Here is a 57671-nt window from a genome sequence, read left to right on the forward strand (position 1 = left end):
GGATGGCGCAATATCAGGTTTACTGGATGGCGCAATATCAGGTTTGCTGGATGGCGCAATATCAGGTTTGCTGGATGGCGCAGAGAGTTTTTGTTCTGTCACATCACTGTTAAGCAACTTATCCTCGTTCATAATTTCTTGTTCTTTCTCTTCACTCAGCACGAGGATACTGATGCGACGGTTGACGGGATCGTCTTTCGCTGTACCGGTCTGATTCATACTGTCAGCATCACCGATAACCTGTAAGAATTTGCCAACTTCCAGACCATGATTAATAAGTATTCTTCTCGCCGCGTTAGCACGATCAACGGAAAGTTCCCAGTTGCTATAGCCTGCGTCGCCGCCGGCATAAGGCAACGAATCAGTATGTCCGGTTACCATTATGTGATTCGGTAATTGGTTCAAAACAGGCACTAATGCCTCCAGAATTCCGACCATATAGGTTTCCGGTGTCCAGCTACCAACTTTAAACATCGGGCGTTCCTGGCTGTCCGTTATCTGTATCAACAGTCCATTCGGGGTCAACGATAAACGTAAATTTGAACGGAATTTGTTCAGACGGGCATCCGTCTTCATGATGTCGTGCAGCTTTGACTCTGCATGCTTCAGCGTTTTATTTCCCGAATAGAAATGATCTTCCTGCTTTTGCAAAACAGTTTTCTGAACTTCCCCATTCTGATGAACAACATCCTCGCCACCGCCGGGAATAATACTTTGGCTCTGAGTATCTTTGTCGCCATGTTCGGCCATAGGTACGCCGATGGGGATTTTGAAATACTCTGCAAGCTGATGACGCTGCTCTGGCGTGGAGGAAGAAACCAGCCACATAACCAAAAAAAAGGACATCATGGCAGTCATAAAATCGGCATAAGCGATTTTCCACGAACCACCATGTAAACCTTCTTTTTTATTACCTGAGCGTCTTACAACAACAATGTTGCCGGTCCCGTTGTTCTTCATGGGGCCTCACCTGTGGAAGAATTATTGGCCGAATATTTCGCCTGGCGAACATGTTCCTCAAGCTCGGCAAAGCCCGGACGTTCGCTGGTAAAGAGGGTTTTTCGACCGAACTCAACCGCAATTTGCGGCGCAGAACCATGAATACATGACAGCAACGTAGTTTTAATACACTGAAGCATTTTTATTTGCTCGGCACTTTTCTGCCGTAACAGAGACGCCAGCGGAAGCACCAAACCATAGGCCAGTAGGATCCCTAAAAAGGTTCCCACCATCGCATGGGCTATCAAAGCACCAAGTTCAGCGGCGGGTTTATCTACTGCGCTAAGGGCGTTTACGACCCCCATAACGGCCGCCACAATACCGAATGCCGGTAAAGCATCACCTGCAGTCTGCAAACTGTGAACCGTTGTTTCATATTCCATTTCGCAGGTTTCAATTTCCTCATCCATTAAAGATTCCATTTCAAAGGCGTTCATACTGCCACTGATCATCAGTCGCAGGTAATCAACCATAAAATTCATCACGCTTTTATCTTTCAATAAGCGGGGATAAGAAGAAAAAATATCACTGCTTTCAGGATCTTCAATATCATTTTCCAGTGACATTAGCCCTTTTTGACGTCCTTTACTTAGCAGTAAAAACATCATGGCCAGTAAATCCATGTACATTTCTTTTGAGTAAAGTGCCTTAGCCCGGAATAAGACAGGAAATGTTTTTATAGTTGAACGAATAGCCTTGCCATTATTACCAACGATAAATGCACCCAGACCTGCGCCAGCGATAATCAAAAATTCGGTTGGCTGATATAATGACATCAGATATCCTCCGGCGAGGACATAACCACCAAACACAGTCACAAAAACTACAAAATATCCTAATAAAACAAGCATGTTCGCTCCTTACCATCGGTCATGCCTGGTATAAAAAAGGCTGACAGAGATGTTCACTACGATGAAAAACTACCGAACATCCCGACGGCAGCGTAAACAACGACAAAGAGAAATCTCTATCGTGATAATAAAATCACGAAGGCGAATGCTCATGGTTGCATATCTGTACAGGAGGTACGACAATCACATATTAGATAATAATATCTGTAACTGAATGACCAACCTCAGGACATCAAGTTATTGCAGATTAATATCTGCATGCATTTCAAGCCTTGCTCTTAATCTTTTGATTGTCTGACTGTGTAATTGGCTGATGCGTGTTTCTGTCACAGATAACAAGAGGCCAATCTCTTTCATATTAAGATCCTGCTGATAATACAGATTTAATAGAAACTGCTCTCGCTCGGGTAACTGCTGAATTTCTTCACTAATTTTCTGCATAAGATCTTTACGCAGAATATCGTTTAAAGGATTTTCCTCATCAGTTTGAAATTCAGAAAGTTCGAACCCTTCAACCCCATCTTCCATCAGCTCATCAAGCGAACATATCAGGCTTGAGTTTGTTTCCTGTAAAACAGTCTGGTAATCCTGCAGCGACATTTCCAGTTCCGCTGCGACTTCTTGTTCTGTCGCTGCATTGCCGGTTCGCTGTTCCACGCGAGCTATCGCTGCGCTAACTTCACGCGATTTTCGCCTTATGCGGCGCGGCGCCCAGTCATTTTCACGCAGTTCATCAATGAATGCCCAGCGAACACGCTGCGCCAGAAAAACTTTCAGTTTCACCCCCATACTGGGATCAAACTGATCGACTGCGTTCATCACTGCTATTGCACCAGCCTGCATCAGGTCATCCAGTTCAACCCCGGCAGGGAGTCGAGCTTGCAATTTAAGGGCTTCGTGGCGGACCAATCCGCCAAATTGCGCCCATAAATCACTCTTATTATATGTTACAGCCAGATTATATAACCCCTTCACTTTACCATATTCCGTATTATTACAATGAAGGCTTATTATTCGGCATTCCCGGGTAATCACATAGCCTGATAAAAGCGATTAAAGTGAAACATATCAGGACTTCAATAATCAAAGGTAAATTCATCTTTTATATACCTAATAATTATCCTGATATGTATCTTACTATTATTTTAATTTAGAATGATTCCCACTCATCATCTGACTGAATTGGTGTTTTTTTCGATACATCAGGTAATACATGTTTTCTGGTTTGTTTTTTAACATTCCAGGAACGTTTATCTTTTTCTTCTTCGACAACAAAAGAAGAAACCATATTATCCAATTCCCCGGCATTCGTTTCGACATCACTGGTGGTTTTAGCGGCCTGCTCTACCATCGCAGCATTTTGTTGCGTAACCAGATCCATTTCATTGATTGCCTGCGCAATCTGGCTTATGCCGATACTTTGCTCATCAGAAGCTGAGGTAATTTCTGCCATGATATCAGTAACCTGAATGACAGATTTGACGATCTCCTTCATCGATTCCCCGGCGACAACCATCTCCTGAGAACCGGTATTCATGTTGGCGACACAAGTATTAATCAGCAAACGAATCTCTTTTGCTGCATCTGCGCTACGTTTAGCCAGGTTGCGAACTTCACCGGCAACAACGGCAAACCCGCGCCCCTGTTCACCTGCACGCGCCGCTTCTACTGCCGCGTTCAACGCCAGAATATTGGTCTGATTAGCAATGCTGTCGATAACGCCGTTGATATCTGCAATCTGGCGGGAACTGTCTGATATTTCACGCATAATTCCGTCAAGATTACTCATCACATCACCGCCGTTGCGTGCGCTAATGCTGGCGCTTTCTGCAAGTTGTCTGGCGCTGTGGGCGTTATCGGCGTTCTGACGAACGGTGATTTTTAGCTCTTCCATACTGGCAGCAGTTTGCTGCAGTGCAGAAGCCTGTTCTTCCGTGCGTGATGACAAGTCATTGTTGCTACTAGCAATTTCATGAACATTATGGTAAATCTGCTTCACGCCGCCACGGATGCCATTAACCGTTTCCGTCAGCGACAAACGCATTTTTTCAACTTCAGCCAGCATTAAGCCGATTTCATTCAGATTACCAATTTTTGTCTGATGGCTCAGGTCGCCGCTGGCTATTGCCCTGAACGCCTCTTTTGCCATCTCAAGTCGTTGAAAAAGATTGCGTTTCAACCAGATCCGCGAAACTAAAAATATTACAAAGCCCAGCAATAGCGTAATCACCGAGATGGTGGTTATTCTTTGCGTTTCTATGTCTGACTCGACATTAAATTTGTTGGTAACACGAGCGGCTTCGTCCAGATAAGCGTCAATACTAGTGCGTAATGCATGTTGCACGTCCATATCGTCAGCAACGATATTGCCTGGATAATCTTCCGGATGCGTGATGAATCCCATTTTATTGGTTTCTCTGTCCAGAGCATCCTCAAAGCTTTTTTTGACAACCAGCGCCCGGTTATGTTCTTCCTGGGTGGTGAACGGCTTATCCATAAACTGGCTGATTAGCTTACGTGATTTATTTAACACATCACGATAAGTATCTATTTCATCCTGAGTAATTTCTTGTTTGGTAATATTGTGCATCATCAGCGAATTAATTCCGCTGAAACTGTCAAGCGTATAGATAGCCGCCATCATCAGAGATTCATTCTTATCCAGAGATAAGATGGCTCTGTCAAAATTCCTTGATGCGTTATTTGAGTTCACATAACTCAAACCGGATACCAACACGAGAAATAAGATGAACATACCCAGCAGGATATTCATCCAGGTCGAAATATTAAAGTGTTTTAACATGATTTCTTAACCAAAGTAAAAAATACCCTACTGGTAAGTGATTACCCTAATAATAGATATATTTCCCCTTCCCTGAATCAGGTCAGGGTTCAATATTTACCCAAGCGTTTTGAATATAGAAAGCTGCTGCATTGCCTGAAAAACGCTCATGGATGAATTTAAAGCAAATTCAGACATTTTCGATTCAGATAATACGCTGATCATGGTGTCCCAGTCAGAACCGGTTGATTCCTGCAGTCGACTCTGTACGGTAATCGCCTGAGTATCAGCACTGCTTCCCAGCGTTTCCAGCTGTTGCAGGCTTGAGCCTACACGCGCCTGGATTTTTCCCAGGTTATCAATGGCTTTATGTACATCAGTATTGGTTTGCCCAATGGTTGCTTCAAACGTTTTACGGTCAGCGTTGGTCGGGTTTTCCGGCAGATTATTTAACGCGTCAATGGTCTTCTGTAAGGATTGCAGGATATTATCGCCCGTTACCGCATCAGTCGGGAAAAGCGCATCACCTGTCGTACCGGTCTGCATTTCCGTACTGTCTGACACATTCTGTGTCATTGGCGTCGTACCGCCAACGTAGGTGCCATCGGCCTGAAACGGTGCAGCACCTGTTTTATAGCCCGCAAAAATGTACTGTCCATCGCTGTTTTTGCTGTTCGCCAGGTCGAGCAAACGGCTGCGGATCCCGGATAATTCTGTCGCCAGCGCTTCGCGGTCCGCTTTGCTGTACGTTTCAGATCCCGCCTGAACAATTTTGCCAGCAAGGTCTTCGGTCAGTAAGCCGGATATAGACGTCAGCGTGTTATCTTCCTGCCCGAGGGCATCCTGAGCATATTTTCTTGCAGTATCAAACTCGCCCAGACGTGAAAGCGCATTTTGATACATCACCGCCTGTGATGCCTGACCTGGATCGTCAGACGGTTTCAACAGAGTCTGACCGGCAGAAAGGCGCACGGAGAGATCGTTATAATTGGTCATGGCTTTAGACATACTGTCTAACTGACGCTGATACATAAAACTGGTGCTAAGGCGCATAGCGATTATCTCAAAATAGAATATGTCAGTGACGTATTATTTAAGGCTTAACAGTGTGTCAAAAAGACTGTTAGCTGTTTTAAGCACTTCGGCATTGGCCTGATAATATTGAGAAAACATCTGTAAGTTGACGTATTCCTCATTCATATCTACCCCTGAAACCGCCTGCTGTTGCATTGCCCACTGGTCGCAGGCTTTTCCGGCGGTATCCTGTTCTGCCTGAAGGGTGCTGACCGTCGATCCCACAGAACTTACCAGGTTGGCATAAGCACCGGTCAGGGTCATATCTCCGACAATCTTTTCATCCTTAAGACCGAGCAGTATCGCAATATTTTTGTTGTTGCTTTGGTCTGTCACATCTTGCGAGTCGGAGGCAGCAATTCCATCGCCATCGGTAATCGCCACTTTAATGCTATCTGCCGCGCCGGAAGCAGGATTCAGCGTAAAGCTGTCACCATCATTGGGTGTACCTGTCGGTGTCACGGTGATGCCGTCAAATGAGAGTGAACCACCAGGATTAACGGTTGGCGTAACGGCTTTACCCTCGCTGTTTTTCACTTCCCAGGCATTAGATGTGCCATTCCAGGTGATAGTATAATCTTCGGCATTAACCGCTGAGGCGTTATCTATGGTCACTCCCAGGGAAGCACTGCCGCTATTAGAGTTATAGCCTGTTGCCTGCGGAGCATCGAGACTGAAAATATCGCCACCGTGATTACCGTTATGATCATAGCCACCTTTATTGACCTCATTAAATCTCGACGCCATTTTCAGCGCTAACTGATTAAGCTGATTACGGGCATCGACCAGATCGGTATTACGGAATTTAAACAAACCGCCGAGATTACCTGTCGTGGCATTTTCATCCAGCAACTGGGGATTACCGGTGGCATCGATGTAAGCAACCTGCATCTGAGACGGATTTTTATCTGACGGAGTCGCTTTTAAATTGTAAGACTTACTGCCATTGACCAGTGACATGCCGTTTTGCATTGAGACATTCACACTGCCCGTGTCTTTATTTTCCGTGACATTAATGCCGATCTGCGTACTCAGTTTATTTAACAGTTGATCGCGTTTATCGAGTAAATCGGAAGGCATTCCGCCCGTCTGGCCATGAATCTTGTCGATCTCCGCATTCAGATTTGCTAACTGAGTGGTACAGGAGTTGATATCTTCAACGCTTTGACTGATTTGCGTGTTGGTATTTTTATCAAGGCCATTCAGAGTCTTGCTGTTAGAACGATACTGATTCGCCAGCGCTTCAAATTGCGACAATACACCCTGACGCGCAGCAGGATCGAGCGGGTTATCACTGACCGCTTCCATTGCCGTAAACATATTGCCAAGCGTCGTGGAGATGTTATTGGTATCATCCCCTAACATGTCATCAATCTGGCTGACCTGCTGGTAACGGCCCTGCATGGTGGTAAATTCTGTTGTTGCACCACGTACCTGATTATTCAGGAATCCGTCATACATGCGCTGAACGTCATCCACGGCGACACCATAACCAAAAAAACCATAATTAGTAGACTGGCCGCCCGCTTCTCCAAGCATAATGTTTTGACGGCTATACCCTGCCGTTACGGCATTCGTCAGGTTGTTTCCGACGACGTTAAGGGCACACTGCGCCGCGCTTAATCCATTCTGAGCCAGATATAATAAATTCATAAAGTACCCGCCATGTCGACGCTGATTGAAATCTTTAGGTTATAAAAACGCTGCTTTACTAATAAATCGGCCTGAGTGAAATTCCCTAAAGACTGTATTTAAAATATTGATGAAAGGTCCGTGTTATAGGCATTCACAGCATGCTCAGCCCGACCTTTAACTTGTTGAATAATGTTAATTAATTTATGTGCGTATGCAGGATCGGTAGCATAACCGGCTGACTGAAGCGCTTTTGCCGCCGCCTCTGGTTTTACGGCATTGCAGACATGTCGGTAACGCGGGTTATTAACCAGTAATGACGCGTAATCCTCCAGCGCCGCTGTATAAGACGGATAAACCTTAAATCGCGCTTTAGTCTTATTCGCCACCCCATGTTTATATTCGGTGGTGGTTATTTCCGTCGTTTCACCGTGCCAGTCAGATGCGGCTTTTATGCCAAACAGGTTATGGCTTGGTTTGCCGCTTTGTGTTGGGATTTCACGATTTCCCCAGCCTGATTCAAGCGCGGCCTGCGCAATAATAAGCTGATGCGGGATCCCACTTTTGCGGGCAACGGCCAGAGCAGGTTGCAGCAGGCGTGAAATAAAACCGCCCCCTTCCCGTAGTGCCGTTTCGGGTAGCTCCCGAACAGAACGAGGCACTAATTGCGATAGCGAGAAAGAATGCGCCGGTAAATGAGGCAGCGCCGCATTAAAATGCGACGTGGACGGGACATACGGCTGAGAAGTGGCGGTATGCGGATGAACACCACCGCCCATCTGGGCGACCATCTGATCCGCAAAGCCAAGTTTCCCCGTTTGCGCGATGTTCTGCGAAATTTGCTGATCGAACATCGAAGTAAACATCGAGGACTGTTGTGAATCCATCGCCCCGCTTCCCAACGAGGCATCGCGCATACTCTTCAGCATCATCTGTACAAACAACCCTTCGAGTTGTTGTGCCGCGGCTCTCAGACCGTTTGCCGAATTACTTTTTACGTCCCGCTTAAGCCCGTCAAGGCTATGTTCATCAAATGCGGCACCATTAGATATCATTGACAGGCTGTTCATTAATTGATCTCCAGGCGTGCGTGCAGGCAACCGGCGTCATTCATCGCTTGCAGGATCGCCATCAAATCATTCGGCGTCGCACCGAGACTGTTCAGCGCCCGTACTACATGGCTTAAATCGGCACTGGTGCTGACACGTTGCAAAGAACCGCCCTGCTCACGAACAGAGACTTGAGTTTGCGGCACAACTACCGTCTGTCCGCCAGCCAATGGCGTGTCCGGTTGACTCACCTGACTGGAATGGGCGATATCCACGCTCAGATCTCCCTGGGCAACAGCACAGGTATCAAGTGTGACATGGCGGTTTATGACCACCGACCCGGTACGCGAGTTAATAATGACGCGAGCATCTCCGGAACCAACATTCAGTGACAAATCCATCACCGCAGCCAGAAAACGGACTCTGGCAGCCTCGCCATTTGGCGCATACAGTTTTACTGTCCGCGCATCTTCAGCCACAGCTGCGGAATAGAAACGGCGATTAATGGTGTCGCTAATCTTCTGGGCAACAGAGAAATCACTCGCGTTAAGCAACAGTTTTAACGGGCGCTGGTTGGCGTAATCCATCGGTACTTCACGTTCAACGGTTGCGCCGTCGGTAATACGTGCGCCGTTGAGCTGATTCACCTGTACGCTGCTTCCGCGGCTCTGAGCTCCGGCGCCGGAAACCAGCAAATTGCCCTGCGCCAGCGCATAGATCTGATTATCCGCGCCTTTCAGCGGCGTCATCAGCAATGTGCCGCCACGCAAACTTTTGGCGTTACCCATAGACGAGACGACCACATCGAATTTTTCACCCGCACGGGCAAAAGGCGGCAGTTCTGCCGTTACCATTACTGCAGCAACGTTTTTCAACTGCATACTCGACCCAGGCGGGACGGTGATCCCCAGCTGCGAAAGCATGTTGTTTAGCGTCTGCGTCGTAAACGGTGTTTGCATGGTCTGGTCGCCTGTACCATCCAGACCAACGACCAGACCGTACCCCATCAGAGAGTTACCACGCACACCTGACAACGAAGCCAAATCGCGGATACGCTCTGCCCTGACCGACAGGGAGAGCATAATTAACAATAACAGGCCGGTCAGACGGGTAAATTTATGCCAAAAATAACGATTCATCACCGACACCTTTAGAACGGAGAAAGATTCAGGAACAGACGCTGTAACCAGCCCATTTGTTCGGCTTCGTTGATATAACCGTTACCAACATATTCGATACGCGCATCGGCAACCTGCGTGGAAACCACTGTATTGCTACCACTGATTGTCCGTGGGTTAACCACACCGGTGAAACGGATAAACTCAGTCCCCTGGTTTATCGCTATTTGCTTTTCCCCGACCACGCGCAGGTTGCCGTTAGCGAGGACATCGCTGACCGTGACGGTGAGCGTACCGCTGAAAGTATTTCGAGCAGCCGCACCGCCTTTACCCGAGAATTCATTTTTACCGCTGATCTCCGTATTAGCCCGATCGCCACCAAACAATCCTTCGATAAAGTGCGGGATTGTCTTGAATGAAAGCCCTGTCGAACCGCCATGAGAAGCATTGGCAGACGAACTTTTGCTGGCGCTGACATTTTCCTGCAACACGATGGTCAATGTATCACCCACATTTCTTGGGCGACGATCTTCAAACATCGGCTGAAAGCCATAGTTCATCGTGCCGCCAGGCTGAAAAATCGCGCCATTATTAGCAGGCTGATACGGGATCTGCGGCGTCACAGATGTTGCACCTTCGACCAACGGTTTATGAGGGATATACGCGCATCCTGAAAGAAGCGCGACCAGGGCAACATGCGTTAACAGACGCCGCAGTAAGCGGCCAGAATCTATCGGATAGGTCATAACGATCACATAATAAAAAAAAGCCGCGAAACCACCTGCGGCTCAAAGGCACAAATCAAAGCTGCGTTAAACGCTGCAGCATCTGGTCCGAAGTAGAGACAGCTTTGCTGTTAATCTCATAGGCACGCTGAGTCTGAATCATGTTGACCAGTTCCTCGGCCACGTTGACGTTCGACGTTTCCACGTAGCCCTGTCGCAGCGTACCTGCGCCATTCTGACCAGGTGTTGTTTCATTCGGTGCACCGGAAGATTGCGTCTCCCGGTACAGGTTTTCACCAATGCTTTCCAGACCGGTATCATTGATAAAAGTACTCAGGGTAAGCTGCCCAACCTGTTGTGGCTGCGCCTGCCCGGCAATGGTGACGCTGACAATACCGTCGTTGCCGATGGTGATAGATTTTGCATCCTGCGGTACGTTTATCGCCGGCTGAACCGGATAACCGCTGGAAGTCACCAGTTGACCGTTCTGATCAAGCTGGAACGAACCATCACGGGTATACGCTGTGGTGCCATCCGGCATCATAACTTGCAGGAATCCATCCCCTTCAATAGCCACATCTTTCGAGTTGTTGGTCTGGGCCAGGCTGCCCTGGCTATGAATTCGCTCAGTGGCCACCGGTCTTACCCCTGTTCCTAACTGTAAACCGGAAGGAATAGTGGTTTGTTCAGATGACTGAGCGCCCGGCTGGCGTAGCGTCTGGTACAACAGATCTTCAAATACAGCTCGCTGACGTTTAAAACCATTGGTACTTACGTTAGCCAGGTTGTTGGATATAACATCCATATTGGTCTGTTGTGCTTCCAGGCCCGTTTTTGCAATCCACAGGGAACGGATCATGCGTTATTACTCCTTACCAGTGATTAGCTGGCGCTCAATAACTGATTAGCGTTACGTTCATTGTCATCAACGGTTGTGATGACCTTCATATTCATTTCAAAGCTGCGCGCGGTGGTGATCATGTTCACCATTGAATTGACGGGGCTGACATTGCTGCCTTCCAGCATCCCCGGCATAAGCTGCAGACTCGTATCCGCCGCCAGCGAACTGGCATCACGGGTATGGAATACACCGTCATCGCCGTGCTGTAGTTCGCCTGGTAGCGCATTGACAATCTTGATGCGCCCGGTTTGCGCTACGGCTGACGGTTCTTCACCGGCACCCAACGCAGAAATGGTGCCGTCTGGCGCGATAGTTAACTTTGCCTGAGTAGGTACGGTCAGCGGACCACCATCGCCCATCAGTGGCAGACCACGGACTTGCAGTTGCCCGTCCGCCGTCATCTGGATATTGCCGTTTTTGGTGTAACCTTCGGTACCATCCGGCAGTTGTACTGCCAGCCACCCTTCTTTTGGCAGCGCGACATCCAGCGTGCGGTCGGTTTTTTCGACTGTTCCCGAGGAGTAGTCACTACCAGGAGTCGATTCGGTCACCAGCGTGCGGGTCGCCATTGACGGGCCGTCTACCGGAACGGCACGATAAGCGGCAATCTGTGCGCGAAACCCCGGCGTCGAGGCATTAGCCAGGTTATCAGACACCACGGCCTGGCGATCGAGGGCCGCCGTTGCGGCCCCCATAGCGGTATATATCGCGTGATCCATGTTTTGCTATTAACCCAGGTTAACCAGCGTTTGCAGGACTTCAGACTGTGTTTTGATGGTCTGAGAGTTGGACTGATAGTTGCGTTGGTAGACGATCATGTTGACCATCTCTTTACTCAGATCCACGTTTGAGGCTTCCAGTGCGTTACCGCGCAGCGTACCGAGGTTCCCGGTATCAGAAATCCCAACGACCGGCTGGCCGGATTCCGGGCTCGCAGACCAACAGTTGTTCCCTGCTGGCTGCAGCCCGCCTGGGTTATTGAAGTTAGCCAGAACAACCTGGCCCAGTAACTGCTGCTGCCCGTTGCTGTAAGAAGCAACAATCTGGCCGTTATCGCCAACGACATAACCCGTCATCGTACCCGGCGCATAACCCGTAGTTTCCGGGCTATCCATCGAGTTATCGGAAGCCTGCTGCGACAGTTTGGATAAATCGAGATCGAAGTTAAGTGCTGCGGCACCGTTGTACGAAGCGCCATCGACTTTCAGATTTGCGGGGGTCGTAACGAGCTTTCCGCTGGAATCAAATGTTATGTCAAGTTTTTGCGGTGTAGCGCCCGGAGCGGTAGAGTCATTAGAGTAGACGGACCATGTGTTATCTGCCGTTTTGACAAAATAAACATTAATGGCATGCTCATTACCCTGGCTGTCATACGCATTCACTTGGGTAGAATAGTTATAGGAATCGCCATCAGTCGTTTTAAACGGATGCGTTACTGTATCAATTTTTGTATTTCCGGAATCCAGGTTACCGCTCAGGCTACCTGCATTAGAGGCTTTTGCCGGCATCGCGCCCGTTGGGATCTGCAAAGGCCCGACCGGTGAACCAGCCTGGACAGTTGGCGGTGTACCAATGGCCATATAACCGCTCAGGCGCATCCCCTGACTGTTCACGATATAGCCATTGGCATCGGTCTTAAACTGACCGTTACGGCTATAGAATATTTTCCCCGCTTCGGTTTCCATACGGAAGAAGCCATTGCCCTGAATACCCATATCCAGCGGGCTGGCGCCAGCGCCAAGAACACCATCGCTGAAATTCTGATCAACGCCAGCGACCTGAACGCCCATACCGATTTGCGAACCTGCAAACACGTCGGCAAATGAAATAGAACCGGACTTAAACCCGACAGTTTGCGAGTTGGCAATATTGTTGCCGACGACGTCCAGCGCCTGTGATGCGGCGTTTAACCCGCTAAGACCTTGTGAAAAACTCATTTTATTTCCCGAAAAACAACATAATGAAATTGATTATTCAATGAGATAGACATTGGCCAGCGTGGCCGTCTCATCATTACCTAACTGCAGAACAGCCCCTGTCTGGGTGAAAGAAACACTGTCTACTTTTGATTTTTTCAGCGACACGATGTCAGGAGTGCTGCCGTCCGGGTTGGTAGCGGAATACGAAACGGTAAAATTCGTATCGCTTACTGTGCGTGGATCGGAAGGCTCGAAATCACTGAGATCGTCCAGGGTATATTCATGCACGCCGGCTTTAACATCTTTCAATTTTCCGGTGTAAGCATTTCCTGCATCATCAGTCAGCGTGACAGTGACGTCGCTCGCATCCTGATTGACAGAGAGCGCAAACTGATTATTGCCACCCTGTGCGGTAGAAACAGTGGTATCACCTTCTACCAATACCTGGCGCCCTACCCATTCGGCAGCATTCATCTGCTGCATACTGGTGACCAGCATCCCGACGCTATTCACTGTGCCGTTCAACTGCTGCACACCCGCCGCCGTATTAAACTGCGCCAGCTGAGTCGTAAGCTGGTTGTTATCCATCGGATTGGTGGGGTCCTGATTCTGCATTTGCGCAACCAGCAACTGCATAAAGTTATTCATAATATCTTCGGCGCTGCTGCCATTGGTGGCGGAGGCCGCGCTATTACTGGTTGCTGCTTGACTGGCTTTATTAACTGCGGCAGAACTGCGTTGTGTCATGACGGGTAAAACCGACATTACTATTTCCTTACTGACCCAAAGTCAGTGTTTTGAGCATCATGGTTTTCGCGGTATTCATTACGTCGACATTGGCCTGATAACTGCGGGAAGCTGAGATGGTATTAACCATTTCGCCCACCACATCGACATTCGGCATATGGAGATAGCCTTTGTTATCTGACTGAGGGTTGTCAGGGTCATAGACCAGACGATCCGGCGCATCGCTTTCCACCACATCACTGACTTTCACTCCGCCGATCTCCTGATCCGCAGCATGATCAACGCTAAAAATGACCTGTTTGGCTTTATATGGTTTACCGTCCGGCCCGGCGATACTGTCGGCATTAGCCATATTACTGGCGCTGACGTTCAGACGCTGAGACTGGGCGGCCATCGCTGAACCGGAAATATCAAAAATACTTAGAAGTGACATAATTTTATTTATCCCTGACTAACAACCGTCATCATGTTTTTAATCTGTGATGTCAGAAACGTTAAACTGGACTGATATTTCACTGAGTTATCTGCAAAATTAACACGCTCGCGATCCATATCTACGGTATTACCATCAGCGCTGGGTTGATCGGGTATACGATAAAGAGGTCGTGGATCAGTCATTAAATGCGTACTGTCAGCAATATGTCTTTCAGAGGTGACCGTCAGACTCATATTATTGTCAGTCGCCTGACTGCGGTTAACGGCTTCCTTTAACTGTTGCGAAAAATCGATATCCCGTGCGAGATATCCTGGTGTATCAGCATTCGCGATATTAGAAGCAAGGATGCCCTGGCGTTGCGTCAGCAGACTCAACGCATGCTGCTGAAACCGGAATTCACTGTCGAGTTTATCCAGCATGAGATAAAACCTTTCTTGTTTATTAACAATATTGCGGTGCATTTTATGGTGAGAAGTCGAAAAAACCATAACGCAAATATGCGACAGCAATGACGTCAATTAACCAGATTGTTCCCCAAAATGGCATACAAAAAACACTTTGATATATTTTGAAATGTCTATCCTGCAAACAAACGCTTTTACGGCATCACATTAGCGAGTAAAAAAATTGCTTCTCAGGATATATTATTGTGCATGTCTTAAGTCGAAAGCTTTTCTGACGAAAGGTCGATAACAAATGTTATTTAAACGTTTACCCCTCGTTTTATTACTTTTCCTGATCGTTTATCTTAATCTGACAATCTTGGCTCATGCCTCACAGTCAACCGGTCAGTCGCTGTCGTCGCGTATCGCATTGCTGCTGGCCCCTTATAGTCAGGGAATGCCACAATTACAGGTTACGATCCTGACCCCTACCACTCAACTGGCAACACTTTGTGGAAACCCGGCATTACGTTTACCTGGCCATACAAAAAAACTAAGCGGCAATCACAGCATTATTGCCTCTTGCGGAACACATCAGAAATTCATCCAGGTTTCTGTAAGTGCCACGGCGACATACTGGCTGGCAGCACATGAACTTACACCTGGGCAAACGGTAAGTCAGAATGATATCCAGTCACAACGAGGGAATATTGACCATCTTCCAGCCGATCTCATCCTCGACCCACAGAAGATTATTGGTGCAACGCCAACCCGATGGATACAACCAAATCATCCTCTGACTTTCAGCGAACTACGCCAGCAATGGGTGATCCACACAGGTGAAAAAGTTGATGTGATGACCAAAGGCGATGATTATGAGATTCATACCACCGGAAAAGCATTAGACAATGCAACCCTCAGAGAGTCATTTCGCGTACAAATGCACTCCGGGCAAACCCTGCTGGCGACAGCCGTAGGTAACGGTAAGGCATTTATCAGCCAGAACGACTGACTTCAGTTATTTCCCTGTACGCCGATATACATAGTACCCATTCATTATTATTTCGAATCAGGATAACTATGAGTATCGAGCGTATTTGCCAGACCTCTCCTGTACAGGGAGCTGACATCCGACAATCAACGGATTCACGTCAGCCTCAACCGCAGGGTGGATCACTGCGATCCGACGATCAAGATGCCAGTGTGCATGTTGAATTAAGTCATCTGTCTGACAGATTTACCTCAGATGATTCCAACGATGTAGACCACGCCCGCCTCGCCAAAATCTCTGCGCAAATAGCCGCCGGTGAATTAACCCTGGACAGTGATCATATCGCCGCCCGGTTGGTTGATGAGATTATTCGATTTTCATAAACCAGGAGTAACAAAGTGAAAGTTCAGTTAGAAAAAAATCTTATTAAATTGCAAACACTTCTTGATGAACTGGAAGGTACCTTGCTGGAAGAAGTTTCCCAGCTCAGCCGCGCGAGAATAAATCCAGTCTCGCTTCAGGTTATCTCTGATAATAAAAGTCGTTTGTTGGCTGCAATTAATTTTTATGATGAAGAACGTAAGCATGCAGAAAAAAATGCACAGCTTTATATTCCTTATAAAAATAATGCCAGACTTGCCACTCGTTGGGAAGGGATTACTTTGGTGCTACGTCGTGCAAGTGATTTGAATCAAAGGAGTAATCAATTACTCGAAATCCATATGGAAAGAGTAACCACTCTGCGAAAATTAATAGTTCAGACTGGAAATATGCCATCACTTTATGGAGAAGACGGCGATCATTCTCATCATCACGTTGGAAATAGTTACCGGATTTCTGTATGAGTCTGGTGAAGATAGCAGCCAGAAAACCTCTGTCACTCCACGTCTTTATAATCGCCCCCATCCCTGCCATTCTGTGCATTTGAAATCCACAGATGGCAGGAAGATATGCGTATTAGTTTTCATTAAATCTCATGGCTTACATGTTCAATTGATTGTTCTTTCATTTTTTTGCTTGCGCGAGAAGGTGGAAAACACAGGCTACAGGTAAAGGTGTGCAAACTGTATCCTGGTGTTGTGACAAAACTGCCACCGCAACCGCAACAACGCGTCAATTCTACCATTCCGCAGTCAATGAAGCGTAACAGCGTCCAGGCTCTGGTTAAGCTCAGGATAGACTTCTCACCGGATTCCTTCTGAATCTGGTCCAGATACAGTCGGTAAGCTTTAAGCATGACTTCGACTGGACGGCCAAAGTTTTTCTTTTGCAAAAAGCGATAGATGTTATAGAAAATCGAAGAATGAATGTTCTGTTCCCATGACATATACCAGTCAGCAGAAAATGGCAGCATACCTTTTGCAGGCGAACACCCTTTAATTTCTTTATAAAGTCTTAATAACCACCGACGACTCAGATTCGTTTCACTTTCAAGAACCTGCATTCTTGCGCCAAGATTAATCAGTTCCATTGCAATTTGAGCATCCTTAACTTCATTAATAATGCTTTTATCACTCATAATCGTACCCTCAGATGGCAATGTTTTTCTGTTCGGACAATGAATCCAGTAATTCTGTGGAAAGAATAATTCCAGTGTGAATACGTTGCAGAGCATCAATCCTTGAATCTCTGGTTAAACAATTAAGTATCATTTCACTGTCTATACGTAAACGACAAATTAATTGTCCGGTAGACGATAATTTAATCAACTGAGGAAGAGATAAACCCACCAGAGATTCCATTGTCGCTTCATTTAGTCCCAGTCTGAAGCCGGCAGATATTTTATCCTCCAAAATTAATCGTTGTGCCAATAAAAGGTAAGTCAGATTCAAATCATGGATTGCTTGTGATTGTTCAGAAAGTTCAATCGCATTCATTATGTTATTTCTCCAGACAGACTCTTATTGAGCCCAGCTATTAATATTTAGACACAAAATAAAACATTATATTATCGCCTGATTCTACTGAACACATCAGGTTGGCTTACTGATAAATATTTAAAGATGACTGCTTCAAAATAATATCCTGGTGTTGGGAAACCTATGGTTTTCTGCTATTAAGTGCAAAAAATCATCTAACATATTATTTTAAAAGAAAAAAATCATAGTATATACGCAGACATGCCACTCTTATGATAGGTCGAGATGGCATCACAGCACTGTGAGGATGATTTCAATTTTACATAAAAGGTCATAACTCTTATGAATGGTGATAACTATGGGTTATTTCCAGAAAAGCAAAATGCCGTTGAGTTATTTCATGAGTTAGATTTTAAACAAATGATCTCGCTATCAAAAGACCTTAGGAATCATTTCATGATAAAATATTATTCTAATATAAACAAGATGTTACGTGTGTACTATAAAAACATTCCTAATGATATTTAAGTTGTAATTAAGTATCTTGTACTAACAAATGATACTTTACAGTAAATTCAACTGGCTTAGAGAGATTTCATTCTTAAAAGCTGTCATCCACCTTTCAGTTGAGTTATCAGACAAATACCCATTTTTGTATGCATTGCCGATTTTCGTTGATATCAGGTTATTCAGACAGGAAAGACAGTGAAGTGATAAACGTTGGCTGGAGTATCTCAGACGAAAACGTCAGGGGCTGCATCACCAGTCAGCAGGGAATAGCAGGACGAAAAGCGCCATGAAGAGCTCTTCAGACGTCTGGAAACAAAATGGGGTCCCGTAAATGGTTAAGCGACTAAAGACAAGGTCTGGCAGTAAAACAGAGGTTATGTAGTGGGCGACGACTATTGTGTCGGCTCTCTCTTTTTCCAACGGCGGGCTGACATGTGAAGAATCAGAGTGCGGTTATTGCTCTTGCCGTAGAATAGTGGTCACAATCATATGACCACTACAGTGACAGTATTCTGACAACGCTTTCCTTGACAGGCTCTTACTCCTATAGAGCTAAAAACACCCGAAACGAGCGAAATTTATACTAACTACCAGGCGCTATACCTTTCCCTTATACACTATATGGTACATACACCCATTCTCAGACCTACTTTTAGAAGTTCAATTCCACTATGAACATCCATTTTTTTCATCAGATTTAAGCGGTGTGTTTCAACAGTTTTATTACTGACGTCCAAAATTTTTGCGATATGTTTATTTGTTTGCCCATCTGCAATAAGTTGCAGAATTTGTCTTTCACGCATAGTCAGAAAATTACAAGGGACGGGTTTTCTTGTGACGGGCGATGTCTGAAGCAAACCATCATCGAAATAATGAGTATTATTATAAATATTTTCAATCGCGTGGTTTAAATTTTCAGGAGGACTGGTCTTCCAGACAACCCCCATAGCACCGGCATCAATGAATTTGTTTGCATCTATATATGGTTTTTTTTCCATATATGATATTAATTTTGATTTTATTCTCATAGAGTGTATCCAGCGTATAAGTTCAATGCCCCCCAGACCGTCAGAGAACTCACCAAGAATCAATACATCTGGCTGATATTGTGAACAATACTCAGCTGCACTCAGAGCATCAGTGAAGGTAGATGATACTTCATAAATAGATGGATACTTTGATAAGAATGTTACTATTCCCTTTAACATCAGTGGATATTTATCAGCTACCACCACACTAATTTTCTTCATTGTCTTCTTCCTTTTCCGGCAAATCCCTGGATCACCTTATAAATTTTAGGTGATTAACCCTATTGATTGTAAATAGGACTAGTTATATAGTCATGATGGAAATATGATTTATAGTTCATAACTACTTTTATATTTTTCTGATAATTTATTAATGACTAACTATGTGCTTAATGTAATAAGCTCTGTTTTTATTTTCATAAATATATGATCTCAATTTTTGTTGTTGTTATTCGTTCAATGCTATTGAGTTATTTTTTATGATGTTTATTTGTTGTTTAATACCTTCCAATTGTGACTTTTCTTCACACAGTTTTATCATCCAGTAACCTTTCTTGCTCATTCGTCTGTACAGATTATGCTGCTCCAGCAGCGCCTGATAGTCAGTTGAACCGTATTGGCTACCACATCAGTGTACTGTGACGTTTTGAGGCCTCTCACGTCTCTACAGCGCTATTTACAGGGTATTACAGGACGTCTTCCCGTCGTACGAGATGATGCGTACCGGTAGTAATCGTATGTGGCCTCAGGTTGATGATGATTGCCTGGCACACTTTACCTTCAGATAATCAGCTGATGTCTCTTGTCATTCCCGGGTTCTGGCGATGAACTTTTCTGCTCATTACTCATAATTACTTTATTCGTTTAGATCACAGTAGTTGATCCTAAGTAGATCCTTTTAAGATCCTAAATAGATCCCAGATCGCTGTAGCCTCCGTCAACATTGACTTCCGGGCGATCTTGATAAGCTATAGTTTGTAAATTATAAACTATAGCCTGCATTCATATATGCTGTAGCGAGATAAACCCAGGCTGTAGTTTGCAGTCTGTATAAGCTATAGTGAGCACTCTCTATAAAATTAAACGATAGCGATAATGTATTTTTTCTTTATTTTATAATGACATACGGATGCCCTTATAGATTTATACAGGTGTATACACAGGTTACGCACAGCATATCAACAGCTGTTTTCTTGTGCTATTAGCTCGGTTATATGGACTGGGTGCCCAAACTTGGAGCTGATTTTGGAAAAAGATATTGATATTAAAGATTTTTTTGATGAAGTAGATAAGCGAACAGGAGAAGTTGTATCTCTTACTCCGAACGCTAATAACACTGTACAGCCTGTTGCGCTAATGCGCCTGGGGGTATTTGTGCCTACCCTCAAATCGCTTAAAAACAGTAAAAAAAATACACTCTCAACGACAGATGCCACTGAAGAGTTGACCAGACTCTCACTTGCTAAGGCTGAGGGTTTTGACAAAGTGGAAATCATTGGCCCGCGACTGGATATGGACAATGATTTCAAAACCTGGGTGGGAATCATACATTCTTTTGCAAAACATAAAGTTATAGGTGATAAGGTTCAGCTTTCGTTTGTTGAATTTGTAAAGCTTTGCGGGATCCCGTCAAGCCGATCGTCTAAAAAGCTTCGTGAACGTATCAGCCCTTCCTTAAAACGGATTGCCGGGACAGTCATTTCGTTTACCAGCCAGACTAAAGAATATACGACGCATTTGGTTCAATCCGCGTACTACGACACAGCTAAAGATATCGTCATACTCCAGGCTGACCCCCGATTATTTGAGCTTTATCAGTTTGACCGAAAAGTTCTGTTGCAGTTAAAAGCGATAAACGCGCTTAAGCGGCGTGAGTCCGCGCAGGCTCTGTACACCTATATCGAAAGCTTGCCCAAAAATCCTGCACCTATCTCAATAGCGCGTTTGCGCGCCAGGCTAAACCTGAAATCGCCTGTTTTTTCGCAAAATCAGACGGTTCGCAGGGCAATGGAGCAGCTGAAAGAGATCGGATATCTGGATTACACGGAGCTGCAACGTGGACGGAGTGTGTATTTTAACGTGCATTATCGCAGGCCTAAGTTAAAAGCTCCCCGCTCTGATAGTGAAGCCTATGAACAACCTGAGCATACAAATGACTCGGTTGATCCTTCTCTGATTGAAAAAGTTAAGTTACTAGAAAAGCTGGGGATTGATCTCAAAGATTTGGAAGCTCTTTTGAACCTTCATAAAACATAAGCTGTAGTCAGTAGAATGGACTGAATACTCACTATAGTTTATGTTTAATCGGATAGTGTCTTTCGATTTTGCAACGCTGATATCTTCAGTTTTTTATATAACTAGCTGAAAATTAATGTGTTTTATACATCCCCTCTCATTCTTACATCAATAGTGGTGCTGTTCTGCATCACTATTGATTTCTTTTAAGCCTGGTTTTACATAGGATTTTGACGACCTTTGCTCTGCTCAATGGTGTTTGCATCAAGTTAAGGATTACTGATTTAAATATAATAAGTAATAAGCAGATTAAAAAGTAAACACAAATACTATTAATGCAATATAAATCAGATAGTTACTTGTTTTTTGCCTTAGTGCTTATACTCGCTATAGCTTATATTAATCTTAAAAATCGACACTACTCCCTCTCTATAGTTTATGTTACTACCTATAGCATAGGTTACTCTCTATAGTTTATATTGCTGCCTATAGTTTATTTAAATGAAACTAACGTACTGATATGCTGAGAAACATCAGCTAAAGAAAAGATAAAGACAGGAAAGCTCAGAGGCCAAAGTTCGGGACGTGGTTATCAGGTAAGAGTGTAAGAAAGCTGATAAAGTGCTTATGACACACTGTTATATTGGTTTGAGCGATGAGGATATAATGTTGTCTGATTAACGAAAGTGCCTGTTATATCTGTATCATTTATCATATGTATTTTTATATCTATATGTTATTTCAAAATAACAGAGCTAATCTGAAGATATCTCTTACAACATCTGTTCTCTCTATAGCTTATGCATCATGATCTGGTTCAGATTGCTTTGATAGCTCTGGCTTCTTGCTCTTTTGAGCGTACGAATGTTTGTGCAATTTAAAATCAATATATGAATAAACAATAAATAATTCAAAACGATAACTATATCCTGGCATTCTAGGTTAGAGCCTGGTGATGATCATACTTATGCTCATGCATATTAAAGATGCTTATTACTCACTGTAGCTTATTTATCCTTAATAAGTATGTTCTGTCTATAGTTTATCATAAGGACAATCCTTCATTATCCTGGTCAGCCAGAGTATAAGATTACTATCTATAGTATTAATTTGAATTGGTCTTTTATAGAAATGACATCAAAACTTGAACCGTCTTTTCTGGCTAATTACCCTTTAATTCTGTTATTCATATGTGTGTTATTCTTTTTTGATTCATATCAGTCTGTAAGTTGAAAAGCTTCCCCCATGATGTCGCCCGATTTTTAGCAGGCTATTTAATTGTTTTCTTCTTGTCATTATTAATTCATTCCTTACGTTCTTAGCCCGCTGTGTGAAGATAGCTTTTCTTTGATCGAGATGCTTAGTCCTTTTTTTATGTCATATGTGGAAAGGTACTCCATTTAATATGGCTGATATGTGGACGTAGTATCCATTTCTGCCATATTTCTCATTGGTAAAAAAAATTATAAAGTTATGTATGAAATAATAGTTTGCACTGAGTAACCGTGTGTCGATTTCACCCTGAAATCGGCAGTAAAAAACGCTATAAATCAAAGCTTTATTTGTGTTTTCTCTATGGCGAAATCACCAGGGTGAAGAGGGCTGAAATATCATTCAGTGATTGTTAACACATTATACCTATTGTGACTCTCGACTCATTGGCGCCGGAACTGAAAGTGGAATTTACGGATTGAGTTCTGACCTCAAATTTTTGGGCTATAAAGTCTGTTGATGCGCTTTTCTTACTGCCTGCAAATAGCTACCTGGTCGCTTTATCAATAAAAATCTCACTTAACATTGTTAAATGATGAAACGTTGTTATAAAACGCATCTGTTAAAGGTGTGGACCAACGTATGGTTAATGACTGACAGAGGAACCTTAAGTACACGAATGCTAATGTTGACGATTTCAACCTGAAATTTTTTGAAAAAATTCAGTAAATCAATGGATTGCTTACACTGAAGGTTGGCGAAAGATTTTAATCATCATGAATGAAAAAGGCGGTTCAGTAGAACATGAAATCGCTTTGTATAAGTCAGCATGACTAAATGGCAGATTACAGTAAGGCAACAACCTGATAGAAAAGAGCTTTATTTCGGAATGTAATGGCTACTATGTACCAATAATCCTTCATGTACTTTTCAGGTATGTAGGCAAAAAACGTTTAGATAAATACTGAACTGTTCACCTTGCGACAGTATTGCCATGATGGCTGTTTGACCCAGTTTTTATTTTATTAACGTTAACGTTGGAAAATCTGAATAAAAGAACCGTAAGGATTAAGCGTCGGGATCGCAACTGATGATGTGTTCTGTGCTTGTTAAGTCGTGTTAAGACATATCAGCTTAGTGTGCCGATCCTTTTGAAGGGAGAAAATCGCATATGTCAGAAAAATATGTCCAGGTATGCTCTACTGTATGTGCGATGAGTCATTTAGAAACCGCTGCATTGGATGGAATTGAAACGTATTCGACAAAATATCAGCTGGATGTTGCAGGGGTAAACGTCGATTTTTGCAGGGCTGATGCTATTGCTGATTATGCAATTCATAACTGTCTCAATATTATCATGCGTACAATTAGCCCTGATTTTGGCAAGGCGCAGAAAAAAGAAGCGAAGGTAATTGCTGGTTTATTAATGGTATCTTCGCAAATAGCAAAACTATCTGAAAGCGCAGAAAAAGAACTTGCTCAACAAAACTATGTTGAAGCATTGCGTCACCTGGTCTCACAGGCCTGTCTCAGTTTGAGTTTATTGGTATCTACAAATGATAAGTCTGGTTACGGCAACTACCGGCTATTATGCCGATTGCTGGATATAGCAAAAAATTCTGATTGCCGACAGCGGTTGTTGAAGAGGTTTCAGTTAGTAGACGCATACTTTACTATGTGTAGCGTTGACGACCATTGTGTAAAAAAATTAGGGATTAACGGGACATTAGCTTTTCGTAGTGAGACGTCATCACATTATTGCGATGACCTGCCAATACTGGTTCAATTTCCTGTTCAGGTGGTAGATGTAAGCAAAGAACCTTACGCTCTGTCACTTATCAAAAAATATCATTATCCGGCCTTCCCTGAATCCACAATTGAAGGTGATTTTGTTGTTAATGCTCGAATCGCAGAAAAATTAGAGAAAACTCGCCAACAAGCTTTAATACGTTCAAAACGTTACCAGAAAGCAAATGATAAGCTCAATGAAGCAATTAAAATATTACTGCACGATATAACGCGAGGCATTTCTGGTATTTTCGAACTGAATGGGGGAGAGGGGGATTTTAGGGAAATTTATCAATATATAGATGTTGTAAAAAAGGAAAATGAAAACAGAAACGAAGAGTATCAAAAGTGGCAAAAATCATCCTTGCAATATATAGAATATGCGAAAAAATTATTAGATAACACATTGATTATACAGAATAATATACAGAACATCTTTGCGATAGTTGCAGGGTTGGAAGCATTGGGTACTGATTATGTTACAGTAATGGAAAAATATCTTGAATCAAAAGGTTTGATAATAGATGGTAATGATAAAATCAAATCAAAATTCAGGATCCCTGCTATCTCATTAAATGGAAATTTAATAGAATACAATATTGAATGCGGTTCAGTAATATCTATTCTTGCTGAGGCTGAACGTTGTTATTCAGGTAGTGAGAAAACTAAATTTATATGTAAGAGTAATGATGTTATTCCTGTAGTTGATCCTTCTCTTTATTTTGAAGTTAAACAGATCATTGAGTTAGTAACTAATTATAAGAATAGTGCTTCTGAACTTATAAGGTCTATTAGCTCAGGTTGATTTGGCTGTTACTGATTATTTATAAGAACCCGAGCAGCTAATGTCTGGCTCATATCTTTCTCTATTCCTGATGTTATGGATGACTTGCTGATCAGGGGCTCATGGGCAATGCCTGACTTAGCGTTGACTCATTAACCATTTGAATAACTCCCCGGTAATTACCCGAATTGACATAAATGTGCCATTGGTAGAATATTCCAGTGCTGTAGTAAATCTGCGGCCGGGATTAGCCTCCCGACAATCATCGTGCCATATACCGCATTAGCGGTTTTTTTATGCCCTAAGCATGGTCACTTTCGCATATGATGGGTGTACAGGGGCGAAGGCATTCGCGCCGGTTTCATGATGTCCGGTAGGCTAACCCTGTACGGCTCACTACTTTCTCAATACCTTCGCATCGATATCAACACATAACGCTTAACGTGGATTTGTATTGATTAACTAAAACTGGCCATCTCTCAACCAGTTAAGGTGATTCAAGATAGCGTGTATCCAGGACCACCGCGTTTATACCCATGGTGGGCAGCTGGCAACTAACTACCCCTGTTCTTTCGTGAGCCGCCATCAGGCTATAGTCCCATCATTACACCCTTCATGTGTTGTTATTGTTGCGATACTTTTTACGCCATCGGCTGTCATGTTCTGTGGAGAGCATATTATCTCTGTTCAGATGGCCAACGACACTTTCTGGTTACCTACCGTTTAGCGCATGACCTCAACCCTTTAGAATTTTCCCCCTGGGCCGATTTGTACAGTGAGTCAATGTACATTGCGGCAGCGATCCTCATTGCAGTCGTATAACCACTGAAGAAGGTATGTTATGTCCCGGTCCATGATTATTGTAAATCAAAGTAAATATGTTGAGATGAGAAGCAATACATCACAGTTATTGTGGGATGAGGTAGCGTACACAATCACAGTAATGGCGACTGTATTTATGGGGAAGTTACCTTGCCTTAACATCATTTGGGATAAGCATCTTCCCGAAGATATCGTTTACAGATGATTTCACCGATGAACTCTATTTCTCATAATTATACAGCGAACAACATGTTTCTGAATGCGGGAATCATTTCCTGGAGTCTGGCATTATTTTTCTGGTATTCAGGAAAGTTTTTTATCGCAGTGATATTGTTTTTTCTCATAATTTTTTCTTTCTCAACGCATTTTTTACAGAAAAGGATACTCATGATGTTTAACAAATCTAAGGCAGCAAAAGATAAATTAGAAATACTTTCAACACCGGAAAGTGTTGTAGACGTCGGTAGTACTGTAAAAAAAATGGAAAACAGAAATTCAGCTAATGAGACAGGGACAGATAGCACGGTTATTGCCAGTGATGTCGTCTTTGATGGCAATATAAATTCTAATAAACAAATATACATCTATGGTTGTGTGAATGGGAACGTAATTGCTAAGGATGGGTTGGTGAAAATAATGCGCAATGGTGTCGTGGAAGGAGATATTACCAGCCGGGAGTTAATTGTGGATGGTAATATAAAAGGGCATTGTCAGTCTGATTCTGTTGATATTTATGAAAATGGCCGTCTGGATGGAACATTGGTTTATATTTCTTTATCTATTAAGAAAGGGGGTGTTTTTACAGGTAAAGCTGAAGTATTAACTCAGGCTCCCGTAAAACAAAAAATTGTCGAGCTAAAAAGTGAGAGCGTCACTGTTGTTCCAGAAAAATGTGCATCACGCGAGAAGCGATAATCTGCACATGGTTGCAATTTAAGAACTGTAACTGGTGAAAGTGCCTGGTCAGGATTTACAACAGACAGGTAATCGATTCCTGCTATGAACGTTAAACGCTTCAGATTTCCTGGAGCATAAAAACGAGCGAAATGCAGTAAGGTTGTACCTCAAACGTCCTCATTCGTACGGTCTGGTGTTGCAGACAGGTTTGGTAAGGATAAGGACTGTATGGATAGCGCAAGAAAGGATCTTTATAAGATCCTTTTTTACTGCGTGTATTTTGATAATTTTAGTGGTTGTTTACTTTACAATAATGAAAATGACAGTGAGCAAAGGAATTTAACCTTTCTCACCACTTGGCTATAGGCTCGCCATAGAATGCTACTGCCTGAACGATATACCCAGAATCAGTGAGCTGATCTAGTCTATTATTCTCTGCACAATAAAATTCATCGTTTTCAGCCGTATAAATGCGACAGTAACCATCTAACTGTGGTTCTAATTTCCATCCAACATTAGCCAATGTGCCCCATTCCTGATAAAGGCCGGTATTAACCTCGCGCCTGTTATATTGTTCATAATTGTTCAAATCGGAATCATTAATATCGCGCCGTGCTGGAAGTTGTCCCTTTACACTTGCAATCCATGTTAAAGCCCCTTCTTTTGTGTGATAAATTTCAGTGCTATATTTAAAATAACGTTTTACAGTAAAGGTATATCCTGACAAAAATTCACTAAGCAAAAATATAAAACGATTTACTACAACAACTTTCATCCACGTTCGGAAAGGTCACTGTGCCATCCTGACTAACAGTCAGTATTTTATCAGGAATACACTTCCAGGCTACGTTAGTATTGTTGGCCGGGTCATCATCAATGACCATCTTAAAGGTAGCACCAGGGAACAGAGTGTTAGGAAAATGATAATCATCAATCATATAATTTTTAATATCAAAAATATATCCATCCACTAAAACACCGGTAATTGCATTCATAAACAACCCCTCATTGCTGGTAAAATTAATATTTTTATTCCTGTAGAATGGAACACTATGGATATTAATAAAATTAAATGAAATCCGATGTTATTTATGGCTTATATACTAACCTGTTTATGGTTATCTTATTGTTCATTCAATCTTATGTACTGTATAATTTATTACCATAGGAATAATAATTATTATATCCTTATGGTGAAGTCTATAAATATCGTTTTAAATCATTTGGTTAATTAATTTGATAGGTATAAAGTGGTGTGCGATATAGAAATAATTTGATATGTCTGGTGAATTGTTCTTCTCGATGATCGCATAAGTGTTCCCCGTTTCCGGGCGGTCTCTCTCCAGAGAGAATGATGGATATATATGACGCTTTCTAAGCACATATCCATTGGAGGGAGAACTCCAGTCCGTCCAGTATAAGGATGTACTGAAGTCCTCCCTGCTTTTGTGTGGTCAGCATACGGAATCGGAACGCCTCAGGAAATCATCAGACGTCTTGCTCCCAGATAATGACGGCGGTAAAAATCTTTTTCCAGGCTGACAATTTTGACATTTTGCCCTGTATGTGGCGCTTCTATGAAATGTCCATTTCCCACATAAACACCGACATGATCGACACGTTCCCCATGTATTGAGAAAAATACCATGTCACCAGGTTGTAGAAGCATATAAGGAACATGGTGTGCCTGTGGCATGGAATACATGCCGGCGGCGGTCCTGGGAAGGGTAATGTGAAAATTCTTACGCCACGCGTACCAGATAAGACCACTGCAATCAAATCCGGTTTCAGGGGAAGCGCCTCCCCAGCGATATGGCTTACCCAGTTGTGCCATCAGCGTATTAATGAAGACTGTATTGGGCGACAATTTATGCTGTCTTGTCGAGTGGGATGTTTTTGTTTTGCGATGATGATTGACGACAGGAGTGTGTCTGATGTGGTGTACCGGCGATGCCAGTGTTGAGGCATGGTAACCTAACATCAGTAAAAACAATAAAGAACGATGATGTCGATACATAATGTAGACCTCTCGTTAATATGTAGAAATTCCGATGCTGTAAATTCATCCGATGATTTCTTTAAGATCTCTTTGAACCCGGGAGTTGGCACGATGTGAAAAACTGTTAACTCTGGACCGGCTTTTGAACGGGTAGAAAAGATCGGATTTTGTTCGTCTATCATTGCAACGGGAGACTGGAATATCCTGATGGTGTCGTGATGAAATTCTGATGGGAAGTCATAAAGCAGGAGCTGTTACAATGAATCTGCTTTTCTATTCAGTGATGGATTAGAACGTGAAATAAGAATTGTGTTTTCTTAAAGTAATTTACTGTTTGGTGTGACTATTTTTGTATATCATCAATGGTTTATTTGTTAATGAATTGTACGGTGGTGGTGATTTTATTTTACATAAGGCTAAAATATGATGTTTGATAAAAAATCATAACTGAATGAATTTAAATAAACATAAATAAAATAATGTGCAAAATACGGAAAATATGAGAGTCCTGCGTAACACAGGAATGGCGTGCTTGTAAGTCGTAAATTAAATACACATTGTCGTTTATGTAAGTTATATTCATTAAAATCAATAAGTAAGCATTGTCTGATGCTGGACATGGTAGTGCTGAACCAGCCTCAGAGTATTAAAAAAAGATTATTAGTTACTGCGATTAATATCCGTGAACTTACCGATTGGTTAGGTGTCTTGAGTTATAGGAAACAATCTGTTTCGGCATCGATTAAATATCAGCATCTCCCTTCGTGATAACTACGCACTATTTTTTGGGGGCGATGCCTGTATATAGCTTCGGTGGGATTTTTATTAAAAACAATTCATTCTTTTGGCCAGGAAAATAAAAATGAAATTTACGCTAAGTCAGTATTCTCTGCTGACCTGTGCTTTTTTTACTGCTCTGTCTGGTAATGCTCAGTCGTCTACGACCTATATGGAAGCCAGTAATGATGCTATGGGAGGGACGGGAGTTGCATCGTCTCATTATTGTGCGGCAGCACTCGCTAATCCGGCACTGATGACGAGTGCCACCGCTTCCGATGATTTCAGCATGATTCTGCCGTCAGTCGGAGTACAGGTATCGGATCCTGACCATTTGCAGAGCGATGTGGATGCCGTGAAAGATGCCTGGGATCGCTATGATGCAGCTCTATCTGGTGCAGTCGCGCCTTTGGGGGCCGCGACCGATCTGCAACATCAACTGGAGAAATTTAAAAATACACAGGTGAATGTCCTGGCGAGTGTAGGCATGGTCGCGACAGTTCCGAACAGTCAATTACCTTTTGCCCTGATACTGAAGTCATGGGGGACGGCAACGGTGGCAGGAAAGGTCAGCGACCACGATCTGCAATATCTGGATGATGTGACTAAGGGCAAAATTATTCCAACAGCGAGCGATACTGATACGTTGACATCGCGGGCCTATGGTCGTGCGGCGGCAGTGAGTGATGTCGGGATTGCTATTGCTAGGACGTTTGAGACGAACGGGCTCAGGTATTCTCTTGGCGTAACTCCGAAATATCAGCGTGTGGATCTGTTTAATTACAATACCACGGTACAGAATTACGACAGCCACGATTTCCGTAGCCATGAATACCGTAATAATACTCCCGGTATTAATGCCGACATTGGTTTTGCTACTGAGCTGAATGAACACTGGATGCTGGGTCTGGCTGGGCAAAATATTGTTCCCCGTAGTATTGATACGAAAGAAGTTAACGGGCTGAAAGAAACCTTCAGGATTCGCCCACAGGTAACTGCCGGGGGCTCATGGCATAACGGAATCGTGACGACTGCATTGGATGTAGATCTGACGCCGGCCAGTGGTTTTACCCATGATACAAAGCGCCAGTTTGCGGCTATGGGGGCTGAAGTTAACGCCTGGAATTGGGTGCAACTACGTGCGGGCTATCGTCAGAACATCGCTTCTTCAGAGGGTAGCGCCTTTACTGCCGGTATCGGCATTTCACCTTTTAATATGGTACATCTGGATCTGGCAGGCCTGGTGGGCACTGATCGGACATATGGTGCTGTGGCTCAATTAAGCGAGACTTTCTGACAGAAAACAGAATCCGGCTTACAGTAACATATTACTGTTTTAGTACGGGCATATAGCGGCGCTGTGACAAATATAGTGAAGCGTATGCCCGTAGTTTTTGTGGCAGCTGTCGATGTATGATGTCAGTAGGGGGGAACTATATAGCAATACAATAATGTATCGGTAATGAACAGGGATATATTGAAGAATACAAAATGCGCACTGACTAAAATTCTAACGATAAAGATAATCGAGCGTAATCATATTTAGATGATATTTTCTTTTGAGATAAAAAATACCCACCATGATACATGGTGGGAAAATCGAACAATGAGTAGGACGGTTGTAGCAGGAATTACCTCACACAAGAATCATTATTAACAGGATTAAAAATTGTGTATATAGGGCCATTGCCTGATAATTATTCTTATCACTTACCTTACATAAGCACTTTAACTTTGGATATCCATCCCCTTTGTTGCATACAAAGTTCTATCCACTCATAACGAGTATGTTCATTGACATCAATCACATAACTTCGTAAGGTTGGTGAGCTATCATACTTTTTTTTGCAGTGCCTGTTGTTGCGACATTTTTCGACGTGTGCTTCATAAACTGTTCTTTCCGCTACTCTATTCTTAACGGGATATTTCTCTTCAGCCAATGTTCCGCATTCATATTGTGCAGTTGAAAGATCCTGGGCATCAGAGCGAGTGCGTTGCCATTCTGTTGTGCATCCTGATAATATGAATGAGACTAGTAGTAGGACGTGTATTTTTTTCATATCATGTTCCTTATGTTCTGCTTGAGTATCTACTTCTTATATCACACACACTACGTTTGTCTAACTGAACAGTATTGTCGAAGCGAAATACTTATTATTGACCAGTGTAATAAAAATAATATAAAAATAGAAGATTTGTATCAGATATTCAATACAGTTGATTACTTATGTCTGTGATCATTGAAGGTGGTTAAACGTGTCATAATCCTCTGGCGCTTAGATGCTAACTGGCATAAGACTGCTGTTTATCATCCTGGCTGCGAAATGATGACGAAAACCAGGCTACGATAGTTCAGATCGTAAACTCAGTTATGGCTGAGTATGAAATGGACATAGAAAAATAAGAGGAACAACAGTGGCATATACGGCGGAAATCGTGGGGGCGGGTAACCTGAAGTTACTGTAACAAAAAAAGGTATATATCATCAGAGAGTGAACAGCAATAATACTCATTCCTGCCTGGTAACAGGAATGATTTATCTATGATAAATGTGAAGTTGGCGGGGGGGCTATTGTAAAACGGCATTTCTATGAGGATATGGAGTATGATGATCAATTACAAAGCGGGTCACTTTGCCAGTGATAGAAGATAGATCACAGCGGAAATAAAATGGGATCCATTTCGACCCGTAAATAAGGTATTGGCCATTGCCAGTTAGTCTGATAGGAGTATGTAATATTAAACTATTTTGTTCCCCGTCACTGAGTGTGACTTTCTCGACGAGAGATTCATGTTTTTGTATAACAGTCATTGCAACGGGGAGGCACAGGAATTCTGCTACCTGATGTGCTTCGGTCCACTCATTTTTGATCACTGTTCTATCTTGTTCATTACTGATTTGTGCCGCCATAATTTCTTCAAGATAATTTTTTTGCTGTGCCGTAAGAACTGAAGAAAAAGCAAAAGCGGGAAGAATTAGTGTGCCGGCAAAAAGTAACCTGGTTGTCATCTTTGTTATCATATAATTATCCATTAAAAACAATAAAATCCAGGGTTATTGATCTATCAGATACATTCATTTTCACACGAAAAAAAATAAAATCTTGATGATAATTATGAAATCTGGCATCACCTGTCATTTGATTGTATCAATTAAGAATAACAAGTTACTGAAGAATGTGGTTTTGGTTATAACTTATTGAAAGTGCACATTATGATCGGGTACCAAACCATATAAAGGAACATGTTTAAAATTTACCATGTAACTCTGGACGTAGCCAAAGATAACGAGGGGAGCTGAGGAATCATGCAAGGTGAGCCTCGTCATTGACCTGAACTTGTTAACATTCAAAGGTAAGGTTGTGATACAACCTGGTTATTAAAGCAAATGAAAGGCTCAATAGTGCTACATTTCCTGTTGACAAATTAGCTGAGTAAAAATTTAAAAAAACAATAACGCCGATAATCAAAAGATTGTGGAATATAGAGAGTAACTACAATTATTCTTGATTATTAGTTAAAAAATAACATTTCAGTGATTTATAAATAAAAATGAAGAAGAACGTTTATGCCAATGGTAGCTTGTTTCTTCAATTATAGTTTTGTCAAATTAGTTAATAAATGATTTGCATGTTAATTATATGACCTGTAAGCGTTTTGTCAGAAATGATACTGTGGTTGCTATATTGCAGTGTTAATAAAAAATATTCCCCTGCCATCTGGATGCACAGAGGAACAATAGCTAAAGCATTGCATAATATTGAAATTTAATTATTTTAATGTCACTAATAAGGAATTAAACTATTAGGCTACATAAATAATTATAGGTATAGTGTGTGTAGCGTGAACTCAAATAAAATTTAATATTAGTGAAACAAATCGAGTGATTAAATTACGTCTTATCGTATTTCCAGCTCCTTGTGCATGAATGGTCATTTTATAACCTCGTTTGTAAATGTTTTCAATTATCACTGGTCCACCGACAGCATCAATTTTTCTACGAAGCTGAAGAATAAGCTGCTGAATATTATTATTACTGATCACCTCCCATCGTTCTCCCCAAACAGATTGAGCAAGCTCATTTCGTGGTAGAATACTATCTGACTGCTGCTTATGCAGCAGCAACGAAAACAACGCCGCTTCTTTTGGGCTTAATCTGGTCGATTTTTTTCCAAACATAAGCACACCGGTTTCATCATCAAAATTCAATTCAGGGTTCATATTATATCTCCTTGCCAAATATGTATTACCATATAAACATTAATCTATTATCAATACGTGAAACTGGTTAAAACATAATGATTAATAACCACCTGATAACAGAATTCTGATACTGTCATAATTGTTTTTTATGTCCCTGGTGATTTCTTATGTGAATTTTGGCAGGCACTTATGTAAATCAAAAGTTTAATAAGCAAGATAAAATTACTTAACGAAATGAACTATACACAAAGAACCTAAGGTGATTTATTCACTATCTTAAAATAAGTAATAATTCGGGATGCCATCAGCGTCGCTATATCAGGAAGGGGGGGGGCGACATCGAATCCCTGAATCCTTGTACACTGACGAAATGCAGGTTGTTGCAAGTATGCCCATTCATTAATTTTCATATTTACCGTATCGGATTCATATGAAGACTGTACAGTGATGATACATGAGCCTGATATTGACAATATCAGGCTGATCTTTTTTATCTCATTGATTAAGTGAGGGATATGAAACACATAGATGGGTGCATACCAACAAATGATTAGCTGTTATCGATGCTTCAGATTTCGTCCACGACCATAACCAGTCTACCGCAGAACTACCGTTTACAGCCTTTATTCATCAACTCGTGGATAAGGTGACCAATCTACGGTGGTTTATGCTGGCGCTGAGCTCTGGCAATCATAATGGAGCTTCATCGTTCAGAAGTCGTCAATACCATCGCCAGCTCATTTACCACACCTCCTGATGTACCGGTGTTCCTGGCCCGACTTATTGTTGATGGATGATGAAAACTTCATGTTGCGTAGCATGATCCTCAGAAAGGATAAAATCAAATAGCTTCAATGAGTACAGGTATAGTGTTTTATTTTTTTTAGTGAACAATTTTAATCCAGGAATTTAGCTAAAAGGCGTAATTATTGTTTTGAAATATATCTTCTTTTTTTCTTTTTTTATCTTGTTTCTGATACTATTTCTGATTTACAGAGCTGTATATACTCAATTACGAGATTTTTTGATTGTTAGCGATATATTTTCCTGAAAGTGAGTTTTAGTTTTGTAACTGGATTCAGGAATGACAAGGGAATTTAGCTATTGTTGTAAATAATGAGTAAGGTAATTATTGTGAAATATTGGTATTCGCTAAGTATTCTGACGGCTATAGTTACAATGGGAGTATGGAATAACGCTATAGCAATTGGCAAACCAGCTCATATTGATGTCTATGCAGAAATTTCGGAAACAACATGCGATATTAGTGTATCAAATGAAAGCATAGTATTAGGTACGTTCTCAAAAAATGATTTTGCAAAGTCAAAAACAGATGTGGGAACAAAATCTTTTGACTTAAGGGCCTCTAATTGTACCGAGTCCGGTAGTTCACAAGGAACTGTTCCGGGTGATGGAGGGGTTTATGCTGAAGTATTATTTAGTCCAGGAATGGGTATTCCTGGTGAGCCAACATTATGGAGTAATACCGGGATAAACGATGTTGGCGTGGTTCTCAAAGGTCGTGTGTATGATTTTGCGGCCAATACATCCACTATGACAGAAATTAAAAACAATGATTATATTCAGTTGGCCAACGTGTCTAAAGGCGATGTGATAAGTTCAATTGATGGAAAACAAACAACGTTGACCGCATCATTACAGGCGATAAATGCGAATACTGCGTCTGCTCAGCATATTAAAGTGCCTGTGGATTTTATGATGATTTACCAATAAGCATACGGTAAAAGGGTTATGTTGATTAAATTTTCACTGAGTTTGTTGTTTCTTTTTTTATTGCCATCTGCATGGGCAGATGGGATTGGAATTAATGCGTTAAGGATAATTTATCCAGCAGGAAAGACATCAGTTTCGGTAAGTTTGAGAAATAATACTGACAATACCTGGTTGATGCAAAGTTATATTACCAGAGTTAGTGCCGGTAAACCGGATAGTCAGTACTTTAAAGTACTTCCTGGAATTGAAAAAGTTTCGCCAAGAAATGAATCAATAGTCAAAATGATTGCGTTGGAAAATGTTGACAAACTTCCCCGTGATAGAGAGTCAGTTTTTTATTTTATCTCTCGTGGTATTATCACATCAGAACCATTACAAGATGTGATACTACCTGAAACTCAGGCTGGAATTATATTTTCTTTATCCTCACAAATAAAAATGTTTTACCGTCCAGTTGGATTGACGGAAGAGGGGGCTGATGAAGCAGCCAAAGAAATTGTATTTAATCGTACTGCTACGGGCGTCAAAATTATGAATAATAGTCCGTATTACATTTCGCTTCATGACCTCTTTTTTGGTCATAATAGTATAGCTACTATTACTCTGAAAAATATGGGGATGCTCTCTCCCTTTGAGTCTATAGACCTAACGTCCACAAAAATTGGGAACAACCGACAGGTGTCATGGGTCACTCTCAACGATCTTGGTATGGCAGAAATGCATCAGGGAAAAGTTCATTAATATGCGCACCCTGTACTTTTTGTTCATTATCTTATGTTTACCTGTAAAAAGTCATGCTGATGGGTTAAGTATTGATCATACCAGGGTCATTATGAGCTCTACATTGCACAGCACAGAGATAGTGATTAGCAATACCAGTAAATATACCTGGCTTGTGCAGAGCGGAATTGTTCATTCTCTCGGCAGTACAGAGAAACTAACACCCTCGGAAAATTTTTACATTTTGCCACCGATTTTCAAATTGCCATCAGGTCAGTCGCAAACAGTACAGATAATTCGTCGGCAACCGGTATGGCAACATAATCAAGAAACATTACAATACATTGTTTTCAAGAGCATACCTGCAATTGATAAAAAATTTTTTGAACTGAACAAAGTCAAACAGCAGCTATCGGTATCACTGAGTTTAATTATTAAACTTCTTTCACGTCCCGCTGACCTTAATGTATCGTGGGAGAAGTCTGTTTCATTATTATCATTTACGAAAAAAGAACATGCGTTGACGATCAGCAATACCAGTCCGTATTTTATGACGCTTAGCAGAGTTTTTGTCAATGGAACAGAAATAGCATTAGATGGTAAACAGAGAACAATAACCCCTTTTAGTAAAATTACACTTGATAAGGTAATAACATCGTCAGGGGATGAAATTAAATGGACTCTCATCAATGGTCAGGGCGGTGAAACCAGAATGATGACGTACAATTTATTATAACAAAGGATATCTATGCCCTTTCTGCGCAAGATAGTTGTGTTTCTTATAATAGTAATAACAAACAAAGGGTTGTGCGATGAGACTACACAGGGTATTTTCATTAATAAAACTAAACTGGTCTTCTCTTCACATTTAAATAAAATCGTGCTCAGGGTGGTTAACCATACAGCCGAGCATTATTTATTACAGGCAGTAATTCAAAGTTACGATCCTAAAACGGGTATGGCAGCTAATGATAATCAAGTCTCACCCTTTATAGTTTCTCCTCCTGTCCACGAACTACGTGCCGGTGATGATACCTTAGTGTCTTTACTTGCAGTGCCGTCACGCGCGATTCTCTTACCATCAAGCAGAGAAAGTTTATACTATTTGACGCTAAGACTAATACCATCTGAAATTAAAATGTATAATTCGGTTAAGTTACGCTTAGTCACTGCTTATAACATCAGGGTCTACTGGCGCCCGATGTTTGATTCAATTAAGGAAAAAGATATTTATTTTTCTTGCAATAATGGTGAATTAAATATTTTAAATCGTTCGGGTTATTACAGGGAAGTGACGCAGCTATTTATTGATAAGTATAAGATAAAAAAGTCTCTACTTATTAGACCCGTACCACCTTATGGTAAATTGGAAATAAATACTTCTGTTCAACATTGCTCACCTGGCGTGCATCAGGTTTCATGGCGTTTTCGGGATGACTCTGGTGTGCCATCTGATTTATATCAAATGGATTTATAGCGAGTTGTGATATGAATGTTTTGATAAGAAAATTCCCCTATATTTTTTGTAGCATTCTGATTTTTTTTGCCCCTGTTGTTACGCAGGCAATTACGATGCCAACTCCGACATCTGCTCCTTTAGAGGAATATGCATATTTAAACTTTCATGCAGTTGTTGAAGCCACAACATGCGATATCTCTCTGGATAAAACAGAGGTTGAAACGACGATAAATAAATCGGTACTGGCTGCTGTAGGTCCAAATAATGTCTATCCGCTTGATATTCTCGAACTAACTCTGAATAACTGCACAGGCCTCATTGATGCGGGAAAGAATGTGATGGTTGGTTTTAGCGGGCAGGTGGCAGATACTGATCGCACTTTCCGTGCAGCAGATTCGAAAAATGTTAAGTTATCCGCTGTTTTTAATTTTACCGATCAATTTACGGCACCCAACATTGCACATTGTAACCAGGGTAATGTGATTAATTATAATAATCTTACTGCAAATTTACTTCCCTGGCCAGTAACGCCAGCTCCTTCAGGTGAACTCCACTCATTGAATGATAGCAAGGCAAAACTATTCACAGGCATTTGTGTTCCGCCTGATGGTGATTCCGGAAATGGTCAATTTCACGCTGCATTAGATATCACATTATTCTTCATCTAATCATGAATCATAAGAAACTTATTGATCTGCTCTTATCCAGAGTCGAAACAAACCTTCTCAGATTATCATTAATATTAATGATTGTTGGGCCATTTTTTTCCCAGAAATCGTGTCATGCTGAAGATTATTTCGATCCTGATCTACTGGTGACAGACCAGCAGGGCAGCATAGAAAAAATAGACCTTAGTCAGTTTGAAAAGGAATCATCACTTGCTGAAGGAACATATCTGGTTGATGTTATTGTTAATACTGTATGGATATCTTCAGAAATGGTTAAGTTTAAGGTATCTCCCCACGGAGAAAAACTGACTGCGCAGTTAAACCGCGAACAACTTAGTCGTTGGGGCGTTAATACTAATAGTAATGACGCACTTGCAGCTTTAAAAAACGGTGAATATATTGATGATTTGTCACGTGTTATTCCTGGCGCAACGCTTCGTTTTGAACAGCAGAAACTAAAACTTAATGTTGAGATTCCTCAAATAGTAATGAAATCATCTGAATCCTCTCAGCTTCCTGCAGTTGACAAATGGGATGACGGCATACCCGCTCTGATGTTTAACTATATGTTCAGTGGTATGCAAAGTGATGCTGATTTCTCCAACAGACATGCAAGAATGCGTTCTTTTTTTCTTTCATCACAAGGTGGTGCAAATTGGGGACCATGGCGGTTACGCAGTTCCATTACATGGTCGCAACAGGCAAATTCACCGACATTCTCTAACCGATATATTGCGAGAGATCTAAAACAATTAAAGAGTGAACTTACTCTGGGAGAAACCTGGACACAAAATGACATACTGGACAGTATTAATTTTACAGGTCTTAAGTTGAGATCCAGTGATGACATGAAACCTGACAATCAACGTGGTTTTGCTCCTGTTATTTCTGGTATTGCCAGCTCGCGTGCGCAGGTTAGTATTTATCAGAATCATAATCTCATCTATCAGACATCCGTTGCTGCTGGAGATTTCCGGCTAACAGATATCCCACAGACAATGAATAGCGGTGAGTTGACGGTAATTGTCCGGGAAGCAAATGGTAATACCCAGCAGTGGGTTCAACCCTATACCGGACTCCCCGTCATGCAGCGAAATGGCCATGCTGAATATGAGTTTGAGATGGGGAAAGCTATATTTAACTCTTATCATAAGGATGTTAAACCAGCATTCGAACAGGGAACTCTTATTTATGGTTTACCTGCAAACACTACTGGCTATGGTGGCTTTTTGCTTTCTCGAAATTATGTAGCCATGACGGCAGGTGCTGGCGTTTCACTGGGAGAATTGGGCGCTGTATCGATTGATAATACCTGGTCTCATGCAAGCCAACCTCATAGTTCTACGGTATCGGGTAATGCATGGCGACTTAAGTACTCAAAAAATCTTCTTACTACGGGTACAACTATTGATATCTACGATTTTCGTTATGCGTCGCGTGGTTATATGTCCTTCATGGATAGTCAGACTTTACCTGTTATAACTTCTTTAATGGGGAGTCAGGTATTAGGTGCATTATACAGAAACAGAAGGCGTCGCCGGAATTTACAACAAATCATTTTGCGACAAAATTTTAGTCATTGGGGAAATTTGAATCTTAGCGCAATTCATGAGGATTACTGGAATTCAAGTGAAACTGATAACCGTTTTAGTTTTGGATATGGATTGTCTGTTAGTTCGGTTTCTCTGTCGTTAAACATCTCCGTTAATAAAAATCAGCTCACCATGCCAGGGCAGAAAAAGAATTGTGAGGTTTCTTTTAACCTTTCAGTACCGCTGGATACCTTCTCATCCAATTCAAATTCCCGTTATGGTGATCTCAGTTATCAGGCAATTCGCGACCCTCGGGGGGATTTTAGTCAAATGGCCAGCCTTTCCGGAATGTTAAATGACAACTGGAATTATGAGTTTGGACAGTCATCGTCACAAGGCCAGGATGCGATGACAATGTTAAACATGGGGTATGACGGAAGTACGGGTAATGCGCAATTTGCCTATGACTGGAGTCATCATCAGAAGACGGCGAGCGCCAGTGCTACTGGCGGCGTTGTCATCCATCCTTGGGGAGTGACGCTGGCACCTGTTTTAGGGGATAGTATTGCTCTGATCCGCGCCCCCGGCGCTTCCGGGGTTCATATCGTTAATACTCACGAAAATACTGATTGGCGAGGTTATGCCGTGGTTCCATCACTCACTAATTATCGCTATAACGCTATTAATCTCGATCCTGATGGTCTGGATAGCCACGTTATGTTAACGGAAACCGGAAGACGCGTTGTGCCGACAAAAGGTGCTGTTGTTGTTGCAGAATATCCCGTACGCACCGGAAGGCAGGCCATTATAACGTTGCATTATCAGCGAGGTGTTGTCCCTTTTGGTGCGATAGTAAGTCTAGCGACGGATCATAATAAAGGGAATGCGGGAATTGTTGGTGAAAATGGTGAAGTTTACTTATCCGGATTAACTGATGAAGGATACTTACACGTTATATGGGGTAGTGAAATAAATAAACAGTGCAGTACATCTTTCAAACTACCGCACGATTCCGACCGTTATTTAGATGAATTAACCCTGACTTGTCATCAACACCCCCTTTCCTCGAGATAAACTTATGTTCAGATTTATGTTCCTGCTGTTCCTTATGGTCTGTTCTTGTTCCCACGCAGCATCATTCTTAGCAACATCTGTCTCTGATGGCAGCCAGGCGCAATGCGAAATTACTGGCATAAGTCATACACAAGGTGCTGTTTTTCCTGTTGCGCTTGGTGTTCGCTGTAGTTACCAAACACAAAATAATCGAAAATTTGCACTGTCCATTGGGAGTTCCATTACTGTCGATATTTCCGTGAGCTGTAACGGACTTCTGAACACGCCTCCTTCACCATTGGGAAAAGTGTTGTCCCCTACAGGAACAGATATGAGCTCTTATTACCCTTTGGGATATTTGTTTAATGCAGGAGCAGGACAAATTTTATGTCAGATATTTTTTAATAATTCCAACCAAATAGTGAAGCCTGGATTATACGTTGCCGGGTTATTTAGTGATTATCAGGGCCAGCCAGACGCATGGGAATTGGATGGTTATGTCGCAATCAATAATAAGACCGTACCACAAGATACTGGTTCTGTTTACTGTTATCTTATTACTCCTCAAAACACTATAGATATGGGGATTATAAAACCGAATAGTGAGTCAAAACAGATGAGCATTGATGTTGGGGTTAATTGTTCTGGGGCAACCCCTTCGATGGATACTGAACTGGGCTATTCTGTGCGATTTAGTAAATTTAATTGTTCTACTGATTGTTCGTTACTGGGTGAATATGTTCCTTATCCTGGCAGTGTTGCCGATCCCGGCGATGATCCGCAAACCGGTTTTACTATGAATGATGTTATGCAGTTTAAAAATGGTCAGACGACGAATACAAAAAACTATACCACGTTATGGAAAATCAGAGATAACAGCGGAAACCCCAGAGATATTTCGGCTAAAGCATATGTGGATATATATTATTATTAGAATTTAGTTTTTTTATATCAACACTCTCTTCAGGATTAAATCCATAGCATTATGCATATGCACGGCTGATACTATGTTTTATATTATTTTACTGCCATTATTCCAATCAAAATTATTCCCCTTTAAAGCACCATTTCTAACCAGTTTATATGTGGGTGTTTTCAATTATATTTTAATGATTAATTTAAACGATAGCCTGTAATACTTATTACTGTTTATTATAACTGTTTTATGGTTTTTTATTTATTTTGATTTTTATTAATCTTGTTGAATCTAATCAGAGAGCAAAGGATCAAGGTTTTGATATGACTTCAACAGTATATGAAAAAAAAACCACGCATGATGGGTTAACAGTCACATTAAGCATGCGTAAAGGTGTTTATAGAGGAGGCTTATACTTCGACAGTGCTGACCTTGGGTATCTTGGGGATATCGAAAAATATCATATTTATTATCTTTTGAAGGTAACTGATAAATATGGTAATCCTGTTTCTGGAAAACAAATAAAGCTATGTGTAGATGCTATTACATTTCATACAGTCTCTGATTATAACGGTTTTGAACCAGTAATAAACTACTCTGGAGATTTGAAGCAAAGTAATCCTGAGGTTAGTGTCTGGACTAATGTAAACATTGACAGCAATGGTGAGTATCTCGCTGGCTTGCTCCCTTGTCTGATAAAAAAAGGGAACAGCCAAACTAAACGAAATACAGTTGGACCATATACTTATGCAGTCGTTGAATTGGTTTTTATTGTTGATGATGTTGATATTCGAGCCGTAATGAATATTGATGACACTTTCGAACCACTAAATCTTTCACCGCTGTATGATTATCCAGTGGTAACTAATTCCACAGGTAACTATAGAGATATCACTGATACAGTAATTTACTATCCATCAGTTTATGATCTTGAATACCCACAGTTAAGTAAAAAAGTGTATTTTGGGTTTCGTGAAGATGCTATTTACATACATGAGGCAAAAGATCTGGTCGGGGTTTCGGTAGATGAAAATAATCGAGCTAAAATGCCATTTACTGAGAGTGAAATTAATAATCGAGCTGTCTGGGCTTATGGAGCTAATACATCTGGTTTTTTATCTGCACCGTTACGTTGTCGGGAGGCTAATTCTCAACCCAAATCCGAAATTATAATCAGCCCGCAAAATAACAGTAATATCTTTCCCGGGCAGACGGTTTATGCCACTTTCCAGTATCAACTGAAAACCGGTGAAAGTTTTTCCGGAACCGAATGTCCATTTAAATTAAACCGGGGGAATTTTTATCCTCCTGATATCTCCTGGTGGCAGGACGGCAATACCTTATATGGCGGCTGCTTACTGACTGTGAATGACAGCCTGAAGAAAGGTGACCAATTGTCGTGGACGGTTTCCTGCTGCCTGGACAATAGCGGCATTCCGCTTGCCTCTGAAACCGTGACCTGGAATGTAGCCTGGGATGCCGATATTGATGTTGACGTCACTTTTGTCGCCGATACGTCTGCATTAATTGATTACAGCAATGACAGCACGCGACCATTATCTTCTCGTCCCACCATGACCTGGCGACTGACCGTGCCGGGACTCAGAAACACCCAGGCCTGTTTTTATCCCCTCGTGACCCGCATTACTGAAGATGCCATCATCAGCGACGCCTCGTTCAGTGAAATTGTCCCCTGTGCGGCAGACAGAACCAGTGGGGATTATTTTTACGTCATGCTGGACGACTTGGGGAGCGCTGTCATTAACGTGCAGCCCCGGGAAAACCGCACGCTGCTTACCGCGTTCAGCGCCGGGATTTATGGCGTCGGGACGATGGTCAACACCGCGAACTTTTTTATCAACAGTGCCTGGGAGGCTGCGACGGCGCCAGCTGTCAGCGTGGCAGAAGGGCAGAACCCTCAGGCGCGCCCCGGTGATGACAGCTATGGCCTGGCGACATTTCCGCTGCTTTCTAACTGGGAGGCGGTGAAGGAGCACGACCTGCTCGGCGGCGCGGTGTATCTGTTTGCCGGAAAAGAGATACAGAAAAAGAACCACTACACGCCACTGACGTTACTGGGAAAAACGCAGATCCCGCTTAAAGCCAGTGGTGGCGCACCCGATATCGCCCTGTATTTTACCGAATCTAATTTCGAGGCCGGAAAGACTTATTACATCCATGCCTGTCTTGTCGAAAATGCCTATCTGCACAAAGGGGTGAATTATCTCCGTCTGCAGGAAATCAAATTTGAAATTCCGCAGGACCAGCCTGCCGCACCGGACGGGGTGAAGCGGACCTATCGTGCACCGGAATTTGTCTGTAAAGACGGCGCGGTTATTGATGAAGATGATGTGCTGCTCGGGCGCAATGAAATCGGCTATCAGGGGCTGGAATATCGTATTCCGTTATCCGGCGGGCAAAAACACCTGGTGGCGGGCGATCAGATAATGGCCACGGCATATCTGCACGCGTGGAATAAGCAGACGCAGGAAATGGAAAACAGTAATCCGCTGTTAAAATTAAATCAGCCCCATACCGTAACAGATGCCGATATAAATCGGGGCTATCTGACGGATGTTATTTCCATAGACGATCTGGCGGGCTGCGATATGCCGCCGCAGGGCGTGGATCAGAGCACGCTGAGAGTGGAATACTATTGCCAGAATAAGCAGGAATTCTCTTATCTGCGCGAAGTATTCATTGATATAACAATGTAATTAATAAAGTTAAAGGTGATGTCATGTTAAATATGCGAAAAATTAAATCTATAGAGAAGTTTAAATCTGAGAAATATCTCAGAGATGCTCATCCGGTGACTTCTCATGTTAACGCCCTCACTCCAGGGGTATTAACATGCAGCTTCCCTTCTCAGAAAGGGATAGTGCGAGGGCAGATTATTTATCTGGAATTTTATTATAAATACCAGAACGCGGAAATTGCCATGGATCCTAGCGCAATAAAAATGGATGTGGCGAGTAAAAATATTTTACCAAAACCACAAGGTGAGGGAGAATTTACGGATACTGACGGTAGCAAAGTTTATATGTACAAGTATTCGTTCAATGTACCTAACAATATTGCTCTGGGCGATAAAGCGATCGACTTGACATTGACTGTACAAGCCCTGGGAGCAGCTGCGCCAGTAACATGTCACTGCCAATATTATGTACTGGAGTCAAATACTGATCTCGATGATGAGATTACTATCTCTTTTGATGACACTCAGATTATTGATTTGAATGCCCCGGAAACTCTTAATGATAGTTATTCAAATCTGTCTGGTGTCACCTATATTACTGGTACGATAACGTATAAACGTAATTTGACGAAATATCCTGGCGATGAAACACATCAGGATATCCAACTGTATCTGCGACCTGTAAGTATGGCGCAGGCGGTATTCGAAAACGTATTTTTTATGATGTCTGATACTAATCAGGGGGGGGGCAAAGCATATCCTGACATGCAATATCATTATGTTAGTAATTTAACCTCGAGTAAACTTGATGGTTTTGTTATTAACCTTAAAAATGATTCAGCATCGAAAACTGGCGTGGCAAAGTTCCGTATTTACCCCTGTGCTAAAGATGCCGGTTTCCTGGTAATGACAGTAAGTTCAGGTTCCCCGGATATTGATACTTCTGACTCTAAAGGTCTGTTTATTGAAGGCATTACGCCAGAGTACATGGGATATTCAATGTACTTTGAAAATACTGACGGTGATATTCTTGATGAAGATCAACAGAAAGTGAATTTGCATTTCAAATCTCTGGAAGATGCCGAATCTAAACCTGATTATGGCGGTTTTATAAACGATACCATTCTTGTGTTTAATGAGCCAACTTATGTTGATCTTATGGGAACAGCTGTTATTGGTGATCGAACTTTTTTGGGGCGTTATGAGGTTCCTTCAAAACCGCAGAAAACGATTTATCCCTTTGAATTCGATACTACAGAGTTAATGGTACAGGATAACGTAAATAAAGCCAAAAACAGGATTTCATACATTGTTGCTGAACATAGCGGCAACGTAGGGATTTCTGAACATAAAAGACTTATTGTCACGAAGGCAATTCCAGTGACGCCGCCGAAAAAAGGAACGTTAAAATCACCAACCTTTATTGATGTTAGTGGAACGGAAATGGTATCAGGAGGGATCATTAATAAGCATCGTATTGGGAATGGCCTGCCTGGTGAACATATGTACTATCGTATTCCGGTTGCTGGAAACCTTACTGCGGGAGATGTTATTAATACTAAAATTGAATTATCGTATTACGATGATGATAATTATGTTTATTCAAATTTACCCAGTCGGTTGCTTCACTCCTACGAAATTATGCCAGCAGATGTTACACTAGGTTACCTCCAGGTCGAGGTTATGTATGAAGACCTTTGTAATTGCAACAGCGATCCTTTTGGTACAACCAGTAGTAAGTTAATTATCTGGTATGAGACTGAAGGGAACGCTGAAGCTGTGTCTTCTACGCTAATTCTTAATATCGATACAGTAATGTAAGTCAAACATGGATACCAGCAATAACGCTGGCATCCATGTTTATATTCTATTGCAATAATATTTTGGTATTAATATGTCAAATTATAAATTATTAATCATAGGTGGCATATTATCTTCATTGGCAGGGTGTGCTTATGTTGTGCATCCTCACTGGGATAAATGTGGTAATTCTGCATGCACCGTACAGGCGATAAATATAACAAAAAAATAGGCTGTTGATTTACAGGTCTGTTTGTTGATTGTTATTTTTATCTACATAGGGGATTAGTTTAAGTTTTTCAGAAAACCGCCGTTATAATTAGTGTGGCGGTTTTCTGACTATTAAAAATAGCACATTACTACTGTTCTTTATTCCCTTTATTTGGGAAGAAAAACAGAAGTATCAAGGATTGGATACAACCACCTGAACTTTTCGTTTCTGAGTCTCTTCAGTGACTTTCCAAGTACTGTTTGTTGCCCCTGTTATATCGATATATTTACCGCTATTGACGGAGTCCTCGACCTGCCACTGGTAGTTCAATACACCGCACGCTTTTGTACAGGTTGGTGTAGCTGTCAGAGTGTCATTAACGATAGGTGCGCCAGAAACACCGGTACCGCCGCTAATTACCACTTTAATGACATCGTCGCTTCCAGAAATCGGTAGTCCACCCGCTGTTCCGTTTACCGTAGCCTGAACAGGTTTGCCCTGGAATGGCTCAGTAATATTTTTGTCAGTTTGTGGAGTAACAAATAGTGTAATTGTCTGTCCTAAATCTTTGTCCTGAATAGTGTAAGTTTCGGTCACCGCCACTTCAGTAGAACCAATCTTCCAGCTATAGAGTCGGGGAGTCGTTGTATCGGGTTTATCTCCATCAACATCGGCAAATGCAAAGTCATGAGCGGGATCGATTTTTACGACATCGCCGTGGTCAAGAATGCCATTTGCATTTTTATCCTCAAAAGTAATCTCACCTGCAGTCAGGGTTGGCTCATGTCCTGTAATGGACATCGTTGCGGAAGAGGTGATTATTGCTGCGACGGCATTAACACTCATACTGAGTAAGAAGCCCATTGTAATGCTGGCGGCAGTCTTTTTTTTTAAGCTTAGTTTCATATTCTCTTGTCTTACTATTTATTAACAAATACACAATACAGATATGGGATAACGATGACTTTCTGGCTCAGTAATAAGTCATTTGATAATTTGTACCCGCACTTTTCGCTTTTGATCGGCGGTGGAAGGAACATATGTCATCTCTGTGGCACCCGGAATATCGACATAATTATTACTACCTGCTTGATCTTCTCTCTGCCATTGGTAAGTCAACGCATTGCAGTCTGTGCTACAAGGCATTGTTGCTGTCAGCGTATTTCCCACTACAGGCACACCAGTAACCGTTGCGACAGAAACTGTTGTCAGATTAAAGATCAGGCGTTTGCCGGTATCTTTGCCATTAATTTTGACGCCAACAGGTAACTTTGGATTTTCCAGAAGACCACTAAATGTTGTGGTGTAGTGTCCAGGGTTGCTTTCCTGAACGGTATCGAAGGAATATTTCGATGTATCTACAGTACTGTCAGCAATAAAGAATGTTATGCGTTCTTTTTCGTTGCTAATTGGCTGGCCCTTGCTGTCTTGCAAGGTAAGGGCCAGAGTCGACTTTTCCGTGCTTCCGACAGAAAACGTTATCTTGTCAGCAGTAAGCGTACTTTGCTCAAGTGCGGCTGATGTATCTGTAAAAATGATGTCAGCAGATGCCAGCGTTGTATCTTCCAGGCTTGCAGTAATAGTAAATTTTCCAGCACTTTCACCGGCAGTTACCGTTGTTGTGTAAATTCCATTACCAGACTCTTTGAGTTTTCCCAGTTGCGGCAATACCGGAGCCTGAGGCTTTAAAGTGACGGTTCCTTTCGCCAAAGCCATACCGTCTACCAGCGAGTTGATTGGAGTAAATGCACCATTGAGAATTATCTGCTCTGCTTTGCCGCTTATCGGTTTTTTCTCATTATCCAGTAGAGCAATTGTCAACGTGGTTTGTGTTTTTGTATCTGCCAGCAGATGCGCCACGGCGATGCTAAGACTGGAATATTTCTTACTTATTATCGGTGGCGTAAGAACAACCTGCATTTCGGCGGGTTGCGATGCATTACCACGGGTATCATGCGCAATAGCGGAGATTCCCCATGCATTGATCGCGCCATCTTTCCATTCCGGCAACACCATCTGCCAGTGGGCTCCCTGACCGATCAACTTACCGCCCGCGGCTAAAAATGATGCGTCATCCCATTCAATATCTTTCAAACCATGTTTTGCCTGCACATCAGGCAACAACGGAATGACCTGTTTTGATTTTCCTGTTACTCGCCCCGGGAGGTGTAATTTGATAACGGTTTGTTTGCGATACTCAAGAACGATGTCGTTATTACGATTAACAAGGTCATAGCGGCTGCCATTCAGGGTACGAATGCCTTCTACGGCATCCGTATTTAATTGCTGACGGAGTGGGGTGCCGATGCGCCAGTTCACATCCGCTTTTAGCTGAGTGTCATGTTTTCCACTCTCGCCAGTGCGATGTTCCGCGCTTAATGTCAGCAACGGAAATGGAGTGAAATTCACGCCGACAGTAAGAACCCGGGGGTTTTTCTGCCGGTTTTCTTTACCAAACAGCGCGACCTCCCGACCGAAATACTGCTCATACGTTAGCCTTGTCCCCAGTTGCGGGAGAGCGGGAAGGTATCCTTCCAGACGTAAATCCCAACCATTGGCAGGCCGTTCTTCATAATCTTCAACATTCGGAGATGCTTTCCATCCGGTTAGCCCGATGTAGCCATTAGCGGAAAATTTAACAAAATTACGCCAGTATTCGGCGCCAATCCCCGCCCGGGCATGATCACCAGATAAATCGTAATCGATAAAGGTATTGAGGCCATACATCGTTTGCTGGTTGAAGTGGCGATAACCAATGCCTTGGTTCACAATGCCCCGCCCGTCCACACGGTGGACGCCGCTTTGAGAAAACAGCAGATTGTTCGGCACGTCGTACCACGGATGAAGCAATATAAAAGAGGAATCTTTTAGCGATAAGTTATCGTCGGCGTTGATTTCTATTTGTGCTGTTCCGTAATGTTGCAGCCATTCAGCGGCGCTTTGATTTGCCTTACCCAGCACAAAGCCTTTGGCCATCGCTTTTGCCATGTTGCTATCCGTATGACCAGAAAGCACTCCTCCAGCCTGAGACGCGAAAGCGGCTAACTGAGTTAATTGAGCATTTTCCTGATCACGATCTTCCGCTTCTGTATCCGTACGTGAGCTATCTCGTTGCGTTTCATAAGGCGTGGCTTTTTGCTCGGCGAGCAAAGCGGCATCCGCACTGGCCATAGCAGGCGATATAACCTGGCAAATCGAACCGATCACGACCGTTATACTTTTAAGAACAAAACCGTTGACCTGCTCCCCGTTGATTAATACACCGCGATGTTAGTAATGTCTTCATAAGCCACATGAGGACATCCCCATGAAGAAGCGTTTTTCCGACGAACAGATCATCAGTATCCTCCGCGAAGCTGAAGCAGGGGTTTCTGCCCGTGAGCTCTGCCGTAAGCACGCCATTTCCGATGCCACCTTTTATACCTGGCGTAAGAAGTATGGCGGTATGGAGGTGTCCGAGGTTAAGCGCCTGAAGTCGCTTGAGGAAGAGAACGCAAGACTCAAGAAGCTGCTTGCTGAAGCCATGCTGGATAAGGAGGCACTTCAGGTGGCTCTGGGGCGAAAGTACTGACGACAGACCAGAAGCGGGAAGCCGTTGAGTTTATGTGTGATGCGACCGGTCTGTCGCAACGTCGTGCCTGCAGGCTTACAGGTTTGTCCCTGTCGACCTGCCGCTATGAGGCTCAGCGTCCGGCGGCTGATGCGCATTTATCAGGGCGCATCACTGAGCTGGCACTGGAGCGCAGGCGTTTTGGCTACCGTCGCGTCTGGCAGTTACTGCGCCGTGAAGGCCTTCATGTTAATCACAAGCGCGTGTACCGCCTTTATCATCTGAGCGGGCTGGGCGTAAAACGCAGACGACGTCGTAAAGGGCTGGCAACAGAACGTCTGCCGCTGCTCCGCCCGGCGGCGCCCAACCTGACCTGGTCGATGGATTTTGTCATGGACGCGCTCGCCACCGGTCGCAGGATCAAGTGCCTGACCTGTGTGGACGACTTCACGAAGGAGTGCCTGACAATCACCATCGCATTCGGGATTTCAGGCGTTCAGGTCACGCGTATTCTGGACAGCATTGCACTGTTTCGAGGCTATCCGGCGACAATAAGAACTGACCAGGGGCCGGAGTTCACCTGCCGCGCACTGGATCAATGGGCCTTTGAGCATGGTGTTGAGTTACGCTTAATCCAGCCGGGCAAGCCAACGCAGAACGGATTTATTGAGAGCTTTAACGGACGATTTCGCGATGAATGTCTGAATGAGCACTGGTTCAGCGATATCGTTCACGCCAGGAAAATCATTAATGACTGGCGGCAGGATTATAACGAGTGTCGTCCACATTCAGCACTGAATTATCAGACGCCATCAGAGTTTGCAGCACGGTGGCGGAATGGGAAATGTGAAGGTAAACAAACCGACATTACTAACTGATGGTTGTATCTAATACTGGGGGCAGGTCACCGTGGCTAATTATTTTGTTGGTATTGTACATATTCTATAGATGAAGGCATTTTTATGTTAAAAATAATTTTGCTTTAGGAAAAAATGTTGATGAAGCAAAAGCATGTACTATCTTATAATCAGCATTCATTAAGTTAAATTATGAATAAGCGCCATGAAGAGAGGGTGATTCCTGTATTGATGTAATTTTGGTTAATGAACAAGTAGGATGATTGTTAGCACTGTAGCGAGTTATAAATCAGCATACAGCCACTGGACCCTGTTGAAGGGGATATAAAAATTATGATTTATTTTTTTGAAATGAAAGGCAAAGTATTTGCAATGATTTTGAAAAAGTGTATTTGTCCTGGTAATCGATAAGTGCGTTAAATCTTTAGACATTGTCTGCTGCGCCAGCATTAATCCTGTGCTATAGAGTTAAACCATCCCGTGGATACACGTCTACACGGTTAGGTATGCCTCGACCTTCCGACTTATCCAAATCTTCTTTTTGCCGATAATTTATTAAACAATATAAGTAATCTGTGAGGTGATGCTATGAACGATTATGAAGCACTAGAGAATATGATGAAAGAGATTCAGCAAATCGTCTCGTTTCATGCCGGAGCCGAAACGAGAGTCCAGACCAGAGTGACTATCAGGAGTAACGATGATAAGCACATTTTAATAAACATAGGTGAAATTTCAGACATAGATATTCATTTTAAAAATCCTGTTATGAAATAGAGTTACTCCACCTTTTGTTAGTCAAAATGTCTGAATTTGTCATATCATACGCTTTCTGGCGATGGAACAGACATAATTGCGATAATGCTTCATGTGGTACATTTTTAGCTTTTATGTCTGAAATTGATATCTGCATAGTATTGTATTCAATGGTTATTTCTGGTATTTAAACCAAGAAAGCTGACATATCCATTTTATAAAAACTTGTTTTATCAGTAGAAATTTTATTGCGTTAATAAATGTCCTGGTTGTTAAAATTATTTTCTTTTCACTTTCTGCACTCTCCGGATTCTATTACTCCTGTCATTACTGAAGAGCTGTTCTTATGCCTGGTAATGTGAATACATGAACTGTTGCTGATAATCTCTAAACCGTGATTAGCCTTTCTTTATGTACTCATATCACAGCATTAACTTTATTCTCACTTGTTGTACAATGTAGTAACTTATTTTGTGCCTGATCAGGCCTGGTAAAGTATCAAGAGCCCCGCGGGATAATCTGAAACTGTTATGCTACAAAAGATGTCATATACCTTTTCTACGTTGCAGCAGCGCTATCTAAAGTTCTATTGTAGCTTGGTTCAATCTTTCTCTCAGTCTGAATCCCGGGCAATAACAGAGCCACTAGCTTCTTCTGTAGTGCAATGAAAAGAGTATCGAATGAATATTAATACACGGCAATTATTTGTGTTGTCGACGCTTGCCGGGACAGTTCTGACGACCTCAATACCCGTTTATGCGACAACGGCAAAAGATCAAACACTGGTGATAACTGGGCATAAACCCGTGGCTGCCCCTGAACTTACCCTAGGGGATACATTAACGCTGGAACCTAAATTCAGCGATCCTGATGGTGATACTGAAGATACTTCTCCATCAGGGACGACGTATCAGTGGCAGGTGGAAACGTCCCCAGGGCAGTGGGAGGATATTCCAGGACAGACCACGACCCAATACACACCCTCTTCAACAAATAAAGGTCATGTACTACGCGCGCAAGTCACAGCGCGAACAGACAGTAATAATACCATTCCCTTTGAGGGGGATGCGATTGCCTCAGGTTCTGTTGATACCTACAGCGTAATCAGCAGTACAAAGTCATCATTGCCAGATTGTGTTGGGCTGGCCGATACCGATATTAAATGCAGCGTGACGTTGATCAATAGCCTCGGCGAACCTGTCAGTAATGCGATTGTTGATATTAAGCCGGGATATTCTGCAAAAACAACCTCAGGGACCACGGATAGTAGCGGTCAAACGACCGTTATTGTGCACCCGGATAAAGTCGTTGATGCTGCGGAGGATAAAGAGGCTGAATCTGTGATAACCGTTAATAATGTTGAGGTCTTACCCAGGATAAAAGTCAAGGTTACACCGATAGTCGAGCTGTACGATAAAATAAGCAATAAAGCCAGAGACTGGTCTGGGCTTATTACACATGGTGCTTATTTACCGATTAACAGTACCGTGGGTTTCGCAAGCGCAAATGGGAAAAAACTGGATAGTCATCGTTGGAAAGTTGAAGGTGTGACCCCTGCCGGCGAACAAAAAATCGTATTAGATGCAACAAATACGGAAATTCAGATTACTGATAAACCAGGTGTCGGTATGGAAGGCTCAATGAAATTTACTGATACTATGACGGGCATTGTACAAATGTCTCAATCATTTCGTTTTATGAGCTATGTTAAATTTTCTAATGTAATCGTATCACCATATGCTGGTATTGAAAATGTTTGTATAAATTCGGCGGAAGCAAAAGCGTTAGGTTCTAACGACGGGCTGGCAAGAAATGATCTGTTTAATTGGGATTATGATGGACTGCATGAAGGGGCGCTTTGGGCAGGGATTTCCTATTTGCCAAATACGCTCGACGGTGCTTATCGATATGGTGGTACTGGGCGCTATAGCTGGGTTCATATAATACAAGGGGTATACGCAGACTCCCCATTGAAACAAACAGGTAGTGTGCCTTCGCCAACTGATGTTTTATGCCGTTAATATTTATTATTCTATTTTTTAGTGACCGCACATGCGGTCACTTCTTTCAATAAAATCTGTCAGTATGAAATCAACATTCCGGTTAATACTAAACCGAATCGTGTTGCAGACCCTTCTTTTCCCTCTCACGTATTTCAGTCGTTATCATTAATGTCATATGCTGTAGCGAAAGCAGAATGCCGTCTACCGTATCTCTTGAATCCATAATTCACTTCTTAAACTGTAATATGTTGCTACGCGAAAAATAAATAATCATTTTAAAACAACAAGTTGCATCTTAAATTCGCGATTTAAAATAATATCACATCAAAATTGGATAATCCTGTCATAAAGTTCAGTGATGCAAGTGAGGTGTAACAGCATTCACTAACCGGCACACGAAGAACTACTGTTCACTATTTTAGCCCGGTTGTGAAAGCGCAGAACAGAGCTAACGGTGGGGATATCTCTCGCCACAGTGATTCACATAAGGGAGCTATGGTGAATATGATTAATACACAGGAACGTTATACTACTTTCCAGTTTGGTGATTTCTCTTTTACAAACGACGGTTTTTTATGTTGCGGAGCGGAAGAAGTTTATCTGCCGCCTAAAGAAGCTGGCGTGCTTAAGGTTTTATTAGCGAATGCAAAACGCGTGGTCAGTAAACATAAAATTATTAATGATGTCTGGTCTTCTGCGGTTAGCGACGAGTCGCTGACGCGAAGCATTTACCGTATTCGTAATGCACTTGGGCAGAATAAAGAAAATATCTTTATTGAAACTGTTTACGGCAAAGGATACAGATTCGTCATAGACGTTAACGCCACAGTATCAGATGCCCATACAAAAAACAGTGGATATCAGACACCCTGTCACGCTGTACAGTTAATGGCAGAAAAACGCACGTTAGCCGGTTATGAATTTGCGGCGTCAGATGCGGTCTATTACGCAGCATCGAAAACAAACCGCAACTGTAGCCAATGTGATTTTCTGAAAGAGTTAATCTCTGCGCTTAATAGTGATTTTCCGCTAAGAGAATAATTCGACTTCTCATACCCATCGACGCACTGGACGGTGGGTACTTGCCATGTTAAAGCCAGTCCTCACGATTGTGAGCCGTAGCCTATTGTTAATTGATTTCTCACCACCGTCATGGAGGGTATTAACTGCCCTTTATAGCGCACGTTATAAATAAAGTGAAAAACGCCGCCTGCCGATAAATGACGAACTGGTGTTAAATGGCCGGCGAGAGCGGGCAGGGGCTGACACCAGGTCGTACTGCATAAATTGATTTCCAGTCCCTGTGGCGGTGGAGTAAGAAGATTTATTTTCCACGTAATATATTTCACGGGCGCGTTACGTGGTACGACGGTGGGGGCGTGAAGAACACGCCCAACCAGTAATTCTTCGCCTGTAGTCAGCGTGCCACCGCTGCTCTGCTGGCTCCAGCTTCCTGCGGAAGCCAGGCATAATGACGAATGGAGCGCCAGCAGCAGAAATGCTGTATTAATGGCTTTCATTATTTTTGTCCGCCGATGCAGGTCGACATATGTAACATTCGGTCATGTGCAATCTCCTGCGTAGACAACACTACCAGCTGTGGGTAAATCCGGCGCAGAAAACGGGAAAGCATGGTTCTGAGCGGTGGCGCGACAAGCAGTACCGGCGGAATATTACGCGAGTTTTGCTCAAGGATAGCCTGTTCTGTCTGGCGGATCAGGCTGTCTGCAATACCCGGTTCAATGATGCTGTTGTTCTGGATTGCCTGCAGGAGAATCTTCTCAAGGTTGCTGTCGAGGCCAATCACGTCGATATCTTTATTATTACGGAACCAATGTTGGGTAATTGCCCGACCGAGGCGGCTACGGATTTGAGCGGTTAAATCATCAGGGTCGGTGATTGTTGGCGCAAATTCAGCCATCGTATCGATAATTGTGCGCATATCACGGATAGAAACTTGTTCCACCAGGAGATTTTGCAGCACTTTATGGAACAGCGTTAAAGAGATCACGCCAGGAATTAAACCATCTACCAGGCGCGGCATATCTTTTTCAAGGCGATCGAGCAGCAGTTGGGCTTCATTGCGGCCAAACAGTTCGCCAGTGTGCTGGGTAATCAGATGATTCAGGTGCGTTGCTACGACGGAGGCCGGGTCTACTACGGTATAGCCCTGTACCTGGGCCTGCTCACGCTGTACTTCATCAATCCACCATGCCGGGAAACCAAATGCCGGGTCTTTACACGGTGTTCCGTCCAGATCACCTTCGGCGCAGCCTGGGTTAATTGCCATCCAGCGTTCAGGGTGAATCGTGCCATGACCAATTTCCACGCCTTTCAGCAGGATACGATAACTGCCTGGTTCAAGGCTCAGATTGTCACAGATGTGTACAGACGGCGGGAGAAAACCCATTTCATGCGCAAAGTTTTTACGCAGGCCACGGATACGCGTCAGTAGCTGACCGTTTTGATCGCTATCAACCAGCGGAATTAAACGGTAGCCCACTTCCAGCCCCAGTACGTCTTCAATCTGTACGTCTGCCCAGGAGGCTTCGGCTGTAGCGTGAGCGGCTTCAGCGTGGATTTCGTCACGCGTTTTATCTTCTTTGCTGGCCGACTGATTATTCTCCTGGCGACCGCGTAACCACCAGGCTAACCCCAGCAGTGCAGCGGTAAAGAGCAGAAATACCAGATTAGGCATACCAGGGATCAACCCAAGCAGACCGATTACGCCAGCCGCCAGCAGCATTACCTGAGGATTGTGGAACAACTGACCCACCATTTGCTCCCCGACATCCTGTTCGGTCGCTACGCGCGTCACAATAACACCGGCAGCGGTGGAGATTATCAGGGCAGGGATCTGGGAAACCAGACCGTCGCCAATGGTTAACAGGGTATACGTTTCACCTGCTTGTCCGATCGCCATGCCGTGTTGCAGAACACCGATAGCGAGGCCGCCGATGATGTTAATGGCCATAATCATCAGGCCCGCGATGGCATCGCCGCGCACGAATTTACTGGCACCATCCATTGAGCCGTAAAAGTCGGATTCCTGGGTCACTTCGTTACGACGGCGCTTGGCTTCGGCTTCACCGATCAGACCGGCGTTAAGGTCGGCGTCAATGGCCATCTGCTTACCTGGCATCCCGTCGAGAACGAAGCGAGCGCCCACTTCGGCAATACGTCCGGCACCTTTGGTGATAACCATAAAGTTAATGATGATCAGAATCGCGAACACCACGATGCCGATAGCAAAGTTACCGCCTACCAGAAAATGACCAAACGCCTCCACGACGCGACCCGCCGCTGCAGCGCCGGTGTGGCCTTCCATCAGGATGATACGCGTCGAAGCAATGTTCAGCGCCAGTCGAAGCAGGGTGGCAAACAGGAGGACCGTCGGGAATGCCGAGAACTCCAGCGTGTTTTTGGTGAACATGGATACGAGCAGGATCATCAATGAAAGGACGATATTGAACGTAAACAGGGTGTCCAGAAGAAACGCCGGGAGCGGCAGGACCATCATGGCGAGGATCATCATGATCAGCACCGGGCCGGCCAGTATTCGCCACTGGGTATCTTTCAACTGTGGTAAACGTAATTTAGTGGCGATATCAGACATCGGTATTCATCTCGTGGTTAAAATCCAGTTTTTCCGGTACAGGAAGGTTCCGGGGTGGTACGGGTTTGGTTTCGCCGGTGTGGCGCCAGCGACGCAGGCTGTAGACCCACGCGAGCACTTCTGCCACCGCGCTATAAAGTTCTGTTGGGATCGGTCTGCCAATCTCGCTGTGTCGGTAAAGCGCACGCGCCAGCGGTGGCGCTTCCAGCATCGGGATCTTATGTTCTTTCCCCAGCTCTCTGATGCGCAGCGCGACTTCCCCTGCGCCTTTGGCCAGCACGATTGGTGCGCTCATACTGTTTTCTTTGTAGGACAGGGCGACGGAGTAGTGCGTTGGGTTGTTGACAATCACATCCGCCTCAGGCACATCGGACATC

49 protein-coding genes and 1 pseudogene (1 of these 50 running past the window's edge) are annotated in these 57671 nt (G+C 43.0%); 20 read left to right on the forward strand and 30 right to left on the reverse strand.

The features are described 5' to 3' along the window. The 15 genes from motB to flgB form a co-directional block, all read right to left on the reverse strand. Window positions 1-960: flagellar motor protein MotB (motB, locus tag D9741_RS23420; RefSeq protein WP_165383468.1), on the reverse strand; the 960-nt coding region annotated here is incomplete at its 3' end. Next, window positions 957-1850 carry a flagellar motor stator protein MotA gene (motA, locus tag D9741_RS20020; protein WP_130209523.1) on the reverse strand — a complete coding sequence of 298 codons (894 nt, stop codon included), beginning with the start codon at window positions 1848-1850 and terminating at the stop codon, window positions 957-959. The genes motB and motA, both read right to left, overlap by 4 nt. Window positions 1851-2087: 237 nt before the next feature. Continuing rightward, the gene (locus tag D9741_RS20025) at window positions 2088-2825 is read right to left on the reverse strand and encodes an RNA polymerase sigma factor FliA (RefSeq protein WP_130209525.1); all 738 of its coding nucleotides are present in this window, start codon (window positions 2823-2825) and stop codon (window positions 2088-2090) included. Between the two features lie 175 nt (window positions 2826-3000). Further along, window positions 3001-4653, reverse strand: a complete 1653-nt coding sequence (locus D9741_RS20030) for a methyl-accepting chemotaxis protein (RefSeq protein ID WP_130209527.1) — start codon at window positions 4651-4653, stop codon at window positions 3001-3003. Window positions 4654-4749: 96 nt separating this feature from the next. Beyond that, on the reverse strand, window positions 4750-5685 hold the full coding sequence (gene flgL / locus D9741_RS20035; RefSeq protein WP_130209529.1) for a flagellar hook-associated protein FlgL: 936 nt from the start codon (window positions 5683-5685) through the stop codon (window positions 4750-4752). A gap of 36 nt (window positions 5686-5721) precedes the next feature. Then, window positions 5722-7359, reverse strand: coding sequence for a flagellar hook-associated protein FlgK (flgK, locus tag D9741_RS20040; protein ID WP_130209531.1), 1638 nt, complete (start codon window positions 7357-7359; stop codon window positions 5722-5724). A gap of 98 nt (window positions 7360-7457) precedes the next feature. Next, entirely contained in the window at window positions 7458-8408 is a 951-nt protein-coding gene (gene flgJ / locus D9741_RS20045) for a flagellar assembly peptidoglycan hydrolase FlgJ (RefSeq protein WP_165382767.1), read from the reverse strand. Continuing rightward, entirely contained in the window at window positions 8408-9469 is a 1062-nt protein-coding gene (locus D9741_RS20050; protein WP_276319617.1) for a flagellar basal body P-ring protein FlgI, read from the reverse strand. Before D9741_RS20050 ends, flgJ begins: the two co-directional genes overlap by 1 nt. Window positions 9470-9537: 68 nt before the next feature. After that, entirely contained in the window at window positions 9538-10251 is a 714-nt protein-coding gene (locus D9741_RS20055) for a flagellar basal body L-ring protein FlgH (RefSeq protein WP_130209535.1), read from the reverse strand. Between the two features lie 55 nt (window positions 10252-10306). After that, window positions 10307-11089 carry a flagellar basal-body rod protein FlgG gene (gene flgG / locus D9741_RS20060; RefSeq protein WP_130209537.1) on the reverse strand — a complete coding sequence of 261 codons (783 nt, stop codon included), beginning with the start codon at window positions 11087-11089 and terminating at the stop codon, window positions 10307-10309. 23 nt (window positions 11090-11112) lie between these two features. Further along, the gene (locus D9741_RS20065) at window positions 11113-11850 is read right to left on the reverse strand and encodes a flagellar basal body rod protein FlgF (RefSeq protein WP_130209539.1); all 738 of its coding nucleotides are present in this window, start codon (window positions 11848-11850) and stop codon (window positions 11113-11115) included. 9 nt (window positions 11851-11859) lie between these two features. Beyond that, window positions 11860-13068, reverse strand: a complete 1209-nt coding sequence (gene flgE / locus D9741_RS20070) for a flagellar hook protein FlgE (protein ID WP_130209541.1) — start codon at window positions 13066-13068, stop codon at window positions 11860-11862. A 33-nt stretch (window positions 13069-13101) separates the two neighbouring features. After that, window positions 13102-13815, reverse strand: a complete 714-nt coding sequence (locus D9741_RS20075) for a flagellar hook capping FlgD N-terminal domain-containing protein (protein WP_130209543.1) — start codon at window positions 13813-13815, stop codon at window positions 13102-13104. 10 nt (window positions 13816-13825) lie between these two features. Further along, window positions 13826-14230: a flagellar basal body rod protein FlgC gene (gene flgC / locus D9741_RS20080; protein ID WP_130209545.1), complete on the reverse strand. Its 405-nt coding sequence runs from the start codon at window positions 14228-14230 to the stop codon at window positions 13826-13828. Window positions 14231-14238: 8 nt separating this feature from the next. Then, window positions 14239-14652 (reverse strand): flagellar basal body rod protein FlgB, encoded by a 414-nt coding sequence (gene flgB, locus D9741_RS20085; protein ID WP_130209651.1) that lies wholly within the window; start codon window positions 14650-14652, stop codon window positions 14239-14241. A gap of 277 nt (window positions 14653-14929) precedes the next feature. Between flgB and flgA the strand changes: the two genes are divergently transcribed. From flgA to flgN, 3 genes are all read left to right on the forward strand, one after another. After that, window positions 14930-15628 (forward strand): flagellar basal body P-ring formation chaperone FlgA, encoded by a 699-nt coding sequence (flgA, locus tag D9741_RS20090; RefSeq protein ID WP_130209547.1) that lies wholly within the window; start codon window positions 14930-14932, stop codon window positions 15626-15628. 68 nt (window positions 15629-15696) lie between these two features. Continuing rightward, on the forward strand, window positions 15697-15990 hold the full coding sequence (gene flgM / locus D9741_RS20095) for a flagellar biosynthesis anti-sigma factor FlgM (protein WP_130209549.1): 294 nt from the start codon (window positions 15697-15699) through the stop codon (window positions 15988-15990). 15 nt (window positions 15991-16005) lie between these two features. Next, window positions 16006-16452: a flagellar export chaperone FlgN gene (flgN, locus tag D9741_RS20100; RefSeq protein ID WP_130209551.1), complete on the forward strand. Its 447-nt coding sequence runs from the start codon at window positions 16006-16008 to the stop codon at window positions 16450-16452. A 122-nt stretch (window positions 16453-16574) separates the two neighbouring features. Here flgN and flhC read toward each other — a convergent pair whose 3' ends face one another. The 4 genes and pseudogenes from flhC to D9741_RS23650 all read right to left on the reverse strand — a co-directional run. After that, window positions 16575-17126, reverse strand: a complete 552-nt coding sequence (flhC, locus tag D9741_RS20105; RefSeq protein WP_130209553.1) for a flagellar transcriptional regulator FlhC — start codon at window positions 17124-17126, stop codon at window positions 16575-16577. A 10-nt stretch (window positions 17127-17136) separates the two neighbouring features. Further along, on the reverse strand, window positions 17137-17484 hold the full coding sequence (gene flhD / locus D9741_RS20110; protein ID WP_130209555.1) for a flagellar transcriptional regulator FlhD: 348 nt from the start codon (window positions 17482-17484) through the stop codon (window positions 17137-17139). Window positions 17485-18593: 1109 nt separating this feature from the next. After that, entirely contained in the window at window positions 18594-19226 is a 633-nt protein-coding gene (locus D9741_RS20115) for a response regulator transcription factor (protein ID WP_130209557.1), read from the reverse strand. A 325-nt stretch (window positions 19227-19551) separates the two neighbouring features. Next, window positions 19552-19698 (reverse strand): annotated as a pseudogene (locus tag D9741_RS23650) (IS3 family transposase); the annotation flags it as partial. 569 nt (window positions 19699-20267) lie between these two features. On the opposite strand from D9741_RS23650, the gene D9741_RS20120 reads away from it, so the two are divergent. From D9741_RS20120 to D9741_RS20130, 3 genes are all read left to right on the forward strand, one after another. Beyond that, window positions 20268-21260, forward strand: a complete 993-nt coding sequence (locus D9741_RS20120; RefSeq protein ID WP_130209653.1) for a RepB family plasmid replication initiator protein — start codon at window positions 20268-20270, stop codon at window positions 21258-21260. A 2362-nt stretch (window positions 21261-23622) separates the two neighbouring features. Further along, window positions 23623-25044 carry a hypothetical protein gene (locus tag D9741_RS20125; RefSeq protein ID WP_130209559.1) on the forward strand — a complete coding sequence of 474 codons (1422 nt, stop codon included), beginning with the start codon at window positions 23623-23625 and terminating at the stop codon, window positions 25042-25044. Window positions 25045-26232: 1188 nt separating this feature from the next. Further along, window positions 26233-26760 carry a polymer-forming cytoskeletal protein gene (locus D9741_RS20130; RefSeq protein ID WP_165383469.1) on the forward strand — a complete coding sequence of 176 codons (528 nt, stop codon included), beginning with the start codon at window positions 26233-26235 and terminating at the stop codon, window positions 26758-26760. A gap of 331 nt (window positions 26761-27091) precedes the next feature. On the opposite strand, the gene D9741_RS20135 is transcribed toward D9741_RS20130, so the two are convergent. From D9741_RS20135 to D9741_RS20140, 3 genes are all read right to left on the reverse strand, one after another. Continuing rightward, on the reverse strand, window positions 27092-27517 hold the full coding sequence (locus tag D9741_RS20135) for a hypothetical protein (RefSeq protein WP_240780414.1): 426 nt from the start codon (window positions 27515-27517) through the stop codon (window positions 27092-27094). Then, on the reverse strand, window positions 27477-27737 hold the full coding sequence (locus D9741_RS23655) for an Ig-like domain-containing protein (protein WP_240730454.1): 261 nt from the start codon (window positions 27735-27737) through the stop codon (window positions 27477-27479). Before D9741_RS23655 ends, D9741_RS20135 begins: the two co-directional genes overlap by 41 nt. A 482-nt stretch (window positions 27738-28219) precedes the next feature. After that, window positions 28220-28759 carry a C40 family peptidase gene (locus tag D9741_RS20140; RefSeq protein WP_130209563.1) on the reverse strand — a complete coding sequence of 180 codons (540 nt, stop codon included), beginning with the start codon at window positions 28757-28759 and terminating at the stop codon, window positions 28220-28222. Between the two features lie 844 nt (window positions 28760-29603). On the opposite strand from D9741_RS20140, the gene D9741_RS20145 reads away from it, so the two are divergent. Beyond that, complete coding sequence (locus D9741_RS20145; protein ID WP_205712822.1) at window positions 29604-30815, forward strand: conjugal transfer protein TraF; 1212 nt, start codon at window positions 29604-29606, stop codon at window positions 30813-30815. A gap of 418 nt (window positions 30816-31233) precedes the next feature. Here the strand turns inward: D9741_RS20145 and D9741_RS20150 are convergent, their stop codons facing one another. The 3 genes from D9741_RS20150 to D9741_RS20160 form a co-directional block, all read right to left on the reverse strand. After that, complete coding sequence (locus D9741_RS20150; protein ID WP_130209565.1) at window positions 31234-31578, reverse strand: hypothetical protein; 345 nt, start codon at window positions 31576-31578, stop codon at window positions 31234-31236. Between the two features lie 509 nt (window positions 31579-32087). After that, a complete protein-coding gene (locus D9741_RS20155; protein ID WP_130209567.1) occupies window positions 32088-32540 on the reverse strand; it encodes a hypothetical protein in 453 nt (150 codons plus the stop codon). Window positions 32541-33367: 827 nt separating this feature from the next. Then, window positions 33368-33739, reverse strand: coding sequence for a winged helix-turn-helix domain-containing protein (locus D9741_RS20160; protein WP_130209569.1), 372 nt, complete (start codon window positions 33737-33739; stop codon window positions 33368-33370). Between the two features lie 1098 nt (window positions 33740-34837). Here D9741_RS20160 and D9741_RS20165 point away from each other — a divergent pair. The 9 genes from D9741_RS20165 (at window position 34838) to D9741_RS20205 (ending at window position 46322) form a co-directional block, all read left to right on the forward strand. Then, window positions 34838-35455, forward strand: coding sequence for a fimbrial protein (locus tag D9741_RS20165; protein WP_130209571.1), 618 nt, complete (start codon window positions 34838-34840; stop codon window positions 35453-35455). 18 nt (window positions 35456-35473) lie between these two features. Next, on the forward strand, window positions 35474-36196 hold the full coding sequence (locus D9741_RS20170; RefSeq protein ID WP_130209573.1) for a molecular chaperone: 723 nt from the start codon (window positions 35474-35476) through the stop codon (window positions 36194-36196). A 1-nt stretch (window position 36197) separates the two neighbouring features. After that, on the forward strand, window positions 36198-36911 hold the full coding sequence (locus D9741_RS20175) for a molecular chaperone (RefSeq protein WP_130209575.1): 714 nt from the start codon (window positions 36198-36200) through the stop codon (window positions 36909-36911). A 12-nt stretch (window positions 36912-36923) separates the two neighbouring features. Next, window positions 36924-37652 carry a fimbria/pilus periplasmic chaperone gene (locus D9741_RS20180; protein ID WP_130209577.1) on the forward strand — a complete coding sequence of 243 codons (729 nt, stop codon included), beginning with the start codon at window positions 36924-36926 and terminating at the stop codon, window positions 37650-37652. 95 nt (window positions 37653-37747) lie between these two features. Beyond that, on the forward strand, window positions 37748-38302 hold the full coding sequence (locus tag D9741_RS20185) for a hypothetical protein (protein ID WP_130209579.1): 555 nt from the start codon (window positions 37748-37750) through the stop codon (window positions 38300-38302). A gap of 2 nt (window positions 38303-38304) precedes the next feature. Continuing rightward, window positions 38305-40908 (forward strand): fimbria/pilus outer membrane usher protein, encoded by a 2604-nt coding sequence (locus D9741_RS20190; protein ID WP_130209581.1) that lies wholly within the window; start codon window positions 38305-38307, stop codon window positions 40906-40908. A gap of 310 nt (window positions 40909-41218) precedes the next feature. Beyond that, window positions 41219-41821: a hypothetical protein gene (locus D9741_RS20195; protein WP_130209583.1), complete on the forward strand. Its 603-nt coding sequence runs from the start codon at window positions 41219-41221 to the stop codon at window positions 41819-41821. 305 nt (window positions 41822-42126) lie between these two features. Beyond that, a complete protein-coding gene (locus D9741_RS20200; RefSeq protein ID WP_130209585.1) occupies window positions 42127-44520 on the forward strand; it encodes a hypothetical protein in 2394 nt (797 codons plus the stop codon). A 23-nt stretch (window positions 44521-44543) separates the two neighbouring features. Continuing rightward, a complete protein-coding gene (locus D9741_RS20205; protein WP_130209587.1) occupies window positions 44544-46322 on the forward strand; it encodes a hypothetical protein in 1779 nt (592 codons plus the stop codon). 382 nt (window positions 46323-46704) lie between these two features. Here D9741_RS20205 and D9741_RS20210 read toward each other — a convergent pair whose 3' ends face one another. Together D9741_RS20210 and D9741_RS20215 are read right to left on the reverse strand one after the other, a co-directional pair. Beyond that, entirely contained in the window at window positions 46705-47418 is a 714-nt protein-coding gene (locus D9741_RS20210) for a ZirU family protein (protein WP_130209589.1), read from the reverse strand. Between the two features lie 78 nt (window positions 47419-47496). After that, window positions 47497-49683, reverse strand: coding sequence for an inverse autotransporter beta domain-containing protein (locus D9741_RS20215; RefSeq protein WP_130209591.1), 2187 nt, complete (start codon window positions 49681-49683; stop codon window positions 47497-47499). A gap of 136 nt (window positions 49684-49819) precedes the next feature. Between D9741_RS20215 and D9741_RS20220 the strand changes: the two genes are divergently transcribed. From D9741_RS20220 to D9741_RS20230, 4 genes are all read left to right on the forward strand, one after another. Beyond that, window positions 49820-50940 (forward strand): IS3 family transposase gene (locus D9741_RS20220; RefSeq protein ID WP_130209593.1). Its coding sequence is split into 2 segments (ribosomal slippage): window positions 49820-50078 and window positions 50078-50940, totalling 1122 coding nucleotides; the frame shifts between segments, so codons are not numbered across the junction. Between the two features lie 567 nt (window positions 50941-51507). Further along, the gene (locus D9741_RS23425) at window positions 51508-51696 is read left to right on the forward strand and encodes a hypothetical protein (protein WP_130209595.1); all 189 of its coding nucleotides are present in this window, start codon (window positions 51508-51510) and stop codon (window positions 51694-51696) included. Between the two features lie 659 nt (window positions 51697-52355). Beyond that, window positions 52356-53696, forward strand: a complete 1341-nt coding sequence (locus tag D9741_RS20225) for a hypothetical protein (protein ID WP_130209597.1) — start codon at window positions 52356-52358, stop codon at window positions 53694-53696. Between the two features lie 486 nt (window positions 53697-54182). Continuing rightward, the gene (locus D9741_RS20230; RefSeq protein ID WP_165382798.1) at window positions 54183-54719 is read left to right on the forward strand and encodes a winged helix-turn-helix domain-containing protein; all 537 of its coding nucleotides are present in this window, start codon (window positions 54183-54185) and stop codon (window positions 54717-54719) included. Window positions 54720-54781: 62 nt separating this feature from the next. On the opposite strand, the gene D9741_RS20235 is transcribed toward D9741_RS20230, so the two are convergent. The 3 genes in view from D9741_RS20235 to flhB are tightly spaced (each overlapping or abutting the next) and all read right to left on the reverse strand, a layout consistent with a single transcriptional unit that may run on beyond the window. Further along, on the reverse strand, window positions 54782-55198 hold the full coding sequence (locus D9741_RS20235; RefSeq protein WP_130209601.1) for a flagellar protein FlhE: 417 nt from the start codon (window positions 55196-55198) through the stop codon (window positions 54782-54784). Next, the gene (gene flhA, locus D9741_RS20240; protein WP_130209603.1) at window positions 55198-57294 is read right to left on the reverse strand and encodes a flagellar biosynthesis protein FlhA; all 2097 of its coding nucleotides are present in this window, start codon (window positions 57292-57294) and stop codon (window positions 55198-55200) included. Before flhA ends, D9741_RS20235 begins: the two co-directional genes overlap by 1 nt. Then, window positions 57287-57671, reverse strand: partial view of a flagellar biosynthesis protein FlhB gene (gene flhB, locus D9741_RS20245; RefSeq protein ID WP_130209605.1) — the final stretch only. The gene runs 764 nt beyond the window's last position; 385 of the gene's 1149 nt are visible here — the last part of the coding sequence; its start codon lies off the right edge, out of view; its stop codon occupies window positions 57287-57289. The genes flhA and flhB overlap by 8 nt, the downstream gene beginning before the upstream one ends.

Origin of the sequence: Escherichia sp. E14V7, assembly GCF_004212225.1 — a bacterium.
Lineage (GTDB): Bacteria > Pseudomonadota > Gammaproteobacteria > Enterobacterales > Enterobacteriaceae > Escherichia.

Excerpts from the sequence above, each read along its gene's own strand:
- motA (WP_130209523.1), bottom strand. The coding sequence starts at position 1,850 with ATGCTTGTTTTATTAGGATATTTTGTAGTTTTTGTGACTGTGTTTGGT.
- D9741_RS20030 (WP_130209527.1), bottom strand. The coding sequence starts at position 4,653 with ATGTTAAAACACTTTAATATTTCGACCTGGATGAATATCCTGCTGGGT.
- flgL (WP_130209529.1), bottom strand. The coding sequence starts at position 5,685 with ATGCGCCTTAGCACCAGTTTTATGTATCAGCGTCAGTTAGACAGTATG.
- flgK (WP_130209531.1), bottom strand. The coding sequence starts at position 7,359 with ATGAATTTATTATATCTGGCTCAGAATGGATTAAGCGCGGCGCAGTGT.
- flgJ (WP_165382767.1), bottom strand. The coding sequence starts at position 8,408 with ATGAACAGCCTGTCAATGATATCTAATGGTGCCGCATTTGATGAACAT.
- D9741_RS20050 (WP_276319617.1), bottom strand. The coding sequence starts at position 9,469 with ATGCTCTCCCTGTCGGTCAGGGCAGAGCGTATCCGCGATTTGGCTTCG.
- D9741_RS20055 (WP_130209535.1), bottom strand. The coding sequence starts at position 10,251 with ATGACCTATCCGATAGATTCTGGCCGCTTACTGCGGCGTCTGTTAACG.
- flgG (WP_130209537.1), bottom strand. The coding sequence starts at position 11,089 with ATGATCCGTTCCCTGTGGATTGCAAAAACGGGCCTGGAAGCACAACAG.
- D9741_RS20065 (WP_130209539.1), bottom strand. The coding sequence starts at position 11,850 with ATGGATCACGCGATATATACCGCTATGGGGGCCGCAACGGCGGCCCTC.
- flgE (WP_130209541.1), bottom strand. The coding sequence starts at position 13,068 with ATGAGTTTTTCACAAGGTCTTAGCGGGTTAAACGCCGCATCACAGGCG.
- D9741_RS20075 (WP_130209543.1), bottom strand. The coding sequence starts at position 13,815 with ATGTCGGTTTTACCCGTCATGACACAACGCAGTTCTGCCGCAGTTAAT.
- flgC (WP_130209545.1), bottom strand. The coding sequence starts at position 14,230 with ATGTCACTTCTAAGTATTTTTGATATTTCCGGTTCAGCGATGGCCGCC.
- flgB (WP_130209651.1), bottom strand. The coding sequence starts at position 14,652 with ATGCTGGATAAACTCGACAGTGAATTCCGGTTTCAGCAGCATGCGTTG.
- flgA (WP_130209547.1), top strand. The coding sequence starts at position 14,930 with ATGTTATTTAAACGTTTACCCCTCGTTTTATTACTTTTCCTGATCGTT.
- flgM (WP_130209549.1), top strand. The coding sequence starts at position 15,697 with ATGAGTATCGAGCGTATTTGCCAGACCTCTCCTGTACAGGGAGCTGAC.
- flhC (WP_130209553.1), bottom strand. The coding sequence starts at position 17,126 with ATGAGTGATAAAAGCATTATTAATGAAGTTAAGGATGCTCAAATTGCA.
- flhD (WP_130209555.1), bottom strand. The coding sequence starts at position 17,484 with ATGAATGCGATTGAACTTTCTGAACAATCACAAGCAATCCATGATTTG.
- D9741_RS20115 (WP_130209557.1), bottom strand. The coding sequence starts at position 19,226 with ATGAAGAAAATTAGTGTGGTGGTAGCTGATAAATATCCACTGATGTTA.
- D9741_RS20125 (WP_130209559.1), top strand. The coding sequence starts at position 23,623 with ATGTCAGAAAAATATGTCCAGGTATGCTCTACTGTATGTGCGATGAGT.
- D9741_RS20130 (WP_165383469.1), top strand. The coding sequence starts at position 26,233 with ATGATGTTTAACAAATCTAAGGCAGCAAAAGATAAATTAGAAATACTT.
- D9741_RS20135 (WP_240780414.1), bottom strand. The coding sequence starts at position 27,517 with ATGAAAGTTGTTGTAGTAAATCGTTTTATATTTTTGCTTAGTGAATTT.
- D9741_RS23655 (WP_240730454.1), bottom strand. The coding sequence starts at position 27,737 with ATGAATGCAATTACCGGTGTTTTAGTGGATGGATATATTTTTGATATT.
- D9741_RS20140 (WP_130209563.1), bottom strand. The coding sequence starts at position 28,759 with ATGTATCGACATCATCGTTCTTTATTGTTTTTACTGATGTTAGGTTAC.
- D9741_RS20145 (WP_205712822.1), top strand. The coding sequence starts at position 29,604 with ATGAAATTTACGCTAAGTCAGTATTCTCTGCTGACCTGTGCTTTTTTT.
- D9741_RS20150 (WP_130209565.1), bottom strand. The coding sequence starts at position 31,578 with ATGAAAAAAATACACGTCCTACTACTAGTCTCATTCATATTATCAGGA.
- D9741_RS20155 (WP_130209567.1), bottom strand. The coding sequence starts at position 32,540 with ATGATAACAAAGATGACAACCAGGTTACTTTTTGCCGGCACACTAATT.
- D9741_RS20160 (WP_130209569.1), bottom strand. The coding sequence starts at position 33,739 with ATGAACCCTGAATTGAATTTTGATGATGAAACCGGTGTGCTTATGTTT.
- D9741_RS20165 (WP_130209571.1), top strand. The coding sequence starts at position 34,838 with ATGAGTAAGGTAATTATTGTGAAATATTGGTATTCGCTAAGTATTCTG.
- D9741_RS20170 (WP_130209573.1), top strand. The coding sequence starts at position 35,474 with ATGTTGATTAAATTTTCACTGAGTTTGTTGTTTCTTTTTTTATTGCCA.
- D9741_RS20175 (WP_130209575.1), top strand. The coding sequence starts at position 36,198 with ATGCGCACCCTGTACTTTTTGTTCATTATCTTATGTTTACCTGTAAAA.
- D9741_RS20180 (WP_130209577.1), top strand. The coding sequence starts at position 36,924 with ATGCCCTTTCTGCGCAAGATAGTTGTGTTTCTTATAATAGTAATAACA.
- D9741_RS20185 (WP_130209579.1), top strand. The coding sequence starts at position 37,748 with ATGCCAACTCCGACATCTGCTCCTTTAGAGGAATATGCATATTTAAAC.
- D9741_RS20190 (WP_130209581.1), top strand. The coding sequence starts at position 38,305 with ATGAATCATAAGAAACTTATTGATCTGCTCTTATCCAGAGTCGAAACA.
- D9741_RS20195 (WP_130209583.1), top strand. The coding sequence starts at position 41,219 with ATGAGCTCTTATTACCCTTTGGGATATTTGTTTAATGCAGGAGCAGGA.
- D9741_RS20200 (WP_130209585.1), top strand. The coding sequence starts at position 42,127 with ATGACTTCAACAGTATATGAAAAAAAAACCACGCATGATGGGTTAACA.
- D9741_RS20205 (WP_130209587.1), top strand. The coding sequence starts at position 44,544 with ATGTTAAATATGCGAAAAATTAAATCTATAGAGAAGTTTAAATCTGAG.
- D9741_RS20210 (WP_130209589.1), bottom strand. The coding sequence starts at position 47,418 with ATGAAACTAAGCTTAAAAAAAAAGACTGCCGCCAGCATTACAATGGGC.
- D9741_RS20215 (WP_130209591.1), bottom strand. The coding sequence starts at position 49,683 with ATGGCCAGTGCGGATGCCGCTTTGCTCGCCGAGCAAAAAGCCACGCCT.
- D9741_RS23425 (WP_130209595.1), top strand. The coding sequence starts at position 51,508 with ATGAACGATTATGAAGCACTAGAGAATATGATGAAAGAGATTCAGCAA.
- D9741_RS20225 (WP_130209597.1), top strand. The coding sequence starts at position 52,356 with ATGAATATTAATACACGGCAATTATTTGTGTTGTCGACGCTTGCCGGG.
- D9741_RS20230 (WP_165382798.1), top strand. The coding sequence starts at position 54,183 with ATGATTAATACACAGGAACGTTATACTACTTTCCAGTTTGGTGATTTC.
- D9741_RS20235 (WP_130209601.1), bottom strand. The coding sequence starts at position 55,198 with ATGAAAGCCATTAATACAGCATTTCTGCTGCTGGCGCTCCATTCGTCA.
- flhA (WP_130209603.1), bottom strand. The coding sequence starts at position 57,294 with ATGTCTGATATCGCCACTAAATTACGTTTACCACAGTTGAAAGATACC.